The sequence below is a fragment of the Pandoraea sp. genome, assembly GCF_004297875.1.
Lineage (GTDB): Bacteria > Pseudomonadota > Gammaproteobacteria > Burkholderiales > Burkholderiaceae > Pandoraea.
Window position 1 is genome coordinate 1 of the sequence record NZ_SCSK01000037.1, and the last position, 54,551, is coordinate 54,551.

The window sequence follows — 54,551 nt, forward strand, 5'->3', positions numbered from 1 at the left end:
GCCAGTGGCCGAGCGGGGCAACCCATCGATCCACACACTAGGCCGGATACAAGGCAGCAGCCGACTTCTTCACAACACGATGCGGGTTACTACCTATCGCCGGGAGGCATCCATACAAGAACGACATGATGTGGTACGGGCAACCCGGTGGATGGGGATGGGGCTACGGGATGATGGGCGGCTTCGGATGGGTCTTCATGCTGCTGCTGGTCATCGTGGTCGCGGCGCTCGTGGTGGGCCTGCTGCGCGACGTGTTCGTCGGCATGCGTGGGCATCACGCCACGCCGACGGTCCAGGGGTCCTCGGCACGAGCCATCCTGGACGAGCGTTATGCGCGGGGCGAGATCGACGCCGACGAGTACAAGCGACGGCGCGCCGACCTGGACCTGCATTGAATCGAATTTTCTGTTCGCAAAGGAGCGAATCATGATCAAGTGAAACAGCGTCTGGCGCTCGGCCTGGTGGCCGCGCCGGTGATGATTCTCGGCGCGGCCGCGCTTCCTGCGCTGGCTGCAGGCACGGCCAGCGCTCCAGCGGCCGCCACCCAGTCCGACGCCTACGGCCCGGGCTACGGCTATGGCATGGGCCCGGGCATGATGGGCGGCTACGGACCGGGCTACGCGGGCGGTGCCTGGCAGCGTGGAGCCGTGGGTGCGCGCCCGCGGGGATGGGCACATGGAGGCTACGGCGGCTTTGGCCCGGGGATGATGGGAGGCTACGGCGGCTTTGGCCCGGGGATGATGGGAGGCTACGGCGGCTTTGGCCCGGGGATGATGGGAGGCTACGGCGGGTATGGCCCCGGCATGATGGGAGCCTACGGGGGCAGTGGCGGCTTCGGTCCGGGGATGATGGCGGGCTATGGCGGCTTCGGCCCCGGGATGATGGGAGGCTACGGGGGCTACGGTCCCGGCATGATGGGCGGCTTCGGCGGCTACGGCGGCTACGGGGGGTGGGGCGTGAATCCCCAACTCAGTGACGCGCAGCGCACGAAGGTCGTGGGTATCGAGAAGGCCTTGTTCGACAAGCAGTGGCCACTGATGCAGTCCATGCAGAAGGTCATGTTCGAGTCCTGGGGCCAGGCCGCCGACAGCAAGCTCGATGTCGACGCGATCATGAAGCGCGCCACGGCGCTGTCGCAAGTGCGCCTGCAGATGCTGCGCAACCGCCTCGAGGCGGCCAAACAGATCGATGCGGTGCTGACGCCGCAGCAGCGCGACAGCATCGGCGACGCGCCGTGAGTCCGCTCCCGCCGGGGCGGCCCGCGCGGGGACGAACACCCCGCTTGCCGGCCCGGCGGAAGCCGTTCGAGCGCGGGTGCCCCTCGGGGGGGCGATGGAACTCGCCAAACTGGAGCATGGAATGAAACCGACGATTGGGCGCCGCGCGCGCGGCGCCTTCGTGATGGCGGCCCTGCTGGCCGCGGCCTGGGGCACCAGCGCCCAGGCGCAAATGGCCGGTGGAGGCTACGGAGCCTACGGAGCTTACGGCGGCATGATGGGGGGAGGCACGATGGGCGGCGGCCTAATGGGTTTCGCCCAGTCCGACCGGCCCGTCGAGCCCGGCTTGGGCGGGGCGTTGCTGGATTACGCGCAGGTGCGTGACTTCCTTGCAGGCAGCGCGCAGGGCGCCCGGGTGGATGCCCGCACCAACACGGTGACCTACAGCGGCCATGAGGTGCGCATCGCGATGGTCGCCGTGCAGCCCGGCCACCCGGACCAGACCTTCGAGGTGGCCGGATTGACCAACCCGACGCTGGTGGTTCCTCGCGGTGCCACCGCGCGCATCGACTTGGTCAACATGGACTATGTGGCCGCAACATGGAACACGGGTTGATCATCACTCCGGTTCCGCCGCCCTATCCCTATATGTCCATGATGGCGACCGGGCCGGGGCTGGTGCAACTCGAGCCCTTGCTGCCGTGGCGCAGCGACAGTCGCCTGCAGGCTGCAAGCTATGCGGCGCTTTCCACCAGCTTCGTCGCCGGCGAGCCGGGAACGTACTGGTACGTGTGCCCGACACCCGAGCATGCCGAGAAGGGCATGGTTGGCCGGTTCATCATCCGTTGATGTCGGAACGCGGCTTGCCCGGCCTCGGTACGGCAGGTGCCGCGCGACCCTGACGCAATTGTCATCGCACGGTCATCGGCGTGTCGGGAGTCGAGCGCGATCATGTCTGGAAACGCAGGCGTAGCGCGCCTGTTCGCATCCCTCATTCGCCCGGAGATCGATGACCATGCAAGCCTCACGAAACCTTTCCCTCGTCTCGGTACGCCGTGTCGCCGCGACGCTGGCTCTGGCCGGCGTCGTGGGCGGGGCGCTGTTCTGGGTGTCCCACGCCCGGGCCACGCAGCTCGCGGTGCTCGACGAACCTCGCATTCCGGCCGGCGCGCCGATACGAAGCTGGGCCGACAATGGTCAAGGGGGCCTGTCCCTGCTGCAGATGATCGGCGGCATCCAGCTGCCGCGCGGAGCGACGTTGCGCGGGACCGTGACCAGCGACACGAACTGCGCACCCGACGCTCTGGGCCTGAGCCATTGCCACAACGGCATCGACCTCGACAACGGCGCGCGCATCCTGGTGCTTCATACCCACGCGATGATGCAGCATCCTTGCCTGGAACCGGGGCAGAGAGTTACCGTCACGGGCCTTTCAGGCAACTGGATCATGGCGCGCGCGGCAGCGGCGTAGCCGCTGCGCGGTGCCCTCGCGGGGTCACCGGCCGCCCGACGGCCGCGGTTACCTCGCACTGGCCTGCCGGGCGTGGACCCGGTCCACGAGCTCATCGACGGCTTGCAGGAAACGTTCGTCGGTCGGGGTCCGCGCAAGATCGCCCGAGACCTCGCAGCTTCCTTGCACGGCCATGGTTGGAACACCGTCGATGCCATGGTCCTTCATCATCTGCGTGGTGCGTCGGGCCTGCATGGCCACGCCGAAGGCGTTGAAGGTCGCCAGGAAGGTCTGCCCAGCCCGGTTGCGAGGCCGCGGGCCCTCGAACATGACAGGATCGTCATCGCCTGGTCATGTGCCCGATGGAAATGAATGCCTAGACTGTAAATGATCAGCCAGTGAGTCGAGGCTCCGGGTGAGCCTGCGATCGCGGATCCCGCGCCGCCTGGATGCGCGAGGGTCGACACGATTCCGATCAGGAGGGAACACGATGGACGACCGAACGTACGAGCGGCCGACGAAGCAAGCGCATGCGGTCTCTCATGGACGCGAACGTGCTTATGCGCAACAACATGGGAGCGGGCATGATGACGCGGCATCGATGCACGCCGCGCATGCCGCTGGCGCGCCCGGCGCGCGCTATACGTGCCCGATGCACCCCGAGGTCGTCAGCGATGCTCCGGGTAGCTGTCCCAAGTGCGGCATGGCGCTGGAGCCCGTGATGCCGGCGGCACCGGCGTCGCGCACGCAGTGGGTGTGCCCGATGCACCCGGAGATCGTGCGCGATGCGCCGGGTTCCTGCCCGAAGTGCGGCATGGCGCTGGAGCCGCGCAGCGTGACCGCGGAGCCGGAGCGCAACCCGGAACTGGAGTCGATGACCCGGCGCTTCTGGGCCAGCCTCGTGCTTTCCATCCCCGTACTGGTGCTGGCGATGGGCCGCGACGTTCCCCGCCTCGCGGCCACGCTCGGGTTGCATCAGGTGGGATGGTCGTGGGCCGAGGTCGCACTGGCGTCGCCGGTGGTGCTGTGGGGCGGCCGGCCGTTCTTCGTCAAGGGCTGGGATTCGCTGCGCACGCGCAACCTGAACATGTTCACGCTGATCGCCCTCGGTGTCGGCGTGGCCTATCTGTACAGCATGGTGGCGCAACTGGCGCCGCAGATCTTCCCTCCGGCGTTCCGCGATCCGGCCACCGGTGCGGTGGACGTGTACTTCGAGGCGGCCGCGGTGATCGTGACCCTGGTCCTGCTGGGCCAGGTGCTGGAGCTGCGCGCGCGCAGCAATACCAATGCGGCGATCCGCACGCTGCTGGGCATGGCGCCGAAGATGGCGCGGCGCATCGCGGCCGACGGCTCGGAAGCGGACGTGCCTCTCGAGCAAGTGCAGGTGGGCGATCGGCTGCGCGTGCGCCCCGGCGAGAAGATCCCGATGGACGGCGTGGTGGTGGAAGGCGCCTCGGCGGTGGACGAGTCGATGATCACCGGCGAGCCCATCCCGGCCGAGAAGTCGGGCGGCGACAATGTGGTGGGCGCCACCGTCAACGGCAGCGGCTCGCTGATCATCGAGGCCCGACGCGTGGGTTCCGACACGCTGCTGGCGCAAATCGTGCAGATGGTGTCGGAGGCCTCGCGCAGCCGCGCGCCCATCCAGCGCCTGGCCGACGTCGCGGCGGCGTGGTTCGTGCCCATCGTGGTCGTGGTGGCGCTGCTGACCTTCGCGCTGTGGGCGTGGCTCGGCCCGGCGCCGTCCATGGCCTATGCCGTGATCAACGCGGTGGCCGTATTGATCATTGCCTGCCCCTGTGCGCTGGGCTTGGCCACCCCGATGTCCATCATGGTGGCCACGGGCAAGGGTGCCACGATGGGTGTGCTGTTCAAGAACGCCGAGGCCATCGAGACCCTGCGCAAGGTCGACACGCTGGTCGTGGACAAGACCGGAACCCTTACCGAAGGCAAGCCGCGCCTGCAGGAGGTGGTGCCGATGCAGGGCTGGGACGCCGACGAGGTGCTGCGCCTGGCGGCCAGCCTGGAGCGCGGCAGCGAGCACCCGCTGGCGGCGGCGATCGTGCAGGGCGCGCAGCAGCGCGGGCTCGCGCTGGAGGTTCCCGCCGACTTCCAGGCAACCATCGGCAAGGGAGTCGGCGGGCACATCGGTGGGCGTGCGGTGCTGCTGGGCAACGCGGCGCTGCTGTCGGGCCACGGCATCGGCACGTCGGCGCTGGCCGCGCCGGCCGAGGTGCAGCGCACGCAGGGGCGCACGGCCATGTTCCTGGCCGTGGACGGCCAGCCGGCCGGCCTGGTGGCGGTGGCCGACCCGGTCAAGGCCAGCACGTCGCAGGCCCTTCGCGAATTGCACCAGGATGGCTTACGCATCGTCATGCTCACCGGAGACAACGAGACCACGGCAAGGGCCGTGGCGCGGGACCTGGGCATCGACGACGTGATCGCCGGCGTGCTGCCCGAGCAGAAGGCGCAACATGTCAAGCGACTGCAGGCCGAGGGACGGTTCGTCGCGATGGCCGGAGATGGCATCAACGACGCGCCGGCATTGGCCCAGGCGCAGGTGGGCATCGCGATGGGCACCGGCACCGACGTCGCCATGGAAAGCGCCGGCGTGACCCTGATCCAGGGCGATCTGCGGGGCATCGTGCGCGCGCGCCGCCTGAGCCGCGCTACGCTGGGCAACATTCGCCAGAACCTGTTCTTCGCCTTTGTCTACAACAGCCTGGGCGTGCCGGTGGCGGCCGGCATCCTGTACCCCTTCTTCGGCATCCTGCTGTCGCCGGTGATCGCCGCCGCGGCCATGTCCTTCAGTTCGGTCTCGGTGGTGGCCAACGCGCTGCGCCTGCGCCGCGCGAGGGTGTAGGGCCGCGAAGGGCGAAGCGGCAACAGGCATGCGTCCATCCAGGCCCATAGGAGGAGAGTGTCATGAGTTCCTACGTTTTCAGCGTCCAGAGCCCGAAGGGCTTCGAGTCCACCGTGCAGGCTGTCACCGAAGCGCTCAAGCAGGAGGGTTTCGGCGTGCTGACCACGATCGACGTGCAGGCCACGCTCAAGGCCAAGCTCGGCGTCGAGCAGCGCCCGTACGTGATTCTCGGGGCCTGCAACCCCCATTTCGCGCACCAGGCCCTGCAGGCTGACCCGGACATCGGCGCCTTGCTGCCCTGCAATGTGGTCGTGCGGGAGGAACCCGATGCAACAGTCCATGTCGTGTTCATGGATCCGCAGGCGGTGCTGGGCATTGTCGCCCGAGCGGAGATCGACAGCCTGGGTGGGGAGGTCCGTTCCAAGTTGCAGCGCGTGGCCGAATCGCTGCGAGGCTGACACATGCGGTCGATCGCCGCCGGGTTCCATGGCGCGAGGCGCTCGGTCCCGATGACGGCTCGGAGGGCATGAAATGCCAATCGAAGCCACCGCACGAAAGAGTGCTCGCCACGTCGCGAGCCACGGTGGACTTTTTCATCGCGCGCGCCGGGTTCGTGATGCGCGATGCGCCCTCCTTAGGCGGTTACCGCAACGTACGCGTGGCGCGCGCCGCGCTGCAGGGAGGACGCCCGGTGATCGGGGAGCAGGCGGGATTCCAGGATGCACTGGCCGGCTTCGGCATACGTCACGCGATGCGCTCCGGCTTGCTCGCCGCGCGCGCCCTGCTCGGCGGGCAGGACTACCGCGTGCTCTGGCGCCGGGAGCTGCTCCCGGCCATTCGCGCCGGGGTCGCCAATCGCTTCGTCTACTCCGTTCTCGGCGATACCGGGCGCGGGGCCGTCCTGGCACGGCTGGATGATGTCGACGCGGTGGCAGCGCTGCGGCGACTGTACCGGCCGACCCTCCTCTCCAGCGCGCTGTTTCCGCTCGCGCGCTTGCTGCTGCGGCGTGCGCTGCGCGACCGAAGCTGCGATCACCAGGGTTGCCGCTGTGTCTGGTGCATCCATGGGGACGCCGCCGCGGCGTCCTGCAGCGGGGACACCTGAGGGCCGGCACCTGCATCGCCTGGCTGGCTCTGCCCTTCATTCGTGCAGGCGGGCGCGTGCGGATTCATCGACCACGGAGAACCACAATGACCTCATCAGCCCATTCCATCCGGGCTATCGCCGAACGTCGTCTCGCGGAGGTGCCGCTCGCCTGTTCCATCGAGCTTCCAGGGGGGCGCGCGTCGGTTCCAGCGACGCCCGCGTGCGATTCGGCGTGCGGGACCGGCGTGCGCTGCGGCATCTTGCGCAGGGACACATCGGCCTGATCGCCGAGGACTACGTCGAGGGGCGCCTGGAGATCGAGGCACGGCCGCGTGACCTGATGCGCGTGGCCCAGGCCTTGCTCGGAAGCGATCCGGTCGACGGCGAGGCCGCCGGCCTGCGCGCAGTGCTGGACCAGGCGCGCAAGGCGCTGTGGGAGCACGCCGCACACAGGCGGAGTCGGGACGCAGCGCAGATTCAGCATCACTACGACGCCTCCGATGACGTCTACCATCTGTGGCTGGATCCCCGGCAGGTGTATTCCTGCGCCTACTTCGCCGAGCCATGGATGGGCTTGGCGCAGGCGCAGGAGACCAAGCTCGAACACGTCGTCCGCACGCTGCGGCTGGAGCCGGGTGAGCGATTCCTCGATGTGGGCGCCGGCTGGGGCGGCCTGCTGTTGTGGGCGGCCGAGCATTACGGCGTGGACGCGACCGGCATCACGCTGAGCCGCAACCAGCACGCCCACGTCAACCGCCTGATCGACGAGGAGGGTCTGCGCGGCCGCGTACGCATGCTGCTGCAGGATTACCGGGATGTCGACGAAGCGTCGGCGTTCGACAAGGTGGCCTCGATCGGCATGTGCGAGCATGTCGGCCGCCCCAATCTGCCGGTCTACTTCGGCAAGATCCGGCGCCTGCTGCGCCCTGGCGGCCTGGTGCTCAACCACGGGATCACCGCCGCGTCGACCAGCCGGCACCGTGGGTCGGACGACATGGGCGACTTCATCGAGAAGTACATCTTCCCGGGCGGTCAACCGGCGCACTTGTCCGTCGTGCTGGACGCCCTCCGGCGCGGCGGACTCGAGCCGCTGGGTGTGGAGAGCTTGCGTCCGCACTACGCGCGAACGCTCTGGCATTGGTCCGACACGCTGGAGGACAAGCTCGATGCGGCGCGGAGGATCCTCGGCGACGGCGCCGAGAAGGTGATCCGGGCCTACCGCCTGTACCTGGCCGGGTGCGTCATGGGATTCGAGCAGGGGTGGATCTCGGTATTCCAGACGCTGGGTGCGCACGCCGACGGCGTGGTCGAGGTAGACGCCGAGCCGTCGAAGCTGCGCGGCGCGCAAAGCGACTACCCCTTCCAGCGGTCCTACATCTATCGCCCACACGCCGGCGTCGAGACAGCGCGCGCCCCGCTGCCCTCGACGCAGGACATGACCGCAACGTAATCCGTGCGTCATCTTTGTGTGCGCAGCCGCGGACTAGAGTGGATTGCAAGAACGCCAGGCACGCGCGGGTCGCCCCCGGGAGGGGCGGAACGCTACAACCGAACGGAGGTCGAAATGCAATGGCTTGAACAGAACTGGCTTCTCGTGCTGCTCGGCGCGGGCGTGATCTTCTTCATGATGCGCGGTGGCGGCATGGGCTGTGGCATGGGGGGCGGCGGGCACGGCGGCGGGCAGGGCGGCAGCCCTGGCGGCGCTTCGCCGCACGACAATGGCCCGGCGCCGATGCAGGCGCAGGCTGTCGATCCGGTGAGCGGCCGCCCGGTGGACCCCTCCACCGCGGTCAGCACCGTGTATCGGGGCGTGCCCGTGTACTTCGAATCACGCGAGAACCGCGACCGATTCGAAGCCACTCCCGGGCAGTTCGCGCTGCCGCAGGCGCAGCAGCCCCAGTCCCACCGCCACGGCGGTTGCTGAGGGCTCGGAATGGGCTGCGCCGGGGCGGCAGGCGGCAAGCGCGCCCGGGCAGGCCACGGCGGGCGCCGGCCTTCAGGCGCGATGCATGAACTCACCAAGGAGTACGAGATGAAGACCAAGGATCCGGTTTGCGGCATGGACATCGAGTCCACCGCGGCCTTCGCCACCGAGAACCACGGTGGCCAGACCTACTACCTTTGCTCGGCGTCGTGCCGCGACAAGTTCCGCCAGGATCCTGCACGCTACGCGCAGGTGGCGCAGCCCGCAGCCGCGCACGCGGGCGGCTGCGGGCATGCCGAACACGCCGGACACGGCTGCTGCAAGTAGGCCCGCGATGACAAGCCCCACGATCCGCGCCGGCGCCGCCTCCAGGGGCGACTCCCGGCGAGCCAGCGGCCACGACGCGACCCGCAGGGCCGTGGCCGTGCTGCTGGCCGCTGCCTTCGTGCAGGCGCTCGGGTACAGCGCGTGGATGCCGCTGCTGCCCCTTTATCTACGCAGCTACGTCGTGCCGGGAAGATCGGCCGAGATCGCGGGCAACGTGGGGCTGCTGAGCGGCGCCTACACCCTGGCCTTGTTCGCCAGCGCGGCGTGGTGGGGGCGTCTTTCGGACCGGCACGGTCGGCGTCTGGTACTGGTGAGCGGATTTGCCACCTACCTCGCCGGCATGTTCGGGTCCGCCCTGGCCGCGAACCTGGCGCAGGCCTACACGGCCCGCATCCTGTCGGGCGTGGGTGCCGCCGCGGTGATCCCGGCGGCGCAAGCTTATCTGGCCGACGTCAGCGACCGCCCGGCGCGCAATCGCCGATTCGCCCTGCTGGCCAGCGCCAGCTTCATCGGCTTTGTCACCGGCCCGCTGCTCGGAACATGGCTGGCCGGGCCGGTGATGGGCATGAGCACGCAGGCCATGCCCTGGATGGTGAAACTTCCCCTGGCGGTCGTAGCCGTGCTGGGAGTCATGCTCCTGCCCTTGCTGGCGTGTAGCCTGCGCGCGCCGGGGCCGCAGGCCATCGAGGAGGCTGGCAACACGTCGGCCGTCCGCGACCGGCGTTTCGCATGGACCAGCATGATCTTGGCAGGCCTCGCCGCCTATGCGGTCGGCAGCTTCGAGACCGGCTTCAACCTTCTTGGGGCGATGCGCCTGGGAGCAGCCGTCGGAGCGGTCGCCTTGTTGTTCGTCGCGTGCAGCGGCTTCATGCTGGTAGCCCAGGGGCTGCTCGCCTGGGGCCCGCTGCGCGAGCGCTTCGAGCGTCGCTGGATGGCCGCGGTGTTGGCGGTCGGCGCGGGCTTCATGCTGGCGGCGCCACGCATGCCGAGCATGCTGTCGCTGGGCATGACGGTCGCCGCCGTGGCGCTGAGCATCGGCCTGGTCGCGCCTTCGCTGGCCTACGCCTTGCTGGACCATGACGCCGGGGCCAAGGGCGCCAAGCTCGGCCGCCTTGCCGCTGCGGGCAACCTGGGGCAGGCGTTGGGTGCCTTCGTCTCGGGTGGTCTGTTTGCGTTGCGTCCCGAAGCTCCGTTCGTGCTGGCCGCGCTCTTGCTGCTGGGCGGATCCGCGGGCGCGTGGCTGTACTGGAGACCGCGCACGCCTGCGCGCGTCGAGGCTTCGTGAACGGAGTGCGTTGATCATGGCTTCGTGGCTCTATTACTTGCTGGTCGCAGGACTCTTCGTGCTGCTCATGCGCTTCGGCTGCGGCGCCCACGTGATGGGCCGCAGTCCCAAGCGTCAGCCGCCCGACATGCCGGCAGCCCCGCCCGGTGAAGCAGGCCTGAGCGTCCCGGCTAAAGTTTCACGGCCTGCACGCCTGCCCGTGGTCGCACTGGGCATGAGCCTCGGGCTGTTCCTGGCATTGACCTTCGTGGCCTGCGTGGGTTTTGATCTGTTGTTTCCCGCGCAGGCCATGGCCAAGGTGTGGATCCCGCTGCTGCCGGGCTTCATCTGGCTGAGCTGGGGCAGCTTCCTGCTTGGGGTGCTCGAGAGCGTGGCCTACGGTTGGTACGTCGCGCTGATCTTCGGGCCCTTGTACAACTATTTCTCGTCCGCCATGGCTGGCTGAAGCCGGTCCACTCGTCATGCCACACACCACTCGACCCACGACATCCCGCCGGACGGCGCCCGCTGCCCGGACCGACATGGTTGCCACGGTATCCACGCTCGGTGCGCGCACGGAACCCGGGGTGTCCGCAGTCCCTGCGCGCACGGCTCCCGTTGGGCGTGTGCCGTCCGCGGCCGACACCCTCGACTACGCCCGCGACGTATGCGAGCGCTGGGTGTTGTTCTGGGACACGCTGCGCCAGCGCGCCGACGACATGATCGAGCATGAGCGCGCGGGCAAGCCGCCGCTGCTGGACTTCGACTACGAGACTCTGCTCGATGCCGGGCATTTCGATCAGCCGGTCAACTACGCCCTGCTGCGCATTACGCGCATCGGCGAATCGCGCTGCGAAGAGTGCTGCGACGCTGCGAACAGGCCCCCCGTGATCGTGCTCGATCCGCGAGCCGGGCATGGCCCCGGAATCGGCGGCTTCAAGCGCGATTCGGAGGTCGGCATGGCCATGCGCGAGGGCCATCCCGTGTATTTCGTCACATTTTTCCCCGAACCATGCCCGGGACAGACGCTGGCGGACGTGCTGCACGCGCTGGGACGCTTTGTCGAGCATGTCGCGGCGCGGCATCCCGGCAAGCCGCCGGTGCTGTACGGAAATTGCCAGGCCGGATGGGCCGTCGCGCTGCTGGCGGCCGATTGCCAGGGTCTGAGCGGACCGGCGGTGCTCAACGGATCCCCGCTGTCGTACTGGGCCGGCGAGCCGGGAATCAACCCCATGCGCACGGCCGCGGGCTTCACCGGCGGCGCCTGGCTGGTGCACTGGCTGTCCGACATCGGGGATGGGCGCTTCGACGGAGCCTGGCTGGTCGCCAACTTCGAGAACCTCAAGCCCGAATCCATCTGGGACAAGTACGCCGGACTCTTCACCGACGTGGATGCCGAGCGAGACCGCTTCCTGCAATTCGAACGCTGGTGGAGCGGCTTCTACCTGCTCAGCCGGGAGGAGATCCTGGCCATCGTCGAAAACCTGTTCATCGGCGACCGCGTCGAGCAGGGCACCTTCCGCGTGTGCGAATGCTGCTACGCGGATCTGCGCCAGGTGCGCAACCCGCTGGTCATCTTCGCGTCCTGGGGGGACAACATCACGCCGCCGCACCAGGCGCTCGGATGGATCGCCTCGGTGTACAAGAACACGGCCGAGCTCAAGGCCGCTGGTCAGCGCATCGTCTACCTGACCAACCCGCATGTCGGCCACTTGGGGATCTTCGTCTCCGCCCAGGTTGCCCGCCTGGAGCATCGCGCTATTCTGGAGAGCCTGAAGCAGATCGAGGAGCTGGAGCCGGGCCTGTACGAGATGCGCATCGACAACCCCTCGGACGATGCGGATGCACGCCGGCCTTCCTATTCCGTGCACTTCGAACCGCGTGAGATTTCCGATTTGAAGTTTTCTGAAGCGTCGGACGAATTCCGGCAGGTGCGTGCGTGGTCCGAATTCAATGAAAGCATTTATCGCCAATGCTTCAGTCCCTGGGTGCGTGCTGTCGTCAATCCCTGGAGCAGCGAAATCATGCAACGCCTGCATCCGATGCGCACGAGTCGCTACGGGCTGTCCGCGCGATTCCTGCCATGGATGGCCTGGCTCGAGCCGTGGGCGCGGGAACTGCGCCAGCAGCGCCGGGCACTCTCGCCCGATCATCCCTGGCTGAGCGCCGAGCGCGCGGCAATGAGGCAGGTCAGCGAGGCGATCCGGACGTGGCGCGTGGCCCGGGACACGCTTCAGGAGCGCAGCTTCGCGGCGTTGTTCGGCCCGACCGTAACGGCGGGGGCTACCGAGGCCAAGGCCACGGCTCCTGCGAGGCGGGCCCGCCGTCATGGCAACAACGGTCAAGCGGCATAGCTTGCCCCTGGATACCGTGAAAGCCCGGCGCTCGTGGATCGGCTTCAACACGGTGCCTGCCGGGGAGAGCAGGGCGGCGCGCGCGCTGGGGCGCACGACGGCCCCGTGGATGGCCGGCATCGCGTTGCTGGCCATGGCCTCGTTCTACCTGGAAGACCTTCAGCGCAGCGCCGCCCTCGCGCTCTGGGGGCCGCGCATCGATGGCTTCATCCTCGCCGCCTTCGCGCTGGAGATGGCGTGCATGCTGGCCCTGTGCCGCAATCACACGCGCTACCTGCGAGCCAACTGGCTCAAGCTCGTCATCGTCGCATCGTCGGGCCTAGTGCTGTGGGGCGCGAGGCTTCATGCTTTGCCGGTCGCGCACCTGCTGCACCTGATCTACATCGCCCTGGTGTTTGCCTGGCTGCTCGGGCATGTGCGCGCCGCATTCTCGCGAAGCGTGATCCCATTTGCCACGTTGCTGGGTGTGGGTGCCGTGCTGCTGGCGGCGGTGGGCTTTTACCGCATCGAACCCACCGTGCACAGCTATGGACAAGGCGTATGGCTAGCCTTCACGACGGCGGCCACCGTCGGCTATGGCGACATCGTACCGACCAGTGCGGCAGCCAAGGTCCTGGCCGCGCTCGACGTGGTGGTCGGCTACGCCGTGTTCTCGCTGATCACGGGCGGAATCGCGGCGCTGTTCGTCGGCCAGGCGGAAAAGCGCGCCCGGCACGCCTTGCATTCCGACGTCGAGGCCTTGCGCGATGAACTGCGCCAATGGCGTATCGAGCTGACAAGCCGCAAACCCGACGGTTCCACTCCGGAGGGGCTGCACTCCGTGCAGGACGATTCCAGGATGTAACGCTGTCATGGTGCCTTCGTTCCCGCGCCGGGCTTGGATAGAATTCCAGCGCGCTTCGTCTTGATCCCATGAAACTGCTGCGTGACTTCCTGCTGGCCCTCGTGCTCGTCGCGCTGTCGACGAGTGGCGGCGGCGCGCTGGCGGTGGCTGCCCTGACCGGACATGCCTGCCCGCGAGCGAGCGCCGTGCCGGGTGCGGGAGCGTTCGTGCCAGGCACCGCGCAGCCCGTGCGGTTCCAGGCCGTCACGCGCGTGGGTACTCATGCCTCGATGGTCGCCGCGCCTGGCGTGGTACAGCACGCGTGCCACGTAGCCGGCACCCTCACGCTGGGCGCCGCCCCCGCCCCGATGCCTCTGGTCGTCCCGAGGGGGGACGGGAGCTTGCGCCCACGCCCTGTACGTTGGCTGCTGGCGGAGCGCATCGACGCGCTCTATCGTCCCCCCAGGGCCTGAATCGGCGTTTCCCGAACACGGCGTTGGGCCCTTGTGTCCATCCCGATTGCCGATGGCTAGGTACCGGGGGAGCGCCACGCCCGCCGGCTCCCGGACGATAACCGATGGAGGTGTTTCCATGCGTATCCCAATTCGCTGGGCGGCTGCCGGCGCCATGGTGGTGGCCATGGCTGCGGCAGCGTCCTACTTTTTCATCACCGACAGCCCTCGTGCACCGCGCGCGACGTTTTCCCTGCTTTCAGGGCGTACGCTGAGTACGCGCGACCTGCGCGGCAAGGTCTACGTGGTGGACTTCTGGGCCACGAGTTGCGCCACGTGCATTGCGGAGATGCCGCAGATGATCCAGACCTACCAGCGCTTCCGCAGCAAGGACTTCGATTTCATCGCCGTGGCGATGAGCTACGACCCCGCCCACTACGTGGCGGACTACAGCCGAACGCGGCATCTGCCCTTCCAGGTTGCCCTGGACAAGGGTGGTCAGGTCGCGAGGGCGTTCTATGACGTGCGCATGACTCCCACGACCTTTCTCGTGGACAAGCAGGGCCATGTGGTCAAGCGCATTCTCGGGCGTCCGGATTTCGCCACGCTGGATGACCTGATCCGCGACGAGCTGGCGCGCCCGGCGTGAGCATGACCATGAACACTTCCTTCTGGATCGAAGCCGGCCTGGCGATGGCCGCCGGCGCGCTGCTCAACCTCACGCCGTGCGTGCTTGCGGCAGTGCCCATCAAGGTGCGAACCATCCTGCGCGAGGCGGGCGATGCGGCTGGCTCGCGGGCCCTGTCGGCGGTCTTGTTCACCTTGGGTTCAGTTTCGTTTTTCGCGGCCCTGGGGCTGCTTACGGCGCTTGCACACCTGCAATGGGGCGTGCTGTTCCAGTCGCGTTGGGTGCTCGCGGGGCTTGTCCTGATGCTTGCCCTGCTCGCGGCGGCCAGCTTCAGCGGGCGCTCGCTACCGATCCCCGGTGGCCTTGCCCAGCTGGGAGGCGCACGGTATTTCGAGCCCTTTGCATCCGGCATGGCCGGGGGCATCCTGTCGACGCCGTGCACCGGACCGCTGCTGGGCGGCGTGCTGGTGTTCGCGCTGACGCGGCCGACGATCGACATCGTCACCCTGTTCGTCGCCATCGGACTGGGCATGGCCCTGCCGTACGTGCTGCTGTTGCTTCGCCCTTCATGGTTGCAGCGCCTGCCGCGGGCCGGTGCATGGACCGAGGTGGTTCGGCACAGTTTCGGCTGGCTGCTGCTCGCGGCCGCGCTGTTCTTCGCGCAAAGCCTGTTGCCGGGATGGCTAGGCAATGCGCTATGGCTGGCTTGGCTCGCCGCGCTGGCGGTGTGGGTCCTGTTCGTCGCGATGCTTACCCGCGACCGGCGCAGCCGGTGGGCGGCGGCGCTCGCGGCGGTGCCGGCGCTCGTGCTCGCCTACTTCGGCTCAGGGGTCTGGCCCTTGGAGGGGCAGGGCATGCCGTGGCAACTGCTTCGCGCCGACGCCGTGGCGCAGATCTCCGAGCTGCACCGGCCGGCGCTGGTCGAGTTCACCGCGGCATGGTGCCTGAACTGCAGGATCATGGAACGCACGGTCTACCGCGACCCCGCGGTGTTGAAGGCGGTGCGTGAATCCGGCGCGGTCGCGCTTCAGGCCGACCTGACCCGTCCGGACCCCGCGTTGCAACAACTGCTCACACGCTATGGCGGAGCAGGGCTGCCGTTCCTGGCGGTGCTCGACGGCCAGGGCCGGGAGGTCGGCCATTTCTCCGGCCTGTTCACCGCCGACACGTTGATCGGCCGCCTGCACGGACTGCCCACCTCGATCGTGTCCGCCTACGCCGACGCACCGCGCGACTCGGCGGACGAAGTGGGCGCCCGCGTGACCTCGACGCCAGCTGGGGCCGTGGTGACGCTGGACATCGCGCGAGGATGGCACGTGTATTCCAATCCGCCGTCCACTCCGTACTTGATTCCGGCCAGCGTGACGGTCTTTCGCGCAGGGGGTGCACTGCCGATCACTCCGCGCTATCCGCCGGGGCAGGACATCGGCATGCGCGTCGCAGGGAAAACCATCCTGGTCTACGAGAACGGGGCGAGGATCGATCTGCCGCGGCTGACCGACTTGCGCGCCGTGCAGGTGCGGGTGCGCGTGCAAGCCTGCAAGGATTCGGGCTTGTGCCTGCCGCCGGCGATCGTCGTGGCAAGACCTCCGTCGACTTGATCCAAGCGGGATGACATCCGTGGCGCCGCAGATGACAAAACTGTCATCTCTCGATCATGCTCCGGCAAGTATGGCGTTTTTAGAATGCGTTGCTGAGGGTGGACATCATCCACTCCACAACGGTCCGCGCGGCACGCCGTTGCCACGCGGCGAATTCCTTCAAAAACCGAGGAATCCATGCAACGCTCATTCTCAGATGCGCTCCGTGGGGCTGGAATCGCCCGGCGCCGCTTCGTCCAGGGCCTGGCTGCCGGCGGCGTGCTGTTCGGCTTGCCCACGCTGGCTGCCCATGCCCAGGGCCGGCCCGAGGCCACGCACACGGGCAGCGCCCCGGAGCTTCGCGGCACCGAATTCGACCTGGTGATCGCCGAGACCCCGGTGAACTTCACCGGCCATGCGCGCATGGCCACCACGGTCAACGGTTCGCTTCCGGGACCCACGCTGCGCTGGCGCGAAGGCGACACGGTGACCATTCGTGTCACCAACCGCATGTCGCGCATGACGGCGATTCATTGGCACGGCATGCTCGTGCCCTACCAGATGGACGGCGTTCCGGGCTTGAGCTTCACCGGCATCGAGCCCGGGCAGACCTTCGTCTATCGCTTTAAGGTCCAGCAGTCGGGAACCTTCTGGTACCACTCGCACGCCGGCATGCAGGAGCAGACCGGCCTTTACGGCGCGATCATCATCGATCCGGCCCACGGGCACGCCGTGCAGGCGGACAGTGACCACGTGGTGCTGTTGTCGGACTGGATGGACGAGGATCCCATGCGCGTGCTGGCCAAGCTCAAGGCCGATAGCGGCTTCGACAACTACCACGAACCCACGGCGGTGGACTTCTTCGAGGACGTCAAGCGCAACGGCCTGCGCGCCGCGCTGGACAAGCGCGCCATGTGGCAGCGCATGCGCATGAGCTGGGGAGACCTGGCGGACATCTCGGGCGCCACGCTGACGTACCTTGCCAACGGCACCACGCCGGCCGGCAACTGGACGGCTCAGGTGAAGCCCGGCAAGGTCGCGCGCCTGCGCTTCATCAATGGCGCCGGCGACACCTTCTACGACGTGCGCATTCCCGGCCTGAAGCTCACCGTGGTGTCCACCGACGGCCAGGATGTCGAGCCCGTGACGGTGGACGAGTTCCGCTTCGGCCCCGGCGAGACCTATGACGTGCTGGTGCGCCCGACCGACGACGCCTACACGATCTTCGCGCAGAGCATGGACCGCACCGGCTACGCGCGCGGCACACTGGCGACGCGTGCAGGGCTGAGCGCACCGGTCCCGCCGATGGATCCGCGCCAGAACCTGACCATGCTGGACATGGGCATGTCGTCGATGTCTGGAATGTCGGGCATGTCGGGGATGGGGTCGATGCCGGGCATGGACATGGGCTCGTCGCCCGCGGTGCGCCACGCGCCCACCGAGTACGGCCCCGGCGTGGACGCCCGCGTCGACCATCCGCGCACCAACCTGGACGACCCCGGCGTGGGCTTGCGGGGCAACGGCCGGCGCGTACTGACTCTGGCCGACTTGCGCACCGTGGGCGGCCCGCTCGATGCCCGCGAGCCGGGGCGCACGCTGGAGTTCCACCTCACCGGCAACATGGAGCGCTACGTCTGGTCCATCGACGGGGTGACCTTCGGCGACTCCACGCCGATTCTGTTCCACCACGGCGAGCGCCTGCGCGTCACGCTGGTCAACGACACCATGATGACCCACCCGATGCACATGCACGGCATGTGGAGCGAGGTCGAAGACCCGAACGGGCATTTCCTCGTGCGCAAGCACACCGTGCCGGTGCAGCCGGCGCAGCAGCTCAGCTACCGGGTCAGCGCCGACGCGGTGGGGCACTGGGCCTGGCACTGCCACATGATAATGCACATGGATGCGGGCATGTTCCGCGAAATCCTGGTGGCCTGAGGCAACGAACATGCACAAGACGATCGACACGATGATCCCCGCGAGCATCCTTGCGGCAGCCATCGCGGCTGCGACTGTGACATCGGCGCAGGCGATGGACATGCAGGGCATGGCCATGCCGGCCAGCCCGGCGGCCGCGAAGCCGGCCATGCCCGCGCCTGCCCCGGGTGCCCCGGGTGCCACCATGGCGGGCATGAACATGCCGGGCATGTCGATGCCCGCGGGCACTGCCGCGCCCCCCACTGCCAGCGCGTCAGCAGCTGCAAGACCCATGGCGGGCATGCAGGGCATGCAAGACATGGAGATGCCCGCGAAGCAGGCGCCGGCTGGCTCCGGCGCCCCGGCCGGTGCGCTCCCGTCGGCGAAGGCCATGCCTGGAATGGATAGGCCGGGCATGTCGATGCCTGCGGGATCGGCCTCGGCTGCCGCAGGCACGGGCCCGCGTAGGGCGGACGCCGATTCGGGCGGCTACACGCTGACGACCGGCCCGTACATCCCGGCCGGCGTGAAGCCGCCGCGGATGGCCGATCAGGAAAGTTTCGGCTCCGTGCTGGTGGACCGGCTGGAGCGCGCCTACGGCCATGACTCCGGCAACTGGACCGCCTACGACGTGCAGGCCTGGTACGGGCGCGATTTCAACCGCCTCGTGCTCAAGGCCGAGGGGCAGGCCTCGCAGGGGCGCCTGCAAGATGCGCGCACCGAACTGCTGTGGGGCCACGCCATCGCCGCGTACTGGGACTCGCAGCTCGGTGTGCGCCACGACAACGGCAGCGGCCCCGGCCGCAACTGGCTGGCCTTCGGCGTGCAGGGCCTGGCGCCGTACTGGTTCAACGTCGAGGCCACCGGCTATCTGGGCGACCAGGGGCGCAGCGCCTTGCGCCTGAGCGCCAGCTACGAACTGTTGCTGACCCAGCGCGTGGTGTTGCAGCCGCAGATCGAGCTCAACGCCTACGGCAAGGACGATCCGGCGCGCGGAATCGGCAGCGGCCTTTCCGACGCCACCGCCGGGCTGCGCCTGCGCTACGACATCTCTCGCCAGTTCTCGCCCTACATCGGCGTGGAGTGGAGCGGGCGCTTCGGGCGCACCGGCGACTACGCGCAGGCGGCCGGCGAGCGCCGCGACACCACCGACCTGGTCGCCGGTGTGCATTTCTGGTTCTGATGTTCCTTCAACCCACCTTCTGGATGCACTGCATGTTCAAGATCAAGAATGTTCTGGTGACCCTGGCACTTGGCGGCCTTTGCGTCAGCGCCTGGGCCACACCCGCCGCAGCGCCGATGGCCTCGATGCCGGGCATGGGCTCCATGCCGGGAATGGCCTCCATGCCCGCAATGGCGTCCAAGCCCCAGGGGCAGACGATGCCGACACCCGCGGATCCCGGGAACCCGGCGAGCGTGGGAGGTCCGGGCGCAGCTTCCGCCGTGAGCCAAACGATCCGCATCCTGGCCGATGACAAGATGCGCTTTTCGCCCGACGTGGTGCATGTCAAGCCGGGTGAGACGGTGCGCATCGTTGTCGTCAACCAGGGCCAGATGCGCCATGAACTCACCATCGGCGTCCAGTCTGAGCTCGTGGAGCACGCGAAGATGATGGCCGCGATGCCGGACATGCCCAACGGAGAGGAGCCCAACATGGTGGCCGTTGCGCCGCAAGGCCGAGGCGAGTTGATCTGGCGCTTCGGTCAGCCCGGCACGGTGCCGTTCGCCTGCACCATGCCCGGGCACATGCAGGCGGGCATGATTGGGCGCTTCATCGTCGACTGAGCCGTGCGGGCCGGGCAGCCGGGCGGCGCGCCGCCTGGGCGACGGGTCCGATGGCTCACTATTGCATCAGGCGATCCAGGAGCGTGCGCATCGCCGCCGAGTCATAGTCGCGTCCGCCAATGGCCTGCGCGACGATGCGCCCCTGCTTGTCGATCAGATAGGTCGACGGAATACCCATCACGCCGAAGGCGTGGGCAGCCTGGCTCTTGTTGTCGAGCAGCACCGGGAAGGTCGGCGAAGGCGATAGTTGGCCCATGTAGGCGAAAACGTTGTCGACGCTTTCACCCTGGTCCAGCGCAAGCACCACGAAGGGCTTGCCCTTCATCGACGCGTAGAGCCTTTCGATGGAGGGCATCTCGGCACGGCACGGTGGGCACCAGGTGGCCCAGAAGTTCACCAACACGACCTTGCCGCGGTATTGGGCCAGACTCTGGGTCTTGCCGTCGATGTCCTTGAGCGTGAAGGCGGGCGCCGGACGCGCTGGATGGACTGGGGTCAGGAGCGGCTGTGCAGCATGTGCCGAAACCGTCGCACCGGCCAGCGCGATGCAGATGGACATCGCGATGCCTTTCAGGCGCATACGGCGGCTGCTAGCGCGGCGCGCACTGGACGCCGTAGACGGTTGCATCGTGCTCGTGATCATCTTGTTTCCACTGGTAGGTCAGGTTGAAACGGCTGCCGGCCGGCAGGTCCACGGTCGTGAATCCCTGGGCCCAGTCGCCGGGATGCAGGGTCTGCTGGGGCGGCAGGATGGACCAGTCGGAGTTGAGCCCGAAGGCTTTCCAGCGTGCCAGCCAATCCGTTTTGGTGATCAGGCGGTGCTGCTTGCCGTCCGCGGTCACGGCGCGCCAGCGGCTCACGTCGTAGCTCACCGAATGCCGCGCCGAATTCCGGATGGTCGTGCCGAACACGCACACGGCGGCGATTTCGTGCACCGCCCCTGCCGGGTAACCCATGCTCTCGAAAAACGCCTGCGCCTGCTCGCCGTCCAGCGGCGTCAGTTGCACACTGAACACTTGGCCCTGACTCGACCATGCCTGCGTGGAGCTACCGGCAGCTGCCGCGGTGGCGGCCACGCTCAGGCCCACCAGCGCGGCCAGGATGAGGCGTAGGAGTCGACTTTGCATAGTTCAGTGTCCGTCAGCCACGACAAGCGTGGCAAGGTTGTTCGAGCTGTGCCACGATTCGATCCGGATCGTCGCCCACGCCCCGAGAAAAATGCAAGCAAGGCCCAGTGCCGAGCCCAGCGACAGCGGGGACAAACCGCTGAGTCCATGGCCGACGGTGCAGCCCAAGCCCAGCACGGCGCCGGCTCCGGTCATCAATGAGCCCAACAGACGAGGGATGAGATCTCGAAGTGCGAACTGCACTTGAATCCGAAATTCTCCCCGCGCAATGGCCGACGCCGCCGCGCCGATGAGGGTGCCCAGTACCAACACAACGCCGAAGGTGAAGGTCTGCGCATGGGCGTGCATCACGAAATGCGTCATGTCGCTCAAGGGGCCGGCGAAGCTGAAGGATTGCACGCCCATGCCGTCGGGAGGCTGGCTCATGAACGCGGCGTCACCTGCCGCACGCTCTCCGATTGGGCCGGCGGTCAGCCAGTAGCCGGCAGCCACCATCAGCCCGATGAGCGCCGAGCCGATCCAGCGCATGCGTCGGCCGGCGCCGCGCGACCCCCGTGCGGCGAGCGTCAATACGAGCGAACCGAGCGCAAGGCCGAGCAGCGACCGGGCAATCCAGCCATGCAGCCCAAGCGCTGCATCGAGCCCCTGGCTCTGCCACCCCCAATGCGCCAGATCCAGGTTGAGGCGGACGATCCACGGGCCGATCCAGTCGTTGAATACGAAGGTGCTGGTCATCGCGAAGGCAGCGATGCTCATCGCTCCCAGCGACAACAGCGCCAGCACGCTGCCTTGGGCGCTGCGTACCAGCGTACGCAGTGGGCAGCCGCGCGCCAATACCATGCCGGAGCCGAACAGCAAGCCGCCGAGCATGTAGCGTCCCCAGGGGAACTGGGCCGAGCGGTATGGTGGGTGCGAAGGCTGCACGCCTTGGTGCAGCAACCACTGCAGCCCCGCGACGGCCACCATGGCAAAGCCGATCGCCGCGAAGTAGGCCGCCAGGCGCTGCGGCTTGTTCTCCAGCATGATTTCTCGCAAGCCCCCCTGCGGACAGAATTGCGACGCCTGGGCGGAGGCCCCAAGCACCACCGAGACGATGAAGCCACCCAGCAGAAGCTGTGGGATCGGGTTCATGGGCTTGGCGCCTTCGGAAGGTGGCCGGGATGGGTTTCCTGGGCACGCACAAGCACCCACAGCCCCGACAGCACGAGCCAGCCCGCAGTGACCCAGAAGGCGGGCTCGACGGCGCCGCGCGCCTGCGCGACCAGCCCGAGCACCAGCGCGCCGATGGCGTAGCCGGTGTCGCGCCAGTAGCGGTAGGTGCCCAGCGCCGAGCTGCGCCAGCTCGGGTAGGCGATATCGGCCACCGAGGCGATCAGGTTCGGATACAGCAGCGCCATGCCCACGCCCATGATCACGGCAGCGCTCAGCCAAGCCGCGAAGCCGTGCACCAGCACCGCGGCCACCACGCCAGCGGCAAGCAGCCATAGCCCGGCCACCACCGGGCGCTTGCGCCCGATGCGGTCCGACAGCAGCCCGGTCCACAACTGCGAAGCCCCCCAGCTCAAGCCATACGCACCCGTGATCCAGCCGACCTGCACCAGGCCCAGGCCGTGGCCGTGGAGGTACAGCGGAAACAGCACCCACAGCAGCGTGTCGGCGACCTTGTTGGCCACGCCTGCCTGGCACAGCGCAGAGAACGTGGGGTGCCCGAAGGACACGTAGGCGAACACCTGGCGCGATGTGGGGTGCTCGGCCAGGCCCTCGGCGAAGCGCGGTCGCGGGCCCGTGTGCGTGCCGCTGGCATGGCGATGGCGCTCGGCGCGAGCCCACGGCAGGGTCTCGCGCACGAACAGCAATGCCGTGACCAGAGCCAGCGCGATCACCCCGCTGGCGAAGCCGAGCAGGGCGAAGCGCGGGCCGTATAGCTGCGCCATCCAGGCGGTGGCCAGGCCCGCCAGGCCGACCGCGGCATAGCCGGCGAACTCGTTGACGCCGGTTGCCAGGCCCCGCTGCTCGGCGCGCGTGATGTCCACCTTGCTGGTGACGGTCATGCTCCACGCGAACCCCTGGTTGATCCCCAGGAAGAGGTTGGCTGCGACGATCCACCACCAGGACTGCGCGAAGAAAATCAGCAGTGGAATCGGGATCGCGGCTACCCAGCCCAGAACCAGCACGGTCTTGCGCCCGATGCGCTCGGACAGGCGCCCGGCGACAAAGTTCAGCGCCCCTTTGACCAGCCCGAAGGAGATGACAAAGGACAGCAGATACAGGAAGGAGGTTCTTGGTACCCCGAAATCGCGCGCTGCGACCACCGGAAGAACCGTTCGCTCCATGCCAATGACCAGCCCGACGAAGAAAACCTGCACCGCCTGCCAGACGAACTGGTGCAGATTGACACGGATGCCTTGCAGATACGCGTCGTGCGGCGACGAGGTGGCTGGATGATTCATGCCGCGACGTTGGCCGCGACGATGCGGTCCATGTTGGCCGGACGAGGCGGAGTCTCGGTGGTGAGTTGATCCACAAACGCTGCGCGCGACAGGCCCAGCATCGGATTGAAGCGCTTCTCGAAGGCCAGGGTCGACGCCGGCTTGGCCGACAGCCCGGCGCCGCACGCGCTGCCCGCCTGGTGCCCGGGGTAGATCTCCATCTCGCCGGGCAGACTCAGCAGCCGGGTGTGCAGCGAGTCGTACAGGGCGCCGGCCATCTCGCGCTCATGCCCGGCCAAGTCGGGTCGCCCGACAGCGCCCACGAACAACGTGTCGCCGGTGAGCACGAACCACGGTACGTCGCCGCGTCGCTTGTCCGTAACCAGCAGGCACATGCTGTCGGGCGTGTGCCCGGGGGTGTGCAGCACCCGTACGGTCACATTGCCCACGTCGATGAGCTGCTCGTCGTGCAGGGCCTCGAAGTCGAAGTGCACGAACTCGCGCGCCGCCTCGTGCAGGCAGTAGGGCGCATCCACCCTGCGCGCAAGGCTCCTGCCTCCGCTGAGGTGGTCCGCATGCACGTGGGTATCTATCACATGGGTAATCTGCGCACCGGCCATCTTCGCCTGCTCGACGAACCAGTCCTCGTCGCCAGCGACAACGTCGACCGCGATGGCCTTGCCGAGGCCAGCGCAGCCGAACAGGTACGACAGGCTGGAGTCGCGCGTGTGTAGTTGCTTGAAGAACATGGCGTGACCTCGATCAGATGGTTTCGTGTTCCAGCGGCAGCCCGGCGGCCCGCCATTCGGGCACGCCGTCGGCACACTTGCGCGCCCGCAGTCCATGGCGCGCGAGCAGCGCCACGGCGGCGTCGGACATCACGCAAAACGGCCCGCGGCAGTACGCCACGATGTCCTTGTCGCCCGGCAGTTCGCGAATCCGGGCTTCCAGTTCGTCCAGCGGGACCGAGCGCGCGCCGGGGATGTGCGCCGTGCGGAACTCCGCTTCCGGGCGAACGTCGAGCAGCACCACGTCCCCGGCGCGCACCTTGTCGAGCAGCGAGCGTGCGCTCTCGGGGGTCAGGTCCTCGGGCTCGGCAACCAGGCCTGCCATGGCGAGTTGCAGCTCGGCCAGATGGGCTTGTGCCAGTTCGCGCAGGCTCACCCACAGGTCCGACACGTCGGTCCCACGGAGTCGATGGATGCGGTTCTTGCCGTCGCGCCTCGCATCCACCAGTTGCGCCTCGCGCAGCACACGCAAGTGCGCGCTGGCCAGCTTGACGTCGATGTCGGCGGCCTGCGCCAGCGTGTCGACCGACTTCTCCCCCTGCGCGAGCAGTTCGAGCAGCTCCAGGCGCTTGGGGCTGGACATGGCGGCGCCGACTCGCGCGACCTGGGCGTAGAGGCGGCTCTTGAGGTCCCTGGACTTCATTCTAATGTTCTAACGGATATTCAAAGGTGGACGGGGTGGTATTTGTCCGCATATTCGGGTGGGTCGAGCGCCCCCGGCCGCGAGCGGGCGCCTATGCCGCACAGCACGAATGCTGCTTCACGTCCTTGCGGAAGGTCTGCGCGGCAAGCTTGAGGCCATCGACCATCGTCAGGTAGGGAAACAGCTGATCGGCGAGTTCCTGCGCCGTCATGCGCGCGCGGATCGCCAGTGCCGCCGACTGGATCAGCTCGCCGGCTTACGGTGCCACCGCCTGCACGCCGAGCGGGCGCTCGCTGCCTCGCTCGACGACCACCTTGATGAAACCTCGGGTGTCGAAGTTGACGAGGGCGCGCGGCACGTTGTCGAGCGTGAGGGTTCGGCTGTCGGTCTCGATGCCGGCTTGGCGCGCCCGCTGTTCGCTCAGGCCCACGGTGGCGACCTGCGGATCGGTGAACACCACCGCCGGCATGGCGCTCAGGTCCAGTGTCGCGTCACCGCCGGTCATGTTGGTCGCGGCGTGCGAGCCCGCGGCCGCCGCAACGTAGACGAAGTGTGGCTGATCGGTGCAGTCACCGGCGGCGTAGATGTGCGGGTTGCTGGTGCACATCCGCGGGTCGATCGCGATGGCCCGTTGCGGCGTCACCACCACGCCGGCCGCTTCAGGACGAAGACTGCGCGTGTCGGGCCTGCGGCCGGTCGCCACCAGCAGTCGCTCGACGCGCAGTTCGCCCTGGCCGGTCACCAACACGAACTCCTGGTCTACGTGCGCGACCTCGCTGGCCTGCGTGTGCTCCAGCACCGCTATACCTTCGGCGCGGAAAGTCGCGGTGAGCGCTTCGCCGATGGCCGGGTCTTCACGGCGCAACAGCGTGTGGCGCGCCAGAATCGTCACGCGGGCGCCGATCCGGGCAAAGGCCTGTGCCAGTTCTACCGCCACCACCGAAGAGCCGATGACTGTCAGGCTGCGCGGGATGGTGTCGCTCGCCAACGCCTCAGTCGATGTCCAGGAGGCGCGTCCTGCAGGCCGGCGATCGGCGGCACGGCGGCGCGTGCGCCGGTGGCGATCAGGCAGCGGTCGAAGGCGACCACGCGCTCGCCGCTGTCGAGCAGTCGCACCGCGAGACTGCGGGTGTCCCGGAAACGGGCATCGCCCCGCACCACGGTGATCGCCGTTCGAGCGTTCAGCACGTCCTGGTACTTCGCCTGGCGCAGCGCGTCGACGCGCGCTTGCTGCTGCGCCAGCAGGGGGCCGCGCAGGATCGCCGGCGACGCCGCCGTCGAACGGGCTGTGCCGCCGCACGTGGGCGACGTGAGCGGCCTGAATCATGATCTTGGGCTGTACGCAGCCGATATTGACGCAGGTGCCGAAGAGAGTGCCGCGTTCAATCAGCGTCACGCGCGCGCCGCGCTCGACGGCCTTCAGTGCCGCCGCCATCGCGGCGCCGCCGCTGCCGATCACGGCCACGTGCGGGGTCGGGTCGGACATGCACGAGCTATCCGGTTTGCGGTTCGTGGATTCGGACATGGATGCCATGAGTCGGGAAGGCGCGAGAACTGGCGCGGCAGTCTCTGCCGCCCGGGGTGAGGAAGCCATCAACATGCGCATGACAGCACGCGTCGAGCGCTGCCGAACAGTCCCAAGGTCATCGCGGCGATCGCCAGCGCGTAGATCAGCCCTTCATGCGTGGCGATCCAGCCCTGGATCGGCACGCCGAACCGTCCGGCCGCGGGCAGCAGCGACGCGACCGTGGCGATGGCCAGTGGCAACGCTGGCGTGCAGCAAAGCAGCGACGGGGCCATGGCCAGCGCGGCGCGACGCGAGCGCCAGGCACAGCGCACGCGTTAGCGTGTCCACGCCCCCGGGCGCGCGGAGCTTCACGGCCTGGGTCGGATGAAGCCTTCGATCTTGTCGAAGGTGGCGGACGGCGACGACGACGTCAGTCGCACTCGGCCGTTGGCCGCGATGACTTGATAGATGTCGACGAACTTGCGCGGGTTGTAGCGCTCGAACAGCGCTTCGGTGTCCTCACCGAATACGAAGTGCGGGTCCTTCAGCAGCGGGGCGGCGACCGAGCTGGCGAACTCGCGCATGCCGGGGCCCGCGTATCCGCCGATGTCATAGTTCTGCAGCACCAGCACCGTCATGTCCGAGCGGTCGATCTGCGCCTGGTGATTCGCGAACGTGCGCAGCCCGGCGGCGCAACTCGGGCACCAGGTTGTGACCTACCAAACGATCACCGGGTGCCCCTTGTAGGCGTCGAGCTGCCGCACATTGCCGTCCACCGGCGTGAACGGCGCATTCGGTGCGAGCTCTCCATGCGTGGCCACGGGCGGGATGGATCGTGCCGTGCCCGGGGCGCCGGCCATCGCGGCAACCGTGCTGGCCGCCAGCAGCATCGATGCGGCCAGGCAGGCCTGGAAGGCCTTGCGCGGGATGGAGGGAGGGACCATCGGGGGAACGACTCCTTGTCGAGGCAACACGCTGCGAAGGCAGCGCTACGGGGGTACCCGATTCCCGTTGTCGACTACGGAGTCAAGTCCATGCAAAAGGCCTCGGGAACCATGAGCATCGGCGCGCTGGCGAGGGCAGCCGGTGTGCATGTGGAGACGATTCGCTTCTATCAGCTCAAGGGGCTGCTGCGCACGCCGGCGCGCCCCGCACAGGGCATCCGGCGCTATGCCGGCGCCGACGTGGCGGGGGTACGCTTCATCAAGGCGGCCCAGCGCCTGGGGTTCAGCCTCGACGAGGCCGGGCAATTGCTGCGCCTGGACGACGGCGCACATTGCGGCGAAGCTGCGGCCTTGGCCGAGGTGCGCCTGGCCGATGTACGGGAGCGCCTGCGCGACCTGCGGGGCGTCGAGAGCGTCCTGTCGACGCTGGCGCAAGCGTGCCATAGTGCCCGAGGCAAGGTGTCGTGCCCGCTGATCTCCACGCTGCAGCAGGTCGATCGCCCACGCGGCCGGTAAGGGACTTTGTTTGCGCGAACCGGCCGCATCGGGCAGCGCGGAGCGGGCAGGGCTCGTGGGGGTTCGCGAGAGGCCGCTTGGCGGCAGAAGGAGGCCATGGAAAATCAATGCCCTGCGGCGTCGCGAGTAGGCGACTTTATTTCCCGCGCACATAACGGGGAGCAGCGGGGTACTGCGGCGATCAGAGCGATAAGAAATGGATAACGATATGCACCACCGACACCGCTGGGAACAATGGCTGGAAAGTGTCCTGTTCAACTCACGCTGGCTGCTGGTGCCGTTCTATCTCGGACTGGTGCTGTCGCTGCTGATGCTGCTCGTCGCATTCGTCGGCGATCTGGTTCACGTCGTTCCGCATATCCTGACGGCGAGCCCGGAGGAAATCATCCTGGCCGTGCTCACGCTGATCGATCTTTCGCTGGCAAGCAATCTGGTGATGATCGTGATGTTTTCCGGCTATGAAAACTTCGTCTCGAAGATCGATACCGGCGACAGCGAAGATCGTCCGACGTGGATGGGCACGCTCGACTTCTCGGGCCTGAAGATGAAACTGATCGGCTCGATCGTGGCGATCTCGGCGATTTCCCTGCTGCGCGCTTTCATGAAAATCGCTGAACCGGGCATGGCGATCGACGAAACGCGCATCCGCTGGCTGGTGATCCTGCACGTGACATTCGTCGGCTCGGGTCTGTTGTTCGCGCTGATGGATTGGGTGGCAGGCAAGGCCGAGAAGCATTGACGACGGCCGATCGCGTACCGGGGGGGCGCGGCCTCAGTCGGGTTCGATGGTCAGCGCCTGAATCAGATTCCACAGGGCTTGCGCCGCCATTACCTGATTAACCTCATCCCGACGACTCTGGAGGCGCTCACGTTGAGGCTCGCGGTGTACTCGCATCCTGCGGCGTGACTCGCTCGCCGTGTCCTTCAAAACCCCGGGGTATCCCCGCGCCATGTCCTCAATGGCGCTCCGCGGGATGATCGCTACCCGTGAGCGGTTGGCTTGCAGCGCCATCAGCTCGCCCGAGCAGGGCAAGTGCCGGTGCAATCACTCCTTGCAGGAGGGCCTTTTCGGGACGAACGCGAGCCAGGACGCGAACGCCCATCAGAACGCCGAGCAGATGCCTGGCGAGAACGTCGGCGGGAAGCGACTGTGTGATGGTGCCGTCGGCTTGCCCCGCGGTGATGCACTCGTGAAAAAAACTTTCGACGCGAGCGAGCGCGCCAGCGATGATTTTCTGGAATTCAGGATCGTGTGGCGCCACTTCCAGAGCCGAGTTCACCAGCATGCATCCTTTGTGCTGGCGGTCATTTAACGAGCGGCGCAGGATATCGTCGAAAAACGCGGTGATTGCCTGAAGAGGTGCAAGCGCTTCGCACCGTCGTATGCGGTTGCCTACGCTTTCGCCCGCGTAGCGATCGAGCGCCGCCCGGAACAGGCCGCGCTTGTCGCCGTACGCGTTGTAAAGGCTGGCTGCGGTGAGACCCGTTTTCTCAGTGAGGTCTTTCACTGAAGTGCCTTCATAGCCGAACCTCCAGAAACACTGGACCGTCGCGTCAAGGACGGCATCTTCGTCGAATTCCCTTGGCCTTGCCATCGTCGTCACCTTGTTGTGTCGTGGCGCAGCGCGCTTGCCAACTCCGCCGCGATGATGCATTATAGAACGCATGTTATAAAATAAAAAGGTGCGATTTGAATTCGATCCCGAGCGGGCTGCTCCTGCAGGTCCTTCGGTTCTCGCCATCGCTGGCCGAGGGCATCGCGATCGTCGTCATCCTCGGCGTGCTGTTAGCTTCTTGGTCCACACCCGCGCGCCGTGGCTCAACCGTTTCATAAACCTGAGAGTGCCGCCATGATCCGTTTTTATTTTCATCCAACGCCAAACCCGGCCAAGATCGCTCTGTTTCTGGAAGAGACCGGTCTTCCCTATGAGACGATGCCCATCGATACCAGCAAGGGCGAGCAGCACACCCAGGCGTTCCGCGCGATCAACCCCAACGGCAAGGTGCCCGCCATCGTCGACACGGAAGGGCCGGGCGGCGGGGAGGCGCGAGTCTTCGACTCCACCGCGATCCTGCTCTATCTGGCGGAGAAGACCGGCAAGTTGCTCGGTGCACCACAAGACCGGCCCGAGCTGCTTTCGTGGCTCCTGTTTCTCGCCTCCGGTCTTGGCCCGTTTTCGGGGCAGGCCGTGCACTTCCAGTTTGCCGCGCCCGAAGGGCTCGACTATGCGGTGAACCGCTATCGACGTGAGGCCGAGCGTCACTACCAGGTCCTGAACGATCACCTGGAAGGACGCACGTATATCGTCGGCGAAACCTACACGATCGCGGATATCTCGGCCTGGGGATGGCTCGATCGCGCCTCGCGCGTGCTCAAGGGGGCCGACGATCCGCTGGGCTCGTTTCCGAACCTCAAGCGGCTGTTCGAGACGGTCGACGCCCGGCCGGCGGTCGCGCGCGCCAGAGCCGTCGGCAAGGATCACGAGTTCAAGAAGGTCAATGACGAAGAGACCCGGCGCGCGCTCTTCCCTTCCAACTATTCCCCGGCGGCCTGACGGGATGTTGAACTACTCGCTGCGTTTTTCAACACCCTGTTGAGTTGGCGCCAGATGACAATGGAGATGAACATGGCAGATTCCCACGACTATATTCCCCCGCAGGTCTGGACCTGGAACAAACCCAGCGGTGGCACGTTTGCGAACATCAACCGGCCGGTCGCCGGCCCGACGCACGAGAAGGTGTTGCCGGTCGGTCGTCACCCGCTGCAGCTCTATTCGCTGGGCACGCCCAACGGTGTGAAAGTGACGATCATGCTCGAAGAGTTGCTGGCGGCAGGTCACACCGGTGCCGAGTATGACGCGTGGCTGATCCGGATCGGCGAGGGCGATCAGTTCGGCAGCGGCTTCGTGGAAATCAATCCGAACTCCAAGATCCCGGCGCTGCTCGACCGCAGCGGGGCGAAGCCGATCCGTGTGTTCGAGTCGGGCTCGATCCTGCTGTATCTGGCCGAGAAGTTCGGCGCGTTTCTTCCGCAACAGCTCGCCGCCCGGACCGAGACGCTGAACTGGCTGTTCTGGCAGATGGGCAGCGCGCCCTACCTGGGCGGCGGCTTCGGCCACTTCTATGCCTATGCGCCGGTGAAGATAGAGTATGCGATCGACCGCTTCGCTATGGAGGTCAAGCGCCAGCTCGACGTGCTCGACCGCCGTCTGGCCGAAAGCCAGTACCTCGCCGGGGACGAATACACCATCGCCGATATCGCGGTGTTCCCCTGGTACGGCGGCCTCGTCAGAGGCTGGCAATACGGCGCGGCGGAATTCCTCTCGGTGCAGGACTACGCCAACGTTCAGCGCTGGGCCGAGACGATCTTCGCGCGGCCAGCGGTCAAGCGCGGCCGCATGGTCAACAGAACGAGCGGCGAGCCGTCCGAGCAGCTTCGCGAGCGTCACGACGCGCGCGATTTCGAGACGTCGACTCAGGACAAACTGGAGGGAAGGCAATCCTAAAAATCGCAGGCAGGCGTGTCCCGATCACCAGCGGCTCGAGCGGCATTGAGCCCGCCCTGGGGCGCGCACCGCGTGCGGAGGCCGAGAAGGTCGCAGGCACGCTGCCAGGTGGAAGATGAGGCTTGGTGACGGCTTGATCTTGAACATCTGTTTTCCCATAGCGGCCACGACTGCCCCAAGAACGTCAGGGACCGTTCGACCCGGGGCCGAATGCGGCAGCCGTCAGCCATTCTCGTTTCAATATCGGCCCGACATTCGAGGGGCCGCATCGCGCTTTCATCACCCGCTCCGACGGGATCTCACTTCGCCATAATTGCGACCGCGCTGGACAGATCGCGTAGAACGCCAACCTTGATCTATCTCAAAGGACGAGAAAAACAGCCTCGTAGCATGAACGGAACGCTGTGCACGCACTTGGATGCCGCACTGCGGCAGGCGCGTCGCACCTGTCTCATGACCATTTTGGGAGAGCGATCATGTACCGATTCATCCGCACCGCCACTGTCAAGAATGCGGCGGCGCTACCGTCGGCCTTGGCGTTTGCATCCGAAGTCACTACCCACCTCAATAAGCGCTACGGGCTCAACATGAGCTTTGGTGCAGAACAATTCGGCTGCGCCAATATTCACTGGCACTTCGATTCGGATAGCCTCGACAAGATGCAGCAGGTCAACGAAAAATTGATGGGAGACCGCGACTACGCTGCGCTACTCGACAAGTATCGGGACCTCTGGGCTGAAGGCGCCATGCACGATACGGTCGTTCGGCTGGTCTGAGTCTGAAAAAGTTTTGACGGCAGATGCCCGGCGCGTCAATCGCTTCAGTAGCGGCGGCTGGCAGGTCTGGGAAGCAAGGCGAAAGCGGGTTACTGAAGGAGCTTGCCATGCGAGTCTGGCTTATTCCAATGATCTTTGCGCTGGCGCTCAGCGGCTGCGCGTCCACCGAATCGGTCAAGGCGTCCAGGGAAGAGGGCGTGCATCGCGTCTACGCGGCACCCTACAAGGTGGTGTACGACGCCACGCTTGCTGCGGCGAAGGCAAAGAAGCTCGACCTGCTGGAAAGTGATCCGGCCGCTGGGCGCATCGTTGTCTCCCATGGCATTTCCTGGTGGAGCTGGGGCGAACGCATCGCCATATGGCTACGCCCGCTGAGCGAATCGAGCACGGACGTTGCTATCGTGAGCAAGCCGATCCTCGCGCCGCTTAACTATCCATCGGACTGGACATCACAACTGTTCGAGCAGATTGCGACCGAGTTGCAATCGTCGGCAGCCCAGTAAGTTTGCGTAGGCTGCGCCCAAGACGGGCGCGCTCGCACACGCCTATCCATCATGGCCGCGAGGCCGCCTGTTCATCGCTTGGCGGCGGCGGCATCTGACGGCCGCGCTGCTTCCATTGCCGGATTGCCGCATCCGCCGTGCTCAGGAAGGCGGCCGTGGCATTGGCATCGCCGCGGCTTTTCTGGAAGTTGTCTTTGATGGCTCGTTGTTGTTCGGCTGGCGCCACGCTCAGGTGGCGGGCCAGCGCGATCCGCGCGAAGCCGGCTGCCGAGGCGTCGGCTGGGCTCGCAGTTTCTGTGACCGCGCCGAGCGGGCCTGACGCGGGGGCGGGCAGCGTCATTGGCGTGTCGCGTGGCGTGCTGCCTATGAGTGAATCGAAGCTGTTTGCCGCGCCATCGCGTGCGGTCAACGGGCCTGCGAGGCCAAACAGCCGAGTCAGCGTCTTGGGGATCGAACTGTGGTCGTACTGCCGATGGTCGATCACATTTTTGCCGACCCACGGCGATGCGATGATGCAGGGCACGCGCAGGCCAAGGCGGTCGAAAGCGAAGTTGTGTGTGTTGTATCTCGACCCCGGTCCGGCGTCACCGGGCGGCGTCGCGGCCGGCGGCACCATGTGGTCGTAGAAACCGCCGTGCTCGTCGAACAGTACCACCAGCAGGCTGTCTTGCCAGACCCTGGAGGCGCGCAGGGTTTCGTACACCGTTTTGACGAGCTGCTCGCCTTTGCGCACGTCGCCCAGCGGATGCATGCTGTTGCCGCCCTGGAAATTGTGCGACACGTCGTAGTCCGGCTCGATGAATACGTATGCGGCGTCGAACGCCGCGTCGTTGATCACTGCGGCGAAGTCGTCCATGTCGTGGAAGTGCCCGTCCATCTCGGCCAGGGTCATGCCTTTGATGGCGAGCACCTGCGGGAATGAATCGCCCTCGATGATTTTCCAGTTCAAGCCCCTGGCGGACAGCTTGTCGAAAATCGTGCCGTTGGGCAGGTCGAATCCGGCCACGTAGTCTTCGATCGTCGCGCCGTCGCTCGGGCTGGCATCGAGCCCGCCGGAGGAGGCCGCGTGCACGAAAAAGCGGTTCGGCCAGGTCGGGCCCGGCAGCGACGAATACCACGCGTCGCACACCACGAATTCGCGCGCCAGCGCGTTGATCACCGGCAACTGGGCCGGCGTGTAGCTGTTCATCGCCCATTCCGGCCGATCCGAGCCGCACGCGGCATAGTTGGCGACAAACCCGCTGTTGGCCTTGCCCGGCGCCGCTGGCGGATACCCGCCGACGAGTTTGCCGTTGGCGTCGACGTTGGGCGGGCCCCACGCGCCGGCACCGCACAGGCAGGTCATCGTGTTCTCGAATTCGTGCCCCGGGTCCTTGTGCGTGTTGCTGAGCTGAAAGGGCGTGCCGTTGGCGTTGGCCGCGACCGGTTCGCTGGCTCGACGCGGATTGGGGTTGGTCGGCGGCGCGGCCGGGTCGATGCCGTTCGCCCGGGTGGGCGAGCCGGTCACGGCATCGATGCCGGTCAGCGCCGAGAATCCGAGAATGTGGTCGAACGACCGGTTCTCGAGCATCAGCACAAACACGTGCTTGATCGGGGAGGGGCTGTTCGCTGCGGGCGTCATGAACTCTCCTGTTTGCGCGTGGCGCGCCAGCCGTGCCGATTCGGCGCCGGCTGCGTCACCAGGATGGCGATCTCAATGCGGGAGGGTAGGCCTGGCGGTGCGCCGTGTAAAGCGGTCACACCCAGGCGGCCGCACCCAGGCGGCCGCACCCGATGGCCTCCGGCTCGACTGCGAGGGTTCGGCCCCAACCCACGCTCTTACCCCCAGAATCAGGCACAATTCGGGTATTGCCCTCGATCTGAACCGTGGCGGGGGTATGTTTCCCACCGATGACCTGATTTCGAGACAAGCAATGAGCGCCGAGCAATCCACCATTATCTACACTCTCACCGACGAAGCCCCGCTGCTGGCCACCAGCGCCTTTTTGCCGATCATTCGCACATTTACGGCGCCGGCGGGCATTCGGGTCGAGACCAGCGACATTTCCGTGGCTGGCCGCATTCTCGGCGAGTTTCCCGAATTCCTGACCGAAGAGCAGCGCGTGCCCGATAACCTGGCCGAGCTGGGGCGGCTCACGCAGTTGCCCGACACCAATATCATCAAGCTGCCCAATATCAGCGCTTCGGTGCACCAGCTGGTCGGCGCGATCAAGGAGCTGCAGTCCAAGGGCTACAACGTGCCGGATTTCCCTGAAGACCCGAAGACCGAGGTCGAGAAGGCGATTCGCCAGCGCTACTCGAAATGCCTGGGCAGCGCGGTGAACCCGGTGTTGCGCGAGGGCAATTCCGATCGCCGCGCGCCGGCCGCCGTAAAGAATTACGCACGCAAGCATCCGCACAGCATGGGCGAGTGGAGCATGGCCTCGCGCACGCACGTCGCGCACATGAAGCACGGCGACTTCTATCACGGCGAAAAGTCGATGACGCTCGACCGCGCGCGCGACGTCAAGATGGAACTGCTCACCGCCGACGGCAAGACGATCGTGCTCAAGCCGAAGGTCGCGCTGCAGGCGGGCGAGATCATCGACAGCATGTTCATGAGCAAGAAGGCGCTGTGCGAGTTCTATGAAGAGCAGATGGAAGACGCGCGCAAGACCGGCGTGATGCTCTCGCTGCACGTCAAGGCCACCATGATGAAGGTCTCGCACCCGATCGTGTTCGGTCACGCGGTCAAGATTTTCTACAAGGACGCCTTCGCCAAGCACGGCAAGCTGTTCGACGAGCTGGGCGTGAACGTGAATAACGGCCTGGTCAATCTGTACGACAAGATCGAGTCGCTGCCGAGCTCCAAGCGCGAGGAAATCATCCGCGACCTGCACGCCTGCCACGAACACCGCCCCGAGCTGGCGATGGTCGACTCGGCCAAGGGCATCTCCAACCTGTACGCGCCCAACGACGTGATCGTCGACGCCTCGATGCCGGCCATGATCCGCATCGGCGGCAAGATGTGGGGCGCCGACGGCCGCCCGAAGGACACCAAGGCGGTGATTCCGGAGAGCACCTTCGCCCGCATCTATCAGGAAGTGATCAACTTCTGCAAGACCAACGGCAACTTCGATCCGGTCACCATGGGCACCGTGCCCAACGTCGGGCTGATGGCGCAGCAGGCCGAGGAATACGGCTCGCACGACAAGACGTTCGAAGTGCCAGAAGCCGGCGAAGCCCGCATCGTCGACATCGCCACCGGTGAAGTGCTGCTGGTGCAAAACGTCGAGCAGGGCGACATCTGGCGCATGTGCCAGGTCAAGGACGCGCCGATTCGCGACTGGGTCAAGCTGGCCGTCACGCGCGCGCGCAATTCCGGCATGCCGGCGATTTTCTGGCTCGACCCGTACCGTCCGCACGAGGCCGAGCTGATCAAGAAGGTCGAGACCTACCTCAAGGGCCACGACACCACCGGCCTGGACATCCAGATCATGTCGCAGGTGCGGGCGATGCGCTACACGCTCGAGCGCGTGATTCGCGGCCTGGACACCATCTCGGTCACCGGCAACATCCTGCGCGACTACCTCACCGACCTGTTCCCGATCATGGAACTCGGCACCAGCGCCAAGATGCTCTCGATCGTTCCGCTGATGGCCGGCGGCGGCATGTACGAGACGGGCGCCGGCGGCTCGGCACCCAAGCACGTCAAGCAACTGGTGGAGGAAAACCACCTGCGCTGGGATTCGCTGGGTGAATTCCTCGCGCTGGCCGTGTCGCTGGAGGAAACCGGCATCAAGACGGGCAATGCCCGCGCCAAGCTGCTCGCGCGCACGCTCGACGCGGCCACCGGCAAGCTGCTGGAAAACAACAAGAATCCGTCGCCCAAGACCGGCCAGCTCGACAATCGCGGCAGCCAGTTCTATCTGGCAATGTACTGGGCGCAGGCGCTGGCCGAGCAAACCGAGGACGCCGAACTGGCGGCTCGTTTCGCGCCGCTGGCTCAGCAACTGACCGACAACGAGCAGGCCATCGTGGCCGAGCTCTCTGCCGTGCAGGGCAAGCCGGTCGACATCGGCGGCTACTACAAGCCCGACTTCGCCAAGCTCGACGCCGTGATGCGCCCGAGCCAGACGTTCAACCGGGCGCTGGCCTCGCTCGCCGCCGCGTAAGGGCGCTGCCCGCTGCCGCTCGCCGGCCCGGGCGGGCGGGGCGATGCGTGCGACCATGCCGGCCATATGCCCGCTGCACCGCGTGTGCTGTCGGGCATTTTTCTTTTTGCGCCGGCATGCGCTCGGCAACGGCGAGTGCGGCAAGCCTCGCCATGCAATGCGGTAATCGCGCCGAAGGGTTGTGGGTGTATGCTTGAAAAAAGCGCTGACAAGCCTGTTCGTGAACCGGGCGCGGCGCTGGGCCGGTCGCGCCGTCGCAGGCGCGGCATGGTTCGGCGCGGCCCGCGCGGGGCGAATCCGATTCGGATTGTTTCGCATTGATTCGCCTCGGTTCGCGACGCTTGCAACGCCCGGGTGATCCGGCGCCAACCCTCGCCGACCGAGCTGGCCGCAGCCACGTGGCGGCTCGGGGGTGTCGCACGAGGCCGGATTCGTTCATGCGTTTGACTCTTGAGGCGGTAGGCTACCTATGAGCGCGAGGCAAGCGGATGCCCAGCCCCCCGACGAGTCCACGGCGCAGGCCGCGCCGGCGGACGCGATTCCTCGCCATCTCGGCGACTTCACTGTAACCTCGCGCACGTTCTATATTTCGCTGTTCGCGTGCGTGATCGGTGCGGCCAGCGGGCTCATCGCCTGGGCTCTGCTGCGCCTGATCGGCCTGATCACCAACCTGGTTTTCTATCAGCGCTTTGAAGTCGGCCTGGTTGCGCCTGGCGCCACCCATCACCCGGCGGCGCTGATTTTGCTGGCGCCCGTGCTGGGCGGCGTTCTGGTGGGACTGATGGCGCGCTACGGGTCCGAGGCGATTCGCGGGCACGGCATGCCGGAGGCGATCGACGCCATTTTGCGCGGCGGCAGCAAGATCAAGCCGCGCGTTGCGCTGCTCAAGCCGATCTCGGCGGCGATCGCGATCGGCACAGGCGGCCCGTTCGGCGCCGAAGGGCCGATCATCATGACCGGCGGCGCCTTTGGCTCGCTGCTTGCGCAATTTTTCAGTTTCGCCGCCGATGAGCGCAAGACGTTGCTGGTGGCCGGCGCGGCTGCCGGCATGGCGGCCACCTTCAACGCCCCGCTGGCATCGCTGTTGCTGGCTGTCGAGCTGCTGCTTTTCGAGTGGCGCCCGCGCAGCTATTTGCCGGTGGCCGCGGCCGTGGTGATGGCCGCCATCGTGCGCGTTCCGCTGCTTGGCGGCCAGCCGATTTTTCCGGTGCCGGTGCAGGCGCCCATGCTCACGCCGCTGGAATACCTGCTGTGCGTGCTGTGCGGTGCGACCGGCGGCTTCCTGGCGCTGGTCGCCACGCAACTGGTATATTTGTCCGAAGACATATTCCGCAAGTTGCCGATCCATTGGATGTGGTGGCCCGCGATCGGGGGCCTGATCGTCGGTGTGGGCGGCCTGATCGAGCCGCGCGCGCTGGGCGTCGGCTACGACGTGATCGACCTGCTGCTCACCGGCGGCGCTACGCTCTCGTTGATCGTCGGCATCCTGATCGTCAAGACGCTGATCTGGTCGCTGTCGCTCGGCTCGGGAACCTCGGGCGGGGTGCTCGCGCCGACCTTCATGATCGGCGCGGCGCTCGGCGGCCTGCTGTCGCTCGTGTTCCCCGCCGTGGCGCCCGGCTTCTGGCCGCTGGTATGCCTGGCGGCCGTGGTCGGCGGCGTCATGCGCTCGCCGCTGACGGGCGTGATCTTCGCGCTGGAGCTGACCCACGACTGGCCGGCGCTGCTGCCCCTGGCGATCTCGTCGAGCTGTGCCTTTGGCCTGTCGGCGCTGCTGCTCAAGCGTTCGGTGCTGACCGAGAAGGTGGTGCGCAAGGGCCTTCACCTGACGCGCGAATACTCGATCGACCCGCTCGAAGTGCTGATGGTGCGCGAGGTCATGCAGCGCGACTTCATCAGTTTCCGGTGCGGCACGCCGCTGCGTGAAGCGGCTGTCGGATTCGCCTCGACCCAGCGCCATCTGCGCGACGTGCAGAACCGCCAGCGGGTCTACCCGGTGCTCGACGAGGCCAATCTGCTGGCCGGCATCGTCACGCGCCGCGATATGCTGGGCGCCGCGCTGGCCGACGACATTCCGCCCGAGACGCTCATCGATTCGGTCATGGTGCAGACGCCAATGGTCTGCTACCCCGACATGACGCTGCGTGAGGCGGCCTATCTCTACGCCGAAAAGCATGTGACGCGCGTGCCGGTCGTCACGCGCGAGAACCCCCGCAAGGTCATCGGCATGCTGACGCTGGTCGACTTGCTCGAAGCGCGTTTGCGCGACCTGCAGGAGGAACGCCTGCAGGAGCGCGTGCTCAGCGTGCGGCGCATCTTCCGTCTGTCCGGCGGGCGCCTGCGCATCAAGGATTAGGCTTTTTCATGCAAAAGCGGGACGCTGCCCGTCGCTCGGGGTTCCGGCAAATAGATCACATTGTGATATATTCTCGTTCCATCGAGCCCGGGTCGATCATGGACGTCGATGCGTGGCGCTGGCGATCGGGCGAAGCGGCTGCATTGCAGGGGCTCGACGCCAGAGGAAATGCATTGATGGATATCGGCAAACGGGATTTCGAGACGCTTTCCGAGCTCCGCTATCGGTTGCGTTGCTTCCAGCGCTTTAGCGAGAACGCGGCCCAACAGGCCGGTATCACGCCGCACCAATATCTTTTGCTCTTGCACCTCAAGGGCTTTCCGGAGCGCAATTGGGCCACTGTGGGCGAGCTGGCCGAGCGGCTGCAGATGAGCCACCACGGCGTTGTGGCGCTGGTGTCGCGCGCGCAGAAGCTTCAGCTGGTGTCGCGCAAGAGCAGTTCGCTCGACCGGCGCCAGGTCGAGGTGCATTTATTGGCGCGCGGCGAATACTTCCTGCGCGCGCTGGCGGCCCGGCATCGGGCCGAACTCGAGACGCTTGAAAAAATATTTAAAACCTCTGACTTCTGTATCAACCACTGAATTCCATGCATTCTCTTAAGCGCGATTTCGCAGCCAATTCCGGACTGCTCGGCATCTCCCTGCTCGCCGCCGTCGTCGGCGCGCTCGGCACGCCGACGGCCTGGGTGCTGCTCAAGCTGATTTACTTCTTTACCAATCTGTTTTTTTACCAGACGTTCTCCTTCGCGCTGCGCTCGCCGGCGGACAATCACCTTGGGCTGTGGGTGATCGCGATGCCGGCCATCGGCGGGTTGGTCGTCGGCGTGATCGCGCGCTTCGGCTCCGACAAGATTCGCGGGCACGGCATCCCCGAAGCCATCGAGGCGATTCTGTTCGGCAAGAGCCGCATGTCGCCGAAAGTCGCGGTGCTCAAGCCGATTTCGTCGGGCATCGTCATCGGCAGCGGCGGCCCGTTCGGTGCGGAAGGCCCGATCATTATGACGGGTGGTGCGATCGGTTCGTTGATTGCGCAGCACTTCAAGCTCACCGCGGCCGAGCGCAAAACGCTGCTGGTCGCCGGCGCCGGCGCGGGCATGACGGCCATTTTCGGCACCCCGGTAGCGGCCGTGCTGCTGGCGGTAGAGCTGCTGCTGTTCGAATGGCGCCCGCGCAGCCTGCTGCCGGTCATCGTGGCCTGCTCGGTGGCCGATTTCACGCGGGTGTTCGTGTTCGAGGCCGGTCCGCTCTTTCCGCTGCAGACCGGCACGCTTGGCATCGCGGCGCTGGCCTCCTGCGTGGTCGCCGGCCTGCTGGGCGGCGGCCTGTCGGCGCTGATGACCGCCGCGCTGCACAAGATCGAAAGCACCTTCGAGAAACTGCCGGTGCATTGGATGTGGTGGCCGGCCATCGGCGGCGTGCTGGTGGGCGTTGGCGGCTACCTTCAACCGCGCGCGCTGGGCGTGGGCTACGACGTCATCGCCGACCTGCTCAATGCGCATCTGGCGGTCAGCAGCGCGCTGGCGCTGCTGGTGGTCAAGGCGATCATCTGGTCGATCGCGCTGGGCTCGACTACTTCCGGCGGCGTGCTGGCCCCGTTGCTGATGATCGGCGCCGGCCTGGGCACCGTGCTCGCCCCGGTGCTGCCCGGCGGCGGCTCGCATGTCTGGCCGCTGGTATGCATGGCCGCAGTGCTCGCGGGCGTGCTTGGCGCGCCGCTCACGGCGACGATCTTCTCGCTGGAACTCACGCATGACGTCAATGCGCTGCTGCCGCTGCTGCTGGCCACCGGCATCTCGTACGGCTTCACGGTGCTGGCGATGAAGCGCTCGATCATGACCGAGAAAATCGCTCGGCGCGGTTTTCATATCTACCGCGAATACAGTGTCGATCCGCTCGAGCGGCAATACGTCGAAGATGTGATGACGCGCGATGTGCAATCCATTCCCGCCGCCATGACGATCGGCCAGACGCTGGCGACCTATTTCGGCCCGCAGCAAATGCACCGCGCATTCCCGGTGGTCGACGACCAACAGCACGTGATTGGCATGCTCGATCGGGCCACGCTGCTCAAACAGGAAAACCACGAGGCGGCAGTGCGCACGCTCTATGGCGCCAATCCCCCGCTGGTAGCCGTGCCAGGCGAGACCTGCCGCGAGGTCGCCGCTTGCCTTGCCACGCACGCGCTCGAGCGCCTGCCAGTGGTCGAGCGTGCCGGTTCGACCCGCCTGATAGGCATCATCGCCCGCAGCGATCTGGTCAAGCCGTCGCGCACCTGGCTCGACGAGGAGCAAAAGCGCGAGCGGCTCATGGGACATGCGGCAATGCGCTGGCGGCGCAGAAAGCCCACCGAAAAGTCCGTGTAGCGTCGTGGCGGCCGTCGGGGCGGCCACGGATGAGGGCTGGGAGCGCATACAATAGGGGGCCAAGACGTTTTTGTCGAACCATCCGATGGAGATCGCCCCCATGAAGCCAGCCCGCATGCTCGCCCTGCTATGCGCCGCCGCCGCGCTGTCGGCAGTCAGTCCGCTATACGCCCAGAGCAATCTCGGCTTTCTGCACGACACCCCGATGACCTTCCTGCAGGACCGCGACAGCGATGCCCTTTACCAGTCGGTCGCCAATGTGGCCGAGCACAATCGCGACGGACAGACCACGCGCTGGAGCAACGAGGGCACGGGCAACCCGGTGGTGGTGACGGCGGCCATCACGCCGCAAAAGACCGTCAAGACGGTGACCCAGACCTGCCGCGACCTGGTCGTGGTGCTGTACAGCAAGGGGCAGAAGCAGGCCTTTTACCCCAACCTGTGCAGGACCGCCGATGGGAAGTGGCAACTGACGCGGCGTTAATCCACAACGCCCCAGTGCCGGGGCGGTCGGACGCGCCGCCGCCGGCCGGGGCATGATTCGGAGAACTCCCATGTGCCGCTGGCTTGCCTATACCGGAAACCCCATCCAGCTCGAGACGGTCGTGTTTCGGGCCAAGCACTCGCTGATCGATCAAAGCCTGCACTCGCGCATGGGCGCGACTACCACCAACGGTGACGGCTTCGGCATCGGCTGGTACGGCCAGCCGCACGAAGCGCCGTTTCTTTACCGCAGCGTGAGCCCCGCCTGGCACGACCGCAATTTACGCGAGGCCGCGCGTGCGATTCGCTCGCCGCTGTTCATCGCCCATATTCGCGCGGCCACCGAGACGCCGGTGCAGGAGACCAATTGCCACCCGTTTCGCCATAACCGCTGGCTGTTCGCGCACAACGGGTTGATTCGCGACTTCCACGCCTTGCGTCGCGACCTGATGCTGAGCATCGATCCGGCGCTGTTCGGGGCGATCGAAGGGTCGACCGACTCGGAGGTGATGTTCTACCTGGCGCTGACGTACGGGCTCGAGCAGCAGCCGGTTGCCGCGCTCGAACGCATGGCCGGGCGCATCGAGCAGATCGCCGCCAGCCACGGCGTCGAGAATCCGCTCAACATGACGGTCTGCGCGACCGACGGCGAGCAGATCGTGGCGGTGCGCTACTCCAGCGAGCATCAGTCGCGCACGCTGTTTCACAGCACATCTTTCAAGCATCTGCATGAGCTCTACCCGCACGATCCGCGTATCAGCGCGGTCGGCGAAGACGCCTTCCTGGTGCTCTCCGAGCCGCTGGTCGATCTGCACGACGCGTGGGAAGCGATCCCGGAGAGCACGGCCGTGGTCGCGCGCCGCGGCAAAATCACGCAACAGGTGTTCGCGCCGCGCGTGCGGAGTTGACGCGCCGGTGCGTGGCCGGCCGTCGTCCGGCTACGCGCGTTTGCCGGCGGCGCGCGTGCGCGGCTTCGCCGCTGCCGAGGCCGTAGCGCCCTGGCGCAATTTGTCGAGTACGCGCCGGGTGGCTACCTTGCAGTCTTCGCCTTCGGTCTTGTGCGTGATGTCGTCGATGAGCGTACGCAGGTGGCGCTTGCTTTGCGCCAGGCGTCGTTCCAGCAACTCGATCTCGTCGATTTTGCGCTGAATGGTCTCGAGCAGCGCCGCATGTGGCCATGCTTCCAGATCGGGCGGCAAGACTGCCCGGATTTCCTCCAGCGAAAACCCGGCGCCTTGCGCGCAGTTGATGATTTCCAGGCGAGTCAGGGTTTGCGGATCGTATTCGCGATACCCGTTGGACTGGCGCTGCGCGGGCGGCAGCAAGCCCTGCGCTTCGTAGAAGCGGATTCGTGAGGCGGCAAGGCCGCTCAGTTTCGCCAATTCGCCGATTTTCATGACGTTTTCCCGGTGCTTGACATTAAAGTTAACTTTAAAGTTAAGGTTGCTCGGTCGTCAATCGAGGAAATACCGATGAAGCTGTTCACGCCCCTTGCGCTGCCCAATGGCGCCGAGATTCCGAACCGCCTGGCCAAGGCGTCGATGGAGGAAAACATGGCCGATGCCGACCATGCGCCATCCGATGCACTGTTGCGCCTGTACGATGCCTGGGCCCGAGGTGGTGCGGGCCTCATTCTCACCGGCAATGTGATGGTCGACAGCCGGGCGATGACTGGCCCGAACGGCGTGGTGCTCGAAGACGACGCTCATCTCGAGCGCTTTCGTCGTTGGGCGCAAATTGCCCGCGCGCATGGCGCGCAGGTCTGGATGCAGATCAATCACCCGGGGCGCCAGATGCAGGCCGCGCTGGGGCAGACGACACTCGCACCCTCGGCGGTGGCGCTGGATCTCGGCAGTTTGTCCAAACGGTTCGCGGTGCCCAAAGCCATGACGGATAAGGATCTCGCCGAGGTTGAGCGACGCTTCACCCGCAGTGCGGTGCTCGCCGAGCAAAGCGGCTTCACGGGCGTGGAGATCCACGCCGCGCATGGTTACCTGCTCAGCCAGTTCCTGTCACCGCTGACCAACCGGCGGCAGGATCAATGGGGCGGCAGCATTGAAAACCGCGCCCGCTTATTGGTGCGCATTGTGCGCTCGGTGCGCAGCGCGGTCTCGCCCGGCTTTGCCGTGGCGGTCAAGCTGAATTCAGCCGATTTCCAGCGCGGCGGCTTCGATGCCGACGATGCCAGGCAGGTGGTCGAGATGCTCAATCCGCTGGGCGTCGATCTGGTCGAGTTGTCGGGCGGGAGCTACGAGGCGCCGGCGATGCAGGGGCAGGCACGCGACGGGCGCACGCTGGCGCGCGAAGCCTACTTCCTGGAGTTCGCGCGTGATATCGCGGCGATCGCGCAAATGCCCCTGATGGTGACCGGCGGCATTCGCCGCCGCGAGGTGGCCGAGCGGGTGGTCCACAGCGGCGTCGCGATGGTCGGCATGGCGACGGCCTTGTCCATCGCGCCGAACCTGCCGCGCGACTGGCTGGCGGGGCGCGACGACGCGCCGATGCTGCGCCCGATCGCCTGGAAGAACAAAGTGCTCGGATCGCTGGCCAACATGGCGGTCGTCACGTTTCAGCTCAGGCGTCTGAGCCGGGGGCGTGCCGCCGATCCCGCCGTCTCGCCGCTCAGGGCGCTGATGCTGGGCCAGCTCGCGACTGCCTGCCACACGCGTCGCTACCGTCGGTGGCGCGCGGCCCTGAGCGCCGCTCAAACCTCGAAGTAACGCAACCCCAGCGCGCCCTTGACCTCCGAGAGCGTCTGCGCGGCCACCTCGCGCGCGCGCATCGTGCCGCGCCGCAGAATGGCCAGCACCTCGGCGCGATCCTGTGCAAACTCGGCGCGGCGCGTGCGGATCGGCGCGATCAGCGCCTGCAGCCGTTCGTCGAGCATGCGCTTGAGGGCGGTGTCGCCCAGCCCGCCCCGCCGGTAATGCGCCTTGAGCTCGGCCAGTTTCGCGGCGTCCGGCTCGAATGCGTCGAGGAAGGCGAACACGACGTTGCCTTCGACCTGCCCAGGGTCGCTCACGCGCAGGTGGTTCGGGTCGGTATACATCGCGTTGACCGCCCGGGTGATTTCGTCGGGCGTGGCGCCCAGCGTGATCGCATTGCCCAGCGATTTGCTCATCTTGGCGCGGCCGTCGACGCCGGGCAGCCGCGCGACCTGCGAGAGCACGGCCTCGCACTCGACCAGCACCGGTTGTGCGACCGTATGATTGAAGCGGCGCACCAACTCGTTGGTCTGCTCGATCATCGGTAACTGGTCATCGCCGACCGGCACATGGGTCGCCTTGAACGCGGTGATATCGGCCGCCTGACTGACCGGATAGGTCAGAAAGCCGGCCGGGATATCGCGCTCGAAGCCGCGCAGACGCATTTCCTCCTTGATGGTCGGATTGCGCTCGAGGCGAGCCACCGTCACCAGGTTCAACAGATACTGGAACAGCTCGGCCAGCTCCGGCACCTGCGACTGAACGACGATCGTCGACAGGGCCGGATCGATCCCGACGGCGAGATAGTCGAGCGCGACCTCGAGCACATTCCCGGTGACTTTCTGGTGGCGCCCGACATTGTCTGTCATGGCTTGCGTATCGGCCAGCAGCAGGAATTGGCGGGCCTCATGCTGAAGCGCGACACGCGCGCGCAGCGAGCCGGCATAATGGCCCAGGTGCAGCGGGCCGGTGGTCCGGTCGCCGGTCAGGATAATGGGTCGGGGTGTCGATGTCATGGCTGCAATGCTCCGGTTGATGACACCGCCAGCCACGCGCATGCAGAAACGAAAATGCCGCCAGGACTGGCGGCATCGTGCTTTCGATAGATGTGAACGAACGGGCCGCCGGATTCAGGCGCGCCACCAGCGATAGAGATTTTGCGTGGTCGGTTCGCGGTTCATGGGATGAGTATAGCGCGGCGGCAGCGCGCCCGCACGAACATCAATCAGCGAAACCGTGCCAGGGACGGATTGGTGATCGGCTGCTCGGGCAAATTCAGTATGCCCGGCAACGCGCTCAGATGCGGCAGGCCATCGAGACTGGCCCAGCGTCCATCGCCGGTTTTGTAAATGATGGCCGGCGTGCCGTCGAATCCGAACGACGTGAACAGTTTGGCGTTGGCGTCGAGCTTGGCCTTCGTCGCCGCCGGTACCTTCGCCAGTGGCGCGATGCCGCCCGATTCCTTTTCCTCCGAGAATTTCGTCTCGAGCTCATGCAGCAGTGCAGGGCCGTTGGCTGCCTGCAGCAATGCCGCGGCCTTGCCGGCGGAGTCCGGTTTCAGAAAACCCATGGGGATCCAGTGCACCTGCAAACCGGCCGCCTCATAGGGTTGGAGAGCTTCCCAGGTGTAATGGCAGAAGATGCAATTGGGATCCATGAAGACGTAAATCGTCGATTTGACGTGAGCGCCCGAGGCGCCCTCGACGATCGCCGGGGCGTGCTCGAACGATGCGGCAGCCGAGGCGGGCATGTAATTCGGCGGCGGCTGCGTCGCGGCGATGGCCAGGCAAGATACCGCGCCAGTTGCGGCGATAGCGGTGATAGCGGCAAGTTTCATAAATCTCAACATAAACGGCTCCGATTCGATGCGAAGTGAACTTTACCACCGAGCGCGATGACCCGTTTGGCGCGGCTGCACCGTTGGCTTGCGCACCCGGGCCGGGCCGCTGCGACGCCGGCTACCACGGCAGGCGCTGGCCGTCGTAGGCCCAGAAGCTGCCGGTCTCGTGAGCGGGCAAGCCGTCGAGCACCCGCAGCAGTTCACCGGCCGCCTGCGTCGCCGGCCGCTTGTTGCGCGCCATCTGGAAAGGCGCCGATAGTGGCGAGTCGACGGTGCCGGGGTGAAGCGCTGCCACCACCGTCTGCGGGTGCGTGCGCGCCAGCTCGATGGCCGCCGTCTTGAGCATCATGTTCAGCGCGGCCTTGGAGGCGCGATAGCCATACCAGCCGCCCAGGCGATTGTCGGTGATGCTGCCGACCTTGGCCGACAGCACGCCGACGAGACTGCGCTCGTGCCGCGCGAGCAATGGCGAGAAATGCGCCAGCGCCACGGCCGGACCGAAGGCGTTGATCGCGAAGCTGGCCGTCAGCTGATCGTAGTTGAGCTGGCCCAGCCGCTTTTCCGGCAAGCCATGCGCGCCGTGCAGCATGCCGGTGGCAATGATCAGCAAATGCAGGGGCCCCTGCTCGCGCAATTGGGCAGCCGCATTTGCGATGCTCGCTTCGTCTTCGAAGTCCACCGCAGGCATGCCGTGCCGGCTGAGCGTCAGCACCTGGGCGCAGCGCGCATCACGCTGGAGATGGGCGACCATCGCCGCGCCGATCGCGCCGGACGCGCCGATGACCAGCGCGCGATAGTTCGGTGGCAGGGAGTGCATCGTGTCCATGGCGTGAGTCGTCGTCGAGAGGTTCATAGGTCGCCCAGGCGCGAGCGAATCCCGGCAGCCTGCGCGTGCAGCGCTTCACGCTGCTCGTCGGGCATTTTCTGCAGTTGCCGGTACACCATGCCCAGGCGCGGGTTACGGCCCAGCGTAGCGGTGTGGCGCACGAAAAAATCCCAGTACAGCGCATTGAACGGGCACGCTTGCGCGCCCAGCTTCTGTTTGTGATCGTAGGCGCAGCCGTCGCAGTAATCGCTCATGCGATGGATATATGCGCCGCTGCTGACATACGGCTTGGTGGCGATCAGGCCGCCGTCGGCCCATTGGCTCATGCCCAGGGTATTGGGCAGCTCCACCCATTCGAAGGCATCGATATACACGCCCAGATACCAGCCGTGCAGCGCTTGCGGATCCAGGCCGGCGAGCAGCGCGAAATTGCCGATCACCATCAGGCGCTGGATATGATGGGCATGGGCCGTTTGCAGCGACTGGCCGATCGCCTGTTGCAGGCAGCGCATGCGCGTCTTGCCGCTCCAGAACCAGTCGGGCAATGGGGTGTGATGGTCGAGCGCATTGCGCTGTTCATACCCGGGCATCTGCGACCAATAGATGCCGCGCACGTACTCGCGCCAGCCGATGATTTGGCGGATGAACCCCTCGGCCGCGGCCAGCGGCGCATCGCCGCTGCGGTAGGCTGCCTCGGCGCGCCTGGCCAGTTCGAGCGGATCGAGCATTTTCACGTTCAGTGCGAATGACAGCAACGAGTGGAACAGGCGCTGGGCGCGGCTGCTCATCGCGTCCTCGAAATCGCCGAAGTGGCGCAGCGTGGTCTGCATGAAAGCCTCCATGCACATCAGCGCCTCGTCGCGACTGACCGGCCAGCGCATGTGCCCGGCCTGCGGGTCGCCGAAACTGGCAACACCACAGCGCTGCAGCATCTCCCATAGCTCGCGGTGATCGTGCACCGGGCGCGCGTCGACCGGCTCGGCCGGCGAGCCCGGCCAAGGCTTGCGGTTGTCGTGATCGAAATTCCACTGCGCGCCTTCGGGCTTGCCCTGCGCGTCGAGCAACAGCGCAAAGCGCCGCCGCATGTGCCGATAGAAATGTTCCATCAGCCACTGCTTGCGCCCGGCGAACAGCTCGGCCATCTCGGTGCGCGTGGTCAGAAAATGCTCGCTGTCGACTTGCGCCGTCGTCAACGATTGCTGCGCCGCCCAGGCCCGCAGCTGTTCGTCGAGCCGCCATTCGTCGGGGGCTTGCCATTCGACATGCCGGGCCTGGTAGTGCCGCGCCAGCGCGGTGAGGTTCTCCGTGATCGATTGGCGGTTGCTCGCGTCATCCAGCGCGATGTAGCGCACGCGGTGCCCGGCGGCGCGCAGCTGCCGGGCGAAGTCGCGCATCGCGGCAAAGATGGCCAGGATCTTTTGCGCATGATGCAGCACGTAGTCGGTTTCCTGCCGTACCTCCATGAGGACGTAAATCACCTGCGGATCGACGGTTCGGAACCACGAGTGCCGGGGGTTGAGCTGGTCGCCGAGAATCAGGCGAAGAGTGTTGCCGGTGCTGCTCATGGCGCGCTCCATCGTTGCCGGTAGGTGCCCTGCGGGTCGTGCTCCGCGGCCTGTTTGTCGAGATTGAAGCGGCGTCCGCCGCGTGGGTCGTTGCCCCGGCCCGCGATATACAGCCAGTTGCCCTGGTTGCTGTAGACGTCGTAATCGAGCAGCTGCGACTCGAACCAGGCGGCGCCGGCGCGCCAGTCGCCTCCCAGCTCATGCACCAGGTAGCTCGCGCTCACCTGGCGCAGCCGGTTGCTCATATAACCGGTCGCCGTCAACTCGCGCATCGCCGCATCGATCAGCGGCGCGCCGGTCGATGCCTGGCGCCAGCGCTCGAGGGCCCGCGCATCATGCGGATGGTTTTTCGGACGGCGTGGCGCCGCGCTCAGTCCGCGCTCGCGATACAGCTTCGCGCCATGCTGCAGATGCACGAAGCGAAAGTAATCGCGCCACAGCAACTCGAACCACAACCAGTAGCTGCCGTCGCTGGCCCCATGCGCGGCCTCGAACCGGCGCAGCTCGGCGACGATGCGCCGCACCGAGAGTGCGCCGGTGGCGAGCCAGGGCGACCATTTGCTGGAGAAATCCACGCCGCACAGCGCGTTGCGGGTTTGCTTGTAGGTGACGGGCAGCCCGCGCGCCAGGTAGCGCGCCAGATGCGCGAGCCCGGCGGTCTCGCCGCCGTGCCACCCGGGATGGCCGTAGGGAAACGATGCGCGCGCATCGGCCGGGCGAGCGGCGCCGGCCGGCGCCGCCACGCGCAGCGATGCAGGCGGCGCAAAGCCGGGCGGCCAGGGCGGCAGCGCCGTGGGCGGCGGCAACGGCGCGGGCGGCGCGAGTTCCAGCCGTTCCACCGCTTGCCGAAACGGCGTGAAGCTTGCGGGCAGCGCCTGCACCGGCCAGGGCAGGCTGGCAGGGTCGAGCAGGGTGCTTTGCCAGACGGTGCGCACCGTCAGCCCGGCGGCGCGCAGCGCAGCGACTTCCGCCTGTTCCTGCGGCGCGGCGATTTCTTCGCACACTACGGCGCTGGCTCCCACCGCGCGCGCCAATTGCGGCAGCGCGGTCGCGGGCGGCCCGGCGCATATCAGCAACGGACAATTCAGCCGTGCCAGTTGGCGCTCGAGGTCATGCAACGCATCGGCCAGCCAGGCTCGGCGATGCGGCCCCATGCGCGCGAAGCCCCACGGTGTGATTTCGTCCGGATCCGGCAGGCAAACCACGGGCAGCAGGTAGCGCGGCTCGCCGGCACACGCCGTGTGCAAGGCTGGCTGGTCATGCAGCCTGAAGTCATTGCGAAACCAGAACAGGACCGTGCTCATGCGTCGCTCCTGCCGCCGCCGGCGCGTTTGTGCTCATGGCGGCAGCGCTCGGAGCAGTACTTCACTTCGGTCCAGACGTTGCGCCACTTCTTGCGCCAGGCGAAGGGCAAGCCGCAGTGCTGGCAAAGCTTCTCGGGCAAGTGCGGTTTTTTATGCATGGTTAGAAGTCCAGACTTTGCTGCCTGGCTTCGACCCCGGTCGCTGCCGAACTCGAGCGCCGTGGCCGCCGGCCAGTGTCGCGCTGCAGGCGCGAGCCGTGCTTTTCGACGATGCCCGCCTTGGCCGCGCGCACCTCCGGCCGAGCCCGCAGCGCGTGCACGCGTGCCTTGGCGATGCGCGTCGCGTTCTCCAGGTCGACCGGCGGCACGGGAATCTCCTCGCCCACGCGCACCCCGCAGCGCGCCTGCAGGTCGGCCGGCATCAGCCACGGCTGCCACAGCCAGGCATCCGGCACCCGACGCATGGACGGCAGCCAGCGGCGCACGAAATGGCCTTGCGGATCGTGGTCCCGCGCCTGCTTGATGGGGTTGTAGACGCGCGTTGTGTTGATGCCGGTGGTGCCGGCCTGCATCTGCAATTGGCTCCAGTGAATGCCGGGCTCATAGTCGAGGAACTGGCGCGCCAGCCACAGGCCCACTGGCCGCCAATGCAGCCAGAGCGGATAGGCCGCCACCGACACCAGCATCGCCCGCATGCGGAAGTTGAGCCAGCCGGTCTCGCGCAGCATCGCTACGCAGGCGTCGACCATCGGCCAGCCGGTGCGTCCGGCCACCAGGGCTTCGAAGTGCGCGTCGTCCCATTCGTCCTCGCGCAAGCCGTCGTATCCCCGGTGCAGGTTCCGGTATTCCATTGCCGGCTCGGATTCGAGTTTCTGGATGAAGTGGCAATGCCAGTGCAGCCGGCTCACGAACGCGGCCAACCCCTGCCGCTGCCAGCTCGCGCCGGGCGCCTCGCATGCCTCGAGCTGCCGCATGCGCTGTTCGGTGGTTTGCACCACCTCGCGCATGCTCAGGCAACCCAGGGCCAGATAGGGCGAGAGTCTGGAGCAGGCGGTGGCTGCCCCCAGCGGCGAGGAGATGCCGCCGCGGTAGCGCTGGCTGCGCTCTTGCAGAAACGCCTGCAATACCTGCAACGCGAGAGTGCGCCCGCCGCGCTGGCGCCGCGGCGGGTCGTGCTCGGCCAGCCCCAGCGCCTGCGGGTCGGGCCAGGGCTGCGGTGACCACGGCAGCGCGCGACCCTGCAGGCTGCCCGGGGCAGGCGCAGGCAGACAGGGCGCATGCATATGCGCCTGCCACCGCGCGTGCCAGACGTCGCGCGTGGGCAGGCGTCGCACCACGCCGTGTTGCGCCCATTCCTGCCACGTCACCCTATGCTGGACACACCAGCCGGCCACCGCCCGATCGCGTGCAAACGTATGGCCGTTGCCGGTCTCCTCGTGCGACAGCAGGCGCTCGAACGGGCTGGCCGCATGCAGGCGTGCCAGCACCTCGGTGAGCTCGCCCACGGCGATCTGCAGTTCGGCGCCGCACTGCCGCAATTGCCGGTACAGGTCGCGCAGACTCTCCCGCAGAAAAAGGTAGTGCTGCAACGCGCAGTCGGGCTGCGACCAGAGCGACGGCTCGACGACGTACAGGCAGAGCAGCGGGCCGCGCTGCGCGGCGTCGATCAGCGGCGCGTGGTCGTGTACCCGCAGGTCGCGCTTGAACCAGACGACCGAATAGCTCATGAGGCGGGTCTCAGTGTGCGGATGGGCATGGGGTGCGCCGATGCCCGCTCAGCGCAGTTGCAAACCTTCATGGCGGGCCAAGCTCTCCATGGCCGACTCGAACAGCACCCGGGCCGCGCCGGCAACCTGCTGCAGATACGCATGCAGTTCGGCATCCGCGTCGTTGCGGTTGACGCAGCTCGCGCTGTAGGCCTCGAAGCTCGAGACCTGCATCAACAGTTCGGCGACATGGCGCGGACATTCGCAGGCCAGCGTCGGCGGCAGGCCGGCGATGGCGGTCAGGGTGGCGTCGTCGTAGCGGCGTGGCGGCATCGCGACGTGCGGCTCGATGGGCGCACGCGCTTGCGCGGCACTGGCTGCCGACGGCGTTTGCATCGACGCCAGCCACGCGCCGAGCGCCTCGTCGCCGGCCGCCTCGCGCACCGCGACGACGCCCGCCTGCGCAAAGGCCTGCGTCGCTGCTCTGCCGGCAAAGCGATAGATCACCGCGACCCGAGGCATGCCCCAGGCGCGTCGGGCGGCCTGCAATTCGGCCGGCACGTCATCGTGCAATGCCGGCGCATGCCAGATCAGCAGGTCGGCGCTGCCCTGCGCGGCCTGTGCCGCTTGAGCCAGCGAGTCGAACGCGGCGACGACCCGCGCGGGCTTCGCCAGGCCTTGCGACACGGCTGGACGCTGCAGGCGTGCGGCCAGCGCCGGACCCACCACCACCATCCGCATCGCCGCCGCCGGGCGCGCGGTGCCCTGCAATGAACCTGGCTGGTTGATGAGCTCCTGCAACTGCTTCGTGCTCAAGCCGGCAATGGTGCCGATGCCATGCCCCTGATCGGTCAGTTGCCGCAGCAGGATCACGCGCTCGACGTCGGCTGGCGCATACAGACGGTGCCCCGACGGCGCGGTGGCAGGCTGCACCGCCCGATGGCGCTGCTCCCAGATGCGCAGCGTGGCCACCGGCATGCGCGCCAGGCGCGCCACGGTGCCGCTGCGAAATGTCGTTGCCGAGGATGCTCCCGGAGGTACATCCGTCCTTGCCGCCGGCTGTCGCTTGGGTCGATTCATGGTAATGTTGAGTTGATTTTGAGTTATTTTACACAGATAAATACAACAAAGTCGCGCCTATTGAGTTGTATGTGAATTCAATTTAACGGAATTTGCCATGCCAGAAGAAACCCCTTCGACACCCCCCACGCTTTACTACGACGGGGCCTGCCCGGTCTGTTCGCGGGAGATTGCGATGTATCGGCGGCAACCGGGCGCCGACGCGGTACGGTGGATCGATGTCACGCATTGCCCAGCCGAGGCGCTCGGCCCTGGCCTGACGCGCGAGGCTGCGCTGGCCCGGCTGCATCTGCGCCGCGCCGACGGCAGCCTGGTCAGCGGCGCGGCGGCGTTCACGACGCTTTGGCTGAACTTGCCGCGCTGGGCGTGGCTCGGCCGCCTGCTTGGCAACCGGCCGGTGTTGTGGATACTCGAGCCCGGTTATCGCGTGTTTCTGAAGGTGCGGCGCAGCTGGCGTCGCGCCGCGTGAGTCTGGCGGCAGCCCGCTAGGTGACCCGCCGCGGCTCCGTGTATAGCGGCAACACGTCGTGCTCGATCATCGCGATGGCGCGGCTGGCCGCAGCGCATGGCGTGGCCGGTTTTCGCAAGATCGGCAAGCGCGCGCCCGATGGCCGTTACCCGTGGCTGGCCAGCGAGGGCATGTTGCGCCTGTGGCAAGTCGCCGACCAGGCGCATCTGGTGGTCGAGCTGATGCCGTATCCGCGCAGCCCGGACCCTCGATTCCTGCGCGACATCGGCCAGTTGGCCGAGCGCTTCCCGCACGCCCGGATCGTCCTCGACCATTGCGCGTGGCCCGCGCCGATCGGCGCACCCAGCTATGGCTTCGACGCCTCGTATGCCGCCCTGGCCAGGCATCGCAATGTCTATCTGAAGGTGACCACCGAGAACTTCGCGCGGGTGCATTACGACAAGGCTTTGATGCGGGGGCAAGTCGAGCGCGCCGTGCATCTGTTCGGCGCCGGGCATGTGATGTGGGGCTCCGACATGGGCGACACGATGATTCCGTATGCCGACATGGTCAACCATGCGCTTGCAGCCACCGCCGGCCTCAGCCCGCAGGCGCGCAAAGACGTGCTGGACGAAACCGGTCGCCGTGTTTACGCTGCCGGGCGCTGAGGGCGGCGCCCGCCATTTATGACTTGAGCCCATCGGCGGATTTGCCTACCATGCTGACCAGCACAGTCAACTTGTCATGCATGAGGGATCTATGTTCAAGCGCTTTATTGCATTGCTGCTATTGGCCGGCGCGCTGTTGTCGCTGGCCGGCTGCAACACGGTGGCCGGTTTCGGTCAGGATATTTCGGATTCGGCGCGCACGGTGCAGCACGCGCTATAAGTCTGTGAACGGGCCCGCTCGCAGGGCGCCGGAGGGACCGATATGGCGGCAACGCCGAACGACGACCTTCTGAGAATTTCCGAGGCCGACGCCGCGCATGCGCTGGCGAGCCTGCCGGTGCCGTTTGCCGTACTGTTCGAGCGGGGCGATGTGTCGGTGGAACTGTTCGCGCCACGCGGGACCGACACGCAGTCGCCGCACGCGCGCGACGAGTTGTACATCGTCTCGTCGGGTTCGGGCACCTTTCGCCGCACCGACGAGGTATGCACCTTTACCGCCGGCGACGTGCTGTTCGTGCCGGCGCACGTCGAACATCGCTTCGAGACCTTCAGCGCCGACTTTCGGGCCTGGGTCATTTTCTTTGGGCCCGAGGGCGGCAAGCCCACCTGAGCGTGGTGCCGGCGAGTGATCCCGTGACGCCGCGC

At 66.7% G+C, this 54,551-nt stretch carries 59 protein-coding genes and 1 pseudogene; 38 read left to right on the top strand and 22 right to left on the bottom strand.

Annotated features, from left to right (window positions below):
- Positions 1–197: 197 nt before the first annotated feature.
- The 5 genes from EPN80_RS10885 (at position 198) to EPN80_RS10905 (ending at position 2,688) form a co-directional block, all read left to right on the top strand.
- A complete protein-coding gene (locus tag EPN80_RS10885) occupies positions 198–395 on the top strand; it encodes an SHOCT domain-containing protein (protein WP_293026644.1) in 198 nt (65 codons plus the stop codon).
- Positions 396–476: 81 nt separating this feature from the next.
- Complete coding sequence (locus EPN80_RS10890) at positions 477–1,238, top strand: hypothetical protein (RefSeq protein WP_366469312.1); 762 nt, start codon at positions 477–479, stop codon at positions 1,236–1,238.
- A 121-nt stretch (positions 1,239–1,359) separates the two neighbouring features.
- Positions 1,360–1,833, top strand: coding sequence for a hypothetical protein (locus EPN80_RS10895; RefSeq protein WP_293026648.1), 474 nt, complete (start codon positions 1,360–1,362; stop codon positions 1,831–1,833).
- The gene (locus tag EPN80_RS10900) at positions 1,818–2,066 is read left to right on the top strand and encodes a hypothetical protein (protein WP_293026650.1); all 249 of its coding nucleotides are present in this window, start codon (positions 1,818–1,820) and stop codon (positions 2,064–2,066) included. The genes EPN80_RS10895 and EPN80_RS10900 overlap by 16 nt, the downstream gene beginning before the upstream one ends.
- 160 nt (positions 2,067–2,226) lie before the next feature.
- Entirely contained in the window at positions 2,227–2,688 is a 462-nt protein-coding gene (locus tag EPN80_RS10905) for a hypothetical protein (RefSeq protein ID WP_293026653.1), read from the top strand.
- Between the two features lie 48 nt (positions 2,689–2,736).
- Here the strand turns inward: EPN80_RS10905 and EPN80_RS10910 are convergent, their stop codons facing one another.
- Positions 2,737–2,997: a hypothetical protein gene (locus EPN80_RS10910; protein ID WP_293026656.1), complete on the bottom strand. Its 261-nt coding sequence runs from the start codon at positions 2,995–2,997 to the stop codon at positions 2,737–2,739.
- A gap of 322 nt (positions 2,998–3,319) precedes the next feature.
- Here EPN80_RS10910 and EPN80_RS10915 point away from each other — a divergent pair, with 322 nt between their 5' ends.
- The 16 genes from EPN80_RS10915 (at position 3,320) to EPN80_RS10990 (ending at position 19,671) form a co-directional block, all read left to right on the top strand.
- A complete protein-coding gene (locus EPN80_RS10915) occupies positions 3,320–5,530 on the top strand; it encodes a copper-translocating P-type ATPase (protein WP_366469310.1) in 2,211 nt (736 codons plus the stop codon).
- Positions 5,531–5,592: 62 nt separating this feature from the next.
- Positions 5,593–5,988 carry a DUF302 domain-containing protein gene (locus EPN80_RS10920; RefSeq protein ID WP_293026659.1) on the top strand — a complete coding sequence of 132 codons (396 nt, stop codon included), beginning with the start codon at positions 5,593–5,595 and terminating at the stop codon, positions 5,986–5,988.
- 125 nt (positions 5,989–6,113) lie between these two features.
- On the top strand, positions 6,114–6,635 hold the full coding sequence (locus EPN80_RS10925; RefSeq protein WP_293026662.1) for a hypothetical protein: 522 nt from the start codon (positions 6,114–6,116) through the stop codon (positions 6,633–6,635).
- 202 nt (positions 6,636–6,837) lie between these two features.
- Positions 6,838–8,067 (top strand): cyclopropane-fatty-acyl-phospholipid synthase family protein, encoded by a 1,230-nt coding sequence (locus tag EPN80_RS10930; RefSeq protein WP_366469306.1) that lies wholly within the window; start codon positions 6,838–6,840, stop codon positions 8,065–8,067.
- A gap of 114 nt (positions 8,068–8,181) precedes the next feature.
- On the top strand, positions 8,182–8,541 hold the full coding sequence (locus EPN80_RS10935) for a hypothetical protein (protein ID WP_293026665.1): 360 nt from the start codon (positions 8,182–8,184) through the stop codon (positions 8,539–8,541).
- Between the two features lie 108 nt (positions 8,542–8,649).
- Positions 8,650–8,868 (top strand): YHS domain-containing protein, encoded by a 219-nt coding sequence (locus tag EPN80_RS10940; protein WP_293026667.1) that lies wholly within the window; start codon positions 8,650–8,652, stop codon positions 8,866–8,868.
- 7 nt (positions 8,869–8,875) lie between these two features.
- A complete protein-coding gene (locus tag EPN80_RS10945; RefSeq protein WP_293026670.1) occupies positions 8,876–10,153 on the top strand; it encodes an MFS transporter in 1,278 nt (425 codons plus the stop codon).
- 16 nt (positions 10,154–10,169) lie between these two features.
- Positions 10,170–10,598 carry a DUF5676 family membrane protein gene (locus EPN80_RS10950; RefSeq protein WP_293026673.1) on the top strand — a complete coding sequence of 143 codons (429 nt, stop codon included), beginning with the start codon at positions 10,170–10,172 and terminating at the stop codon, positions 10,596–10,598.
- 16 nt (positions 10,599–10,614) lie between these two features.
- On the top strand, positions 10,615–12,486 hold the full coding sequence (locus EPN80_RS10955) for a DUF3141 domain-containing protein (protein WP_293026677.1): 1,872 nt from the start codon (positions 10,615–10,617) through the stop codon (positions 12,484–12,486).
- Positions 12,461–13,330, top strand: a complete 870-nt coding sequence (locus EPN80_RS10960) for a potassium channel family protein (protein ID WP_293026680.1) — start codon at positions 12,461–12,463, stop codon at positions 13,328–13,330. Before EPN80_RS10955 ends, EPN80_RS10960 begins: the two co-directional genes overlap by 26 nt.
- A gap of 68 nt (positions 13,331–13,398) precedes the next feature.
- Positions 13,399–13,782, top strand: a complete 384-nt coding sequence (locus EPN80_RS10965; protein WP_293026683.1) for a hypothetical protein — start codon at positions 13,399–13,401, stop codon at positions 13,780–13,782.
- A 118-nt stretch (positions 13,783–13,900) separates the two neighbouring features.
- Complete coding sequence (locus EPN80_RS10970) at positions 13,901–14,410, top strand: TlpA disulfide reductase family protein (protein WP_293026686.1); 510 nt, start codon at positions 13,901–13,903, stop codon at positions 14,408–14,410.
- A gap of 8 nt (positions 14,411–14,418) precedes the next feature.
- Positions 14,419–15,990 (top strand): cytochrome c biogenesis protein CcdA, encoded by a 1,572-nt coding sequence (locus EPN80_RS10975; RefSeq protein ID WP_293026689.1) that lies wholly within the window; start codon positions 14,419–14,421, stop codon positions 15,988–15,990.
- 177 nt (positions 15,991–16,167) lie between these two features.
- Positions 16,168–17,907 (top strand): copper resistance system multicopper oxidase, encoded by a 1,740-nt coding sequence (locus EPN80_RS10980; protein WP_293026692.1) that lies wholly within the window; start codon positions 16,168–16,170, stop codon positions 17,905–17,907.
- Between the two features lie 10 nt (positions 17,908–17,917).
- Positions 17,918–19,069, top strand: a complete 1,152-nt coding sequence (locus EPN80_RS10985; protein ID WP_293026695.1) for a copper resistance protein B — start codon at positions 17,918–17,920, stop codon at positions 19,067–19,069.
- 32 nt (positions 19,070–19,101) lie between these two features.
- A complete protein-coding gene (locus EPN80_RS10990) occupies positions 19,102–19,671 on the top strand; it encodes a multicopper oxidase domain-containing protein (RefSeq protein WP_293026698.1) in 570 nt (189 codons plus the stop codon).
- Positions 19,672–19,729: 58 nt separating this feature from the next.
- Here the strand turns inward: EPN80_RS10990 and EPN80_RS10995 are convergent, their stop codons facing one another.
- From EPN80_RS10995 to EPN80_RS11040, 10 genes and pseudogenes are all read right to left on the bottom strand, one after another.
- The gene (locus tag EPN80_RS10995; protein WP_293026701.1) at positions 19,730–20,230 is read right to left on the bottom strand and encodes a TlpA disulfide reductase family protein; all 501 of its coding nucleotides are present in this window, start codon (positions 20,228–20,230) and stop codon (positions 19,730–19,732) included.
- 31 nt (positions 20,231–20,261) lie between these two features.
- Complete coding sequence (locus EPN80_RS11000; RefSeq protein ID WP_293026704.1) at positions 20,262–20,798, bottom strand: hypothetical protein; 537 nt, start codon at positions 20,796–20,798, stop codon at positions 20,262–20,264.
- A gap of 3 nt (positions 20,799–20,801) precedes the next feature.
- Positions 20,802–21,929 (bottom strand): YeeE/YedE family protein, encoded by a 1,128-nt coding sequence (locus EPN80_RS11005; RefSeq protein ID WP_293026707.1) that lies wholly within the window; start codon positions 21,927–21,929, stop codon positions 20,802–20,804.
- On the bottom strand, positions 21,926–23,248 hold the full coding sequence (locus tag EPN80_RS11010; protein ID WP_293026709.1) for an MFS transporter: 1,323 nt from the start codon (positions 23,246–23,248) through the stop codon (positions 21,926–21,928). The genes EPN80_RS11005 and EPN80_RS11010 overlap by 4 nt, the downstream gene beginning before the upstream one ends.
- A complete protein-coding gene (locus EPN80_RS11015; protein ID WP_293026711.1) occupies positions 23,245–23,976 on the bottom strand; it encodes an MBL fold metallo-hydrolase in 732 nt (243 codons plus the stop codon). The genes EPN80_RS11010 and EPN80_RS11015 overlap by 4 nt, the downstream gene beginning before the upstream one ends.
- Before the next feature lie 13 nt (positions 23,977–23,989).
- Complete coding sequence (locus tag EPN80_RS11020) at positions 23,990–24,658, bottom strand: metalloregulator ArsR/SmtB family transcription factor (protein WP_293026714.1); 669 nt, start codon at positions 24,656–24,658, stop codon at positions 23,990–23,992.
- Between the two features lie 91 nt (positions 24,659–24,749).
- Positions 24,750–26,126 (bottom strand): annotated as a pseudogene (gene merA / locus EPN80_RS11025) (mercury(II) reductase); the annotation flags it as partial.
- 125 nt (positions 26,127–26,251) lie between these two features.
- Positions 26,252–26,458, bottom strand: a complete 207-nt coding sequence (locus tag EPN80_RS11030; protein WP_293026717.1) for a hypothetical protein — start codon at positions 26,456–26,458, stop codon at positions 26,252–26,254.
- Positions 26,459–26,533: 75 nt separating this feature from the next.
- Entirely contained in the window at positions 26,534–26,803 is a 270-nt protein-coding gene (locus EPN80_RS11035) for a hypothetical protein (protein ID WP_293026719.1), read from the bottom strand.
- Positions 26,804–26,881: 78 nt separating this feature from the next.
- On the bottom strand, positions 26,882–27,109 hold the full coding sequence (locus EPN80_RS11040) for a hypothetical protein (protein WP_293026722.1): 228 nt from the start codon (positions 27,107–27,109) through the stop codon (positions 26,882–26,884).
- 90 nt (positions 27,110–27,199) lie between these two features.
- Here EPN80_RS11040 and EPN80_RS11045 point away from each other — a divergent pair, with 90 nt between their 5' ends.
- Positions 27,200–27,625, top strand: a complete 426-nt coding sequence (locus EPN80_RS11045) for a MerR family transcriptional regulator (protein ID WP_293026725.1) — start codon at positions 27,200–27,202, stop codon at positions 27,623–27,625.
- A 208-nt stretch (positions 27,626–27,833) separates the two neighbouring features.
- A complete protein-coding gene (locus EPN80_RS11050) occupies positions 27,834–28,364 on the top strand; it encodes a TIGR00645 family protein (RefSeq protein ID WP_047215390.1) in 531 nt (176 codons plus the stop codon).
- A gap of 217 nt (positions 28,365–28,581) precedes the next feature.
- On the opposite strand, the gene EPN80_RS11055 is transcribed toward EPN80_RS11050, so the two are convergent.
- A complete protein-coding gene (locus EPN80_RS11055; RefSeq protein WP_293026811.1) occupies positions 28,582–29,220 on the bottom strand; it encodes a TetR/AcrR family transcriptional regulator in 639 nt (212 codons plus the stop codon).
- Between the two features lie 255 nt (positions 29,221–29,475).
- On the opposite strand from EPN80_RS11055, the gene EPN80_RS11060 reads away from it, so the two are divergent.
- From EPN80_RS11060 to EPN80_RS11075, 4 genes are all read left to right on the top strand, one after another.
- Positions 29,476–30,180: a glutathione binding-like protein gene (locus EPN80_RS11060; protein WP_293026730.1), complete on the top strand. Its 705-nt coding sequence runs from the start codon at positions 29,476–29,478 to the stop codon at positions 30,178–30,180.
- Positions 30,181–30,252: 72 nt separating this feature from the next.
- Positions 30,253–31,131, top strand: a complete 879-nt coding sequence (gene yghU, locus EPN80_RS11065) for a glutathione-dependent disulfide-bond oxidoreductase (RefSeq protein WP_293026733.1) — start codon at positions 30,253–30,255, stop codon at positions 31,129–31,131.
- Positions 31,132–31,607: 476 nt separating this feature from the next.
- On the top strand, positions 31,608–31,907 hold the full coding sequence (locus EPN80_RS11070) for a hypothetical protein (RefSeq protein WP_293026735.1): 300 nt from the start codon (positions 31,608–31,610) through the stop codon (positions 31,905–31,907).
- 107 nt (positions 31,908–32,014) lie between these two features.
- Positions 32,015–32,410, top strand: coding sequence for a hypothetical protein (locus EPN80_RS11075; RefSeq protein WP_293026738.1), 396 nt, complete (start codon positions 32,015–32,017; stop codon positions 32,408–32,410).
- A gap of 49 nt (positions 32,411–32,459) precedes the next feature.
- On the opposite strand, the gene EPN80_RS11080 is transcribed toward EPN80_RS11075, so the two are convergent.
- A complete protein-coding gene (locus EPN80_RS11080; protein ID WP_293026741.1) occupies positions 32,460–34,031 on the bottom strand; it encodes an alkaline phosphatase family protein in 1,572 nt (523 codons plus the stop codon).
- Between the two features lie 292 nt (positions 34,032–34,323).
- Between EPN80_RS11080 and EPN80_RS11085 the strand changes: the two genes are divergently transcribed.
- The 6 genes from EPN80_RS11085 (at position 34,324) to EPN80_RS11110 (ending at position 42,673) form a co-directional block, all read left to right on the top strand.
- Positions 34,324–36,564, top strand: a complete 2,241-nt coding sequence (locus EPN80_RS11085) for an NADP-dependent isocitrate dehydrogenase (protein WP_293026744.1) — start codon at positions 34,324–34,326, stop codon at positions 36,562–36,564.
- Between the two features lie 469 nt (positions 36,565–37,033).
- Entirely contained in the window at positions 37,034–38,920 is a 1,887-nt protein-coding gene (locus EPN80_RS11090) for a chloride channel protein (protein ID WP_293026747.1), read from the top strand.
- A gap of 176 nt (positions 38,921–39,096) precedes the next feature.
- On the top strand, positions 39,097–39,501 hold the full coding sequence (locus tag EPN80_RS11095) for a helix-turn-helix domain-containing protein (protein WP_293026814.1): 405 nt from the start codon (positions 39,097–39,099) through the stop codon (positions 39,499–39,501).
- A 5-nt stretch (positions 39,502–39,506) separates the two neighbouring features.
- Positions 39,507–41,282: a chloride channel protein gene (locus EPN80_RS11100; protein ID WP_293026750.1), complete on the top strand. Its 1,776-nt coding sequence runs from the start codon at positions 39,507–39,509 to the stop codon at positions 41,280–41,282.
- A gap of 100 nt (positions 41,283–41,382) precedes the next feature.
- Complete coding sequence (locus tag EPN80_RS11105; protein ID WP_293026753.1) at positions 41,383–41,766, top strand: RT0821/Lpp0805 family surface protein; 384 nt, start codon at positions 41,383–41,385, stop codon at positions 41,764–41,766.
- A 70-nt stretch (positions 41,767–41,836) separates the two neighbouring features.
- Positions 41,837–42,673: a class II glutamine amidotransferase gene (locus EPN80_RS11110; protein ID WP_293026755.1), complete on the top strand. Its 837-nt coding sequence runs from the start codon at positions 41,837–41,839 to the stop codon at positions 42,671–42,673.
- 30 nt (positions 42,674–42,703) lie between these two features.
- Here EPN80_RS11110 and EPN80_RS11115 read toward each other — a convergent pair whose 3' ends face one another.
- The gene (locus EPN80_RS11115; RefSeq protein ID WP_293026758.1) at positions 42,704–43,162 is read right to left on the bottom strand and encodes a MerR family transcriptional regulator; all 459 of its coding nucleotides are present in this window, start codon (positions 43,160–43,162) and stop codon (positions 42,704–42,706) included.
- A 75-nt stretch (positions 43,163–43,237) separates the two neighbouring features.
- Between EPN80_RS11115 and EPN80_RS11120 the strand changes: the two genes are divergently transcribed.
- Positions 43,238–44,485, top strand: coding sequence for an NADH:flavin oxidoreductase/NADH oxidase family protein (locus EPN80_RS11120; protein WP_293026762.1), 1,248 nt, complete (start codon positions 43,238–43,240; stop codon positions 44,483–44,485).
- Here EPN80_RS11120 and trpS read toward each other — a convergent pair.
- From trpS to EPN80_RS11160, 8 genes are all read right to left on the bottom strand, one after another.
- Complete coding sequence (gene trpS / locus EPN80_RS11125; protein WP_293026765.1) at positions 44,470–45,486, bottom strand: tryptophan--tRNA ligase; 1,017 nt, start codon at positions 45,484–45,486, stop codon at positions 44,470–44,472. The two genes, EPN80_RS11120 and trpS, sit on opposite strands and share 16 nt — an antisense overlap.
- A 209-nt stretch (positions 45,487–45,695) precedes the next feature.
- Complete coding sequence (locus tag EPN80_RS11130; protein WP_293026768.1) at positions 45,696–46,307, bottom strand: thioredoxin fold domain-containing protein; 612 nt, start codon at positions 46,305–46,307, stop codon at positions 45,696–45,698.
- 121 nt (positions 46,308–46,428) lie between these two features.
- Positions 46,429–47,163, bottom strand: a complete 735-nt coding sequence (locus EPN80_RS11135) for an SDR family NAD(P)-dependent oxidoreductase (protein ID WP_293026771.1) — start codon at positions 47,161–47,163, stop codon at positions 46,429–46,431.
- Positions 47,160–48,701: a cryptochrome/photolyase family protein gene (locus EPN80_RS11140; protein WP_293026773.1), complete on the bottom strand. Its 1,542-nt coding sequence runs from the start codon at positions 48,699–48,701 to the stop codon at positions 47,160–47,162. The genes EPN80_RS11135 and EPN80_RS11140 overlap by 4 nt, the downstream gene beginning before the upstream one ends.
- Positions 48,698–50,005 (bottom strand): DASH family cryptochrome, encoded by a 1,308-nt coding sequence (locus EPN80_RS11145; protein ID WP_293026775.1) that lies wholly within the window; start codon positions 50,003–50,005, stop codon positions 48,698–48,700. Before EPN80_RS11145 ends, EPN80_RS11140 begins: the two co-directional genes overlap by 4 nt.
- On the bottom strand, positions 50,002–50,163 hold the full coding sequence (locus EPN80_RS21110; RefSeq protein WP_293048555.1) for a DUF2256 domain-containing protein: 162 nt from the start codon (positions 50,161–50,163) through the stop codon (positions 50,002–50,004). The genes EPN80_RS11145 and EPN80_RS21110 overlap by 4 nt, the downstream gene beginning before the upstream one ends.
- A gap of 2 nt (positions 50,164–50,165) precedes the next feature.
- Positions 50,166–51,731, bottom strand: a complete 1,566-nt coding sequence (locus tag EPN80_RS11155; protein ID WP_293026780.1) for a cryptochrome/deoxyribodipyrimidine photo-lyase family protein — start codon at positions 51,729–51,731, stop codon at positions 50,166–50,168.
- Between the two features lie 48 nt (positions 51,732–51,779).
- Positions 51,780–52,790, bottom strand: a complete 1,011-nt coding sequence (locus tag EPN80_RS11160) for a MerR family transcriptional regulator (protein WP_293026783.1) — start codon at positions 52,788–52,790, stop codon at positions 51,780–51,782.
- A 97-nt stretch (positions 52,791–52,887) separates the two neighbouring features.
- Here EPN80_RS11160 and EPN80_RS11165 point away from each other — a divergent pair, with 97 nt between their 5' ends.
- The 4 genes from EPN80_RS11165 to EPN80_RS11180 all read left to right on the top strand — a co-directional run bounded on the left by EPN80_RS11165 (position 52,888) and on the right by EPN80_RS11180 (position 54,516).
- Positions 52,888–53,259 carry a thiol-disulfide oxidoreductase DCC family protein gene (locus EPN80_RS11165; protein WP_293026786.1) on the top strand — a complete coding sequence of 124 codons (372 nt, stop codon included), beginning with the start codon at positions 52,888–52,890 and terminating at the stop codon, positions 53,257–53,259.
- A 38-nt stretch (positions 53,260–53,297) separates the two neighbouring features.
- The gene (locus EPN80_RS11170) at positions 53,298–53,906 is read left to right on the top strand and encodes an amidohydrolase family protein (RefSeq protein WP_293026789.1); all 609 of its coding nucleotides are present in this window, start codon (positions 53,298–53,300) and stop codon (positions 53,904–53,906) included.
- Between the two features lie 91 nt (positions 53,907–53,997).
- The gene (locus tag EPN80_RS11175) at positions 53,998–54,126 is read left to right on the top strand and encodes a hypothetical protein (RefSeq protein WP_293026792.1); all 129 of its coding nucleotides are present in this window, start codon (positions 53,998–54,000) and stop codon (positions 54,124–54,126) included.
- Between the two features lie 42 nt (positions 54,127–54,168).
- On the top strand, positions 54,169–54,516 hold the full coding sequence (locus tag EPN80_RS11180) for a cupin domain-containing protein (RefSeq protein WP_293026795.1): 348 nt from the start codon (positions 54,169–54,171) through the stop codon (positions 54,514–54,516).
- The last annotated feature ends 35 nt before the right edge of the window (positions 54,517–54,551 follow it).

What these genes read in the sequence shown, in the direction of transcription:
- EPN80_RS10885 (WP_293026644.1), top strand. Translation starts at nt 198, where the DNA reads ATGCTGCTGCTGGTCATCGTGGTCGCGGCGCTCGTGGTGGGCCTGCTG.
- EPN80_RS10890 (WP_366469312.1), top strand. Translation starts at nt 477, where the DNA reads ATGATTCTCGGCGCGGCCGCGCTTCCTGCGCTGGCTGCAGGCACGGCC.
- EPN80_RS10895 (WP_293026648.1), top strand. Translation starts at nt 1,360, where the DNA reads ATGAAACCGACGATTGGGCGCCGCGCGCGCGGCGCCTTCGTGATGGCG.
- EPN80_RS10900 (WP_293026650.1), top strand. Translation starts at nt 1,818, where the DNA reads ATGGAACACGGGTTGATCATCACTCCGGTTCCGCCGCCCTATCCCTAT.
- EPN80_RS10905 (WP_293026653.1), top strand. Translation starts at nt 2,227, where the DNA reads ATGACCATGCAAGCCTCACGAAACCTTTCCCTCGTCTCGGTACGCCGT.
- EPN80_RS10910 (WP_293026656.1), bottom strand. Translation starts at nt 2,997, where the DNA reads ATGTTCGAGGGCCCGCGGCCTCGCAACCGGGCTGGGCAGACCTTCCTG.
- EPN80_RS10915 (WP_366469310.1), top strand. Translation starts at nt 3,320, where the DNA reads ATGCACCCCGAGGTCGTCAGCGATGCTCCGGGTAGCTGTCCCAAGTGC.
- EPN80_RS10920 (WP_293026659.1), top strand. Translation starts at nt 5,593, where the DNA reads ATGAGTTCCTACGTTTTCAGCGTCCAGAGCCCGAAGGGCTTCGAGTCC.
- EPN80_RS10935 (WP_293026665.1), top strand. Translation starts at nt 8,182, where the DNA reads ATGCAATGGCTTGAACAGAACTGGCTTCTCGTGCTGCTCGGCGCGGGC.
- EPN80_RS10940 (WP_293026667.1), top strand. Translation starts at nt 8,650, where the DNA reads ATGAAGACCAAGGATCCGGTTTGCGGCATGGACATCGAGTCCACCGCG.
- EPN80_RS10945 (WP_293026670.1), top strand. Translation starts at nt 8,876, where the DNA reads ATGACAAGCCCCACGATCCGCGCCGGCGCCGCCTCCAGGGGCGACTCC.
- EPN80_RS10950 (WP_293026673.1), top strand. Translation starts at nt 10,170, where the DNA reads ATGGCTTCGTGGCTCTATTACTTGCTGGTCGCAGGACTCTTCGTGCTG.
- EPN80_RS10955 (WP_293026677.1), top strand. Translation starts at nt 10,615, where the DNA reads ATGCCACACACCACTCGACCCACGACATCCCGCCGGACGGCGCCCGCT.
- EPN80_RS10960 (WP_293026680.1), top strand. Translation starts at nt 12,461, where the DNA reads ATGGCAACAACGGTCAAGCGGCATAGCTTGCCCCTGGATACCGTGAAA.
- EPN80_RS10965 (WP_293026683.1), top strand. Translation starts at nt 13,399, where the DNA reads ATGAAACTGCTGCGTGACTTCCTGCTGGCCCTCGTGCTCGTCGCGCTG.
- EPN80_RS10970 (WP_293026686.1), top strand. Translation starts at nt 13,901, where the DNA reads ATGCGTATCCCAATTCGCTGGGCGGCTGCCGGCGCCATGGTGGTGGCC.
- EPN80_RS10975 (WP_293026689.1), top strand. Translation starts at nt 14,419, where the DNA reads ATGAACACTTCCTTCTGGATCGAAGCCGGCCTGGCGATGGCCGCCGGC.
- EPN80_RS10980 (WP_293026692.1), top strand. Translation starts at nt 16,168, where the DNA reads ATGCAACGCTCATTCTCAGATGCGCTCCGTGGGGCTGGAATCGCCCGG.
- EPN80_RS10985 (WP_293026695.1), top strand. Translation starts at nt 17,918, where the DNA reads ATGCACAAGACGATCGACACGATGATCCCCGCGAGCATCCTTGCGGCA.
- EPN80_RS10990 (WP_293026698.1), top strand. Translation starts at nt 19,102, where the DNA reads ATGTTCAAGATCAAGAATGTTCTGGTGACCCTGGCACTTGGCGGCCTT.
- EPN80_RS10995 (WP_293026701.1), bottom strand. Translation starts at nt 20,230, where the DNA reads ATGTCCATCTGCATCGCGCTGGCCGGTGCGACGGTTTCGGCACATGCT.
- EPN80_RS11000 (WP_293026704.1), bottom strand. Translation starts at nt 20,798, where the DNA reads ATGCAAAGTCGACTCCTACGCCTCATCCTGGCCGCGCTGGTGGGCCTG.
- EPN80_RS11005 (WP_293026707.1), bottom strand. Translation starts at nt 21,929, where the DNA reads ATGAACCCGATCCCACAGCTTCTGCTGGGTGGCTTCATCGTCTCGGTG.
- EPN80_RS11010 (WP_293026709.1), bottom strand. Translation starts at nt 23,248, where the DNA reads ATGAATCATCCAGCCACCTCGTCGCCGCACGACGCGTATCTGCAAGGC.
- EPN80_RS11015 (WP_293026711.1), bottom strand. Translation starts at nt 23,976, where the DNA reads ATGTTCTTCAAGCAACTACACACGCGCGACTCCAGCCTGTCGTACCTG.
- EPN80_RS11020 (WP_293026714.1), bottom strand. Translation starts at nt 24,658, where the DNA reads ATGAAGTCCAGGGACCTCAAGAGCCGCCTCTACGCCCAGGTCGCGCGA.
- EPN80_RS11030 (WP_293026717.1), bottom strand. Translation starts at nt 26,458, where the DNA reads ATGGCCCCGTCGCTGCTTTGCTGCACGCCAGCGTTGCCACTGGCCATC.
- EPN80_RS11035 (WP_293026719.1), bottom strand. Translation starts at nt 26,803, where the DNA reads ATGACGGTGCTGGTGCTGCAGAACTATGACATCGGCGGATACGCGGGC.
- EPN80_RS11040 (WP_293026722.1), bottom strand. Translation starts at nt 27,109, where the DNA reads ATGGTCCCTCCCTCCATCCCGCGCAAGGCCTTCCAGGCCTGCCTGGCC.
- EPN80_RS11045 (WP_293026725.1), top strand. Translation starts at nt 27,200, where the DNA reads ATGCAAAAGGCCTCGGGAACCATGAGCATCGGCGCGCTGGCGAGGGCA.
- EPN80_RS11050 (WP_047215390.1), top strand. Translation starts at nt 27,834, where the DNA reads ATGCACCACCGACACCGCTGGGAACAATGGCTGGAAAGTGTCCTGTTC.
- EPN80_RS11055 (WP_293026811.1), bottom strand. Translation starts at nt 29,220, where the DNA reads ATGGCAAGGCCAAGGGAATTCGACGAAGATGCCGTCCTTGACGCGACG.
- EPN80_RS11060 (WP_293026730.1), top strand. Translation starts at nt 29,476, where the DNA reads ATGATCCGTTTTTATTTTCATCCAACGCCAAACCCGGCCAAGATCGCT.
- yghU (WP_293026733.1), top strand. Translation starts at nt 30,253, where the DNA reads ATGGCAGATTCCCACGACTATATTCCCCCGCAGGTCTGGACCTGGAAC.
- EPN80_RS11070 (WP_293026735.1), top strand. Translation starts at nt 31,608, where the DNA reads ATGTACCGATTCATCCGCACCGCCACTGTCAAGAATGCGGCGGCGCTA.
- EPN80_RS11075 (WP_293026738.1), top strand. Translation starts at nt 32,015, where the DNA reads ATGCGAGTCTGGCTTATTCCAATGATCTTTGCGCTGGCGCTCAGCGGC.
- EPN80_RS11080 (WP_293026741.1), bottom strand. Translation starts at nt 34,031, where the DNA reads ATGACGCCCGCAGCGAACAGCCCCTCCCCGATCAAGCACGTGTTTGTG.
- EPN80_RS11085 (WP_293026744.1), top strand. Translation starts at nt 34,324, where the DNA reads ATGAGCGCCGAGCAATCCACCATTATCTACACTCTCACCGACGAAGCC.
- EPN80_RS11090 (WP_293026747.1), top strand. Translation starts at nt 37,034, where the DNA reads ATGAGCGCGAGGCAAGCGGATGCCCAGCCCCCCGACGAGTCCACGGCG.
- EPN80_RS11095 (WP_293026814.1), top strand. Translation starts at nt 39,097, where the DNA reads ATGGATATCGGCAAACGGGATTTCGAGACGCTTTCCGAGCTCCGCTAT.
- EPN80_RS11100 (WP_293026750.1), top strand. Translation starts at nt 39,507, where the DNA reads ATGCATTCTCTTAAGCGCGATTTCGCAGCCAATTCCGGACTGCTCGGC.
- EPN80_RS11105 (WP_293026753.1), top strand. Translation starts at nt 41,383, where the DNA reads ATGAAGCCAGCCCGCATGCTCGCCCTGCTATGCGCCGCCGCCGCGCTG.
- EPN80_RS11110 (WP_293026755.1), top strand. Translation starts at nt 41,837, where the DNA reads ATGTGCCGCTGGCTTGCCTATACCGGAAACCCCATCCAGCTCGAGACG.
- EPN80_RS11115 (WP_293026758.1), bottom strand. Translation starts at nt 43,162, where the DNA reads ATGAAAATCGGCGAATTGGCGAAACTGAGCGGCCTTGCCGCCTCACGA.
- EPN80_RS11120 (WP_293026762.1), top strand. Translation starts at nt 43,238, where the DNA reads ATGAAGCTGTTCACGCCCCTTGCGCTGCCCAATGGCGCCGAGATTCCG.
- trpS (WP_293026765.1), bottom strand. Translation starts at nt 45,486, where the DNA reads ATGACATCGACACCCCGACCCATTATCCTGACCGGCGACCGGACCACC.
- EPN80_RS11130 (WP_293026768.1), bottom strand. Translation starts at nt 46,307, where the DNA reads ATGAAACTTGCCGCTATCACCGCTATCGCCGCAACTGGCGCGGTATCT.
- EPN80_RS11135 (WP_293026771.1), bottom strand. Translation starts at nt 47,163, where the DNA reads ATGAACCTCTCGACGACGACTCACGCCATGGACACGATGCACTCCCTG.
- EPN80_RS11140 (WP_293026773.1), bottom strand. Translation starts at nt 48,701, where the DNA reads ATGAGCAGCACCGGCAACACTCTTCGCCTGATTCTCGGCGACCAGCTC.
- EPN80_RS11145 (WP_293026775.1), bottom strand. Translation starts at nt 50,005, where the DNA reads ATGAGCACGGTCCTGTTCTGGTTTCGCAATGACTTCAGGCTGCATGAC.
- EPN80_RS21110 (WP_293048555.1), bottom strand. Translation starts at nt 50,163, where the DNA reads ATGCATAAAAAACCGCACTTGCCCGAGAAGCTTTGCCAGCACTGCGGC.
- EPN80_RS11155 (WP_293026780.1), bottom strand. Translation starts at nt 51,731, where the DNA reads ATGAGCTATTCGGTCGTCTGGTTCAAGCGCGACCTGCGGGTACACGAC.
- EPN80_RS11160 (WP_293026783.1), bottom strand. Translation starts at nt 52,790, where the DNA reads ATGAATCGACCCAAGCGACAGCCGGCGGCAAGGACGGATGTACCTCCG.
- EPN80_RS11165 (WP_293026786.1), top strand. Translation starts at nt 52,888, where the DNA reads ATGCCAGAAGAAACCCCTTCGACACCCCCCACGCTTTACTACGACGGG.
- EPN80_RS11175 (WP_293026792.1), top strand. Translation starts at nt 53,998, where the DNA reads ATGTTCAAGCGCTTTATTGCATTGCTGCTATTGGCCGGCGCGCTGTTG.
- EPN80_RS11180 (WP_293026795.1), top strand. Translation starts at nt 54,169, where the DNA reads ATGGCGGCAACGCCGAACGACGACCTTCTGAGAATTTCCGAGGCCGAC.